Annotated in this window: 46 protein-coding genes and 1 pseudogene (1 of these 47 only partly in view); 31 read left to right on the top strand and 16 right to left on the bottom strand. The window is 65.2% G+C overall.

Annotated elements, in window-relative coordinates:
* A pseudogene (locus KMAL_RS01875) lies at window positions 1-572 on the bottom strand (DNA-packaging protein); the annotation flags it as partial.
* A gap of 129 nt (window positions 573-701) precedes the next feature.
* On the opposite strand from KMAL_RS01875, the gene KMAL_RS01870 reads away from it, so the two are divergent.
* From KMAL_RS01870 to KMAL_RS01860, 3 genes are all read left to right on the top strand, one after another.
* A complete protein-coding gene (locus KMAL_RS01870) occupies window positions 702-2,318 on the top strand; it encodes a lysine--tRNA ligase (protein ID WP_110094054.1) in 1,617 nt (538 codons plus the stop codon).
* A 160-nt stretch (window positions 2,319-2,478) separates the two neighbouring features.
* Window positions 2,479-4,449: a lysylphosphatidylglycerol synthase domain-containing protein gene (locus KMAL_RS01865; RefSeq protein WP_110094053.1), complete on the top strand. Its 1,971-nt coding sequence runs from the start codon at window positions 2,479-2,481 to the stop codon at window positions 4,447-4,449.
* 188 nt (window positions 4,450-4,637) lie between these two features.
* The gene (locus KMAL_RS01860) at window positions 4,638-5,300 is read left to right on the top strand and encodes a MarC family protein (protein WP_239019895.1); all 663 of its coding nucleotides are present in this window, start codon (window positions 4,638-4,640) and stop codon (window positions 5,298-5,300) included.
* 101 nt (window positions 5,301-5,401) lie between these two features.
* On the opposite strand, the gene KMAL_RS01855 is transcribed toward KMAL_RS01860, so the two are convergent.
* The 5 genes from KMAL_RS01855 to thpR all read right to left on the bottom strand — a co-directional run bounded on the left by KMAL_RS01855 (window position 5,402) and on the right by thpR (window position 11,522).
* Window positions 5,402-5,995 (bottom strand): uracil-DNA glycosylase family protein, encoded by a 594-nt coding sequence (locus tag KMAL_RS01855; protein WP_110094052.1) that lies wholly within the window; start codon window positions 5,993-5,995, stop codon window positions 5,402-5,404.
* A gap of 14 nt (window positions 5,996-6,009) precedes the next feature.
* The gene (locus KMAL_RS01850; protein WP_110094051.1) at window positions 6,010-6,714 is read right to left on the bottom strand and encodes an NAD-dependent deacylase; all 705 of its coding nucleotides are present in this window, start codon (window positions 6,712-6,714) and stop codon (window positions 6,010-6,012) included.
* 126 nt (window positions 6,715-6,840) lie between these two features.
* Window positions 6,841-8,241: a c-type cytochrome gene (locus KMAL_RS01845; RefSeq protein WP_180999714.1), complete on the bottom strand. Its 1,401-nt coding sequence runs from the start codon at window positions 8,239-8,241 to the stop codon at window positions 6,841-6,843.
* Between the two features lie 51 nt (window positions 8,242-8,292).
* A complete protein-coding gene (locus tag KMAL_RS01840; protein WP_110094049.1) occupies window positions 8,293-10,515 on the bottom strand; it encodes a PQQ-dependent dehydrogenase, methanol/ethanol family in 2,223 nt (740 codons plus the stop codon).
* Window positions 10,516-10,982: 467 nt separating this feature from the next.
* A complete protein-coding gene (thpR, locus tag KMAL_RS01835; protein ID WP_110094048.1) occupies window positions 10,983-11,522 on the bottom strand; it encodes an RNA 2',3'-cyclic phosphodiesterase in 540 nt (179 codons plus the stop codon).
* Between the two features lie 277 nt (window positions 11,523-11,799).
* On the opposite strand from thpR, the gene KMAL_RS01830 reads away from it, so the two are divergent.
* The 5 genes from KMAL_RS01830 (at window position 11,800) to cyoD (ending at window position 17,164) form a co-directional block, all read left to right on the top strand.
* Window positions 11,800-12,579, top strand: coding sequence for a Bax inhibitor-1/YccA family protein (locus tag KMAL_RS01830; RefSeq protein ID WP_167400021.1), 780 nt, complete (start codon window positions 11,800-11,802; stop codon window positions 12,577-12,579).
* A 721-nt stretch (window positions 12,580-13,300) separates the two neighbouring features.
* Window positions 13,301-14,227, top strand: coding sequence for a ubiquinol oxidase subunit II (gene cyoA / locus KMAL_RS01820; RefSeq protein ID WP_167400022.1), 927 nt, complete (start codon window positions 13,301-13,303; stop codon window positions 14,225-14,227).
* A 5-nt stretch (window positions 14,228-14,232) separates the two neighbouring features.
* On the top strand, window positions 14,233-16,227 hold the full coding sequence (gene cyoB, locus KMAL_RS01815) for a cytochrome o ubiquinol oxidase subunit I (RefSeq protein WP_110094044.1): 1,995 nt from the start codon (window positions 14,233-14,235) through the stop codon (window positions 16,225-16,227).
* On the top strand, window positions 16,227-16,832 hold the full coding sequence (gene cyoC, locus KMAL_RS01810; RefSeq protein ID WP_110094043.1) for a cytochrome o ubiquinol oxidase subunit III: 606 nt from the start codon (window positions 16,227-16,229) through the stop codon (window positions 16,830-16,832). Before cyoB ends, cyoC begins: the two co-directional genes overlap by 1 nt.
* A complete protein-coding gene (gene cyoD, locus KMAL_RS01805; protein WP_110094042.1) occupies window positions 16,832-17,164 on the top strand; it encodes a cytochrome o ubiquinol oxidase subunit IV in 333 nt (110 codons plus the stop codon). The genes cyoC and cyoD overlap by 1 nt, the downstream gene beginning before the upstream one ends.
* Window positions 17,165-17,297: 133 nt before the next feature.
* On the opposite strand, the gene fdxA is transcribed toward cyoD, so the two are convergent.
* From fdxA to KMAL_RS01790, 3 genes are all read right to left on the bottom strand, one after another.
* On the bottom strand, window positions 17,298-17,627 hold the full coding sequence (gene fdxA / locus KMAL_RS01800; RefSeq protein ID WP_110094041.1) for a ferredoxin FdxA: 330 nt from the start codon (window positions 17,625-17,627) through the stop codon (window positions 17,298-17,300).
* A 176-nt stretch (window positions 17,628-17,803) separates the two neighbouring features.
* Window positions 17,804-18,139: a S4 domain-containing protein gene (locus tag KMAL_RS01795; RefSeq protein ID WP_110094040.1), complete on the bottom strand. Its 336-nt coding sequence runs from the start codon at window positions 18,137-18,139 to the stop codon at window positions 17,804-17,806.
* Window positions 18,136-20,772 (bottom strand): helicase-related protein, encoded by a 2,637-nt coding sequence (locus KMAL_RS01790; protein WP_110094039.1) that lies wholly within the window; start codon window positions 20,770-20,772, stop codon window positions 18,136-18,138. Before KMAL_RS01790 ends, KMAL_RS01795 begins: the two co-directional genes overlap by 4 nt.
* Before the next feature lie 123 nt (window positions 20,773-20,895).
* On the opposite strand from KMAL_RS01790, the gene KMAL_RS01785 reads away from it, so the two are divergent.
* From KMAL_RS01785 to KMAL_RS01775, 3 genes are all read left to right on the top strand, one after another.
* The gene (locus KMAL_RS01785; RefSeq protein ID WP_110094038.1) at window positions 20,896-22,317 is read left to right on the top strand and encodes a leucyl aminopeptidase family protein; all 1,422 of its coding nucleotides are present in this window, start codon (window positions 20,896-20,898) and stop codon (window positions 22,315-22,317) included.
* A 169-nt stretch (window positions 22,318-22,486) separates the two neighbouring features.
* Entirely contained in the window at window positions 22,487-22,912 is a 426-nt protein-coding gene (locus tag KMAL_RS01780; RefSeq protein ID WP_408887875.1) for a MarR family winged helix-turn-helix transcriptional regulator, read from the top strand.
* Between the two features lie 105 nt (window positions 22,913-23,017).
* A complete protein-coding gene (locus tag KMAL_RS01775; protein ID WP_167400027.1) occupies window positions 23,018-23,464 on the top strand; it encodes a hypothetical protein in 447 nt (148 codons plus the stop codon).
* A gap of 108 nt (window positions 23,465-23,572) precedes the next feature.
* Here KMAL_RS01775 and KMAL_RS01770 read toward each other — a convergent pair whose 3' ends face one another.
* Window positions 23,573-24,568, bottom strand: coding sequence for an MraY family glycosyltransferase (locus tag KMAL_RS01770; RefSeq protein ID WP_110094037.1), 996 nt, complete (start codon window positions 24,566-24,568; stop codon window positions 23,573-23,575).
* A 77-nt stretch (window positions 24,569-24,645) separates the two neighbouring features.
* Here KMAL_RS01770 and KMAL_RS01765 point away from each other — a divergent pair, with 77 nt between their 5' ends.
* The 4 genes from KMAL_RS01765 to KMAL_RS01750 all read left to right on the top strand — a co-directional run bounded on the left by KMAL_RS01765 (window position 24,646) and on the right by KMAL_RS01750 (window position 29,026).
* Window positions 24,646-26,625 (top strand): polysaccharide biosynthesis protein, encoded by a 1,980-nt coding sequence (locus tag KMAL_RS01765; RefSeq protein ID WP_110094036.1) that lies wholly within the window; start codon window positions 24,646-24,648, stop codon window positions 26,623-26,625.
* Window positions 26,622-27,761: a DegT/DnrJ/EryC1/StrS family aminotransferase gene (locus tag KMAL_RS01760; protein WP_110094035.1), complete on the top strand. Its 1,140-nt coding sequence runs from the start codon at window positions 26,622-26,624 to the stop codon at window positions 27,759-27,761. The genes KMAL_RS01765 and KMAL_RS01760 overlap by 4 nt, the downstream gene beginning before the upstream one ends.
* 195 nt (window positions 27,762-27,956) lie before the next feature.
* Window positions 27,957-28,448: a hypothetical protein gene (locus tag KMAL_RS01755; RefSeq protein ID WP_110094034.1), complete on the top strand. Its 492-nt coding sequence runs from the start codon at window positions 27,957-27,959 to the stop codon at window positions 28,446-28,448.
* Window positions 28,445-29,026, top strand: a complete 582-nt coding sequence (locus tag KMAL_RS01750) for an HAD family hydrolase (RefSeq protein WP_110094033.1) — start codon at window positions 28,445-28,447, stop codon at window positions 29,024-29,026. Before KMAL_RS01755 ends, KMAL_RS01750 begins: the two co-directional genes overlap by 4 nt.
* Before the next feature lie 136 nt (window positions 29,027-29,162).
* Here KMAL_RS01750 and KMAL_RS01745 read toward each other — a convergent pair whose 3' ends face one another.
* Window positions 29,163-30,305: an AI-2E family transporter gene (locus KMAL_RS01745; protein WP_408887874.1), complete on the bottom strand. Its 1,143-nt coding sequence runs from the start codon at window positions 30,303-30,305 to the stop codon at window positions 29,163-29,165.
* A 273-nt stretch (window positions 30,306-30,578) separates the two neighbouring features.
* Window positions 30,579-32,471, bottom strand: coding sequence for an ABC-F family ATP-binding cassette domain-containing protein (locus KMAL_RS01740; RefSeq protein WP_110094032.1), 1,893 nt, complete (start codon window positions 32,469-32,471; stop codon window positions 30,579-30,581).
* A 168-nt stretch (window positions 32,472-32,639) separates the two neighbouring features.
* Here KMAL_RS01740 and ndk point away from each other — a divergent pair, with 168 nt between their 5' ends.
* Entirely contained in the window at window positions 32,640-33,062 is a 423-nt protein-coding gene (gene ndk / locus KMAL_RS01735) for a nucleoside-diphosphate kinase (RefSeq protein ID WP_110094031.1), read from the top strand.
* A gap of 191 nt (window positions 33,063-33,253) precedes the next feature.
* Here the strand turns inward: ndk and purN are convergent, their stop codons facing one another.
* Window positions 33,254-33,880 (bottom strand): phosphoribosylglycinamide formyltransferase, encoded by a 627-nt coding sequence (gene purN / locus KMAL_RS01730; RefSeq protein ID WP_110094030.1) that lies wholly within the window; start codon window positions 33,878-33,880, stop codon window positions 33,254-33,256.
* A gap of 2 nt (window positions 33,881-33,882) precedes the next feature.
* Window positions 33,883-35,010, bottom strand: a complete 1,128-nt coding sequence (purM, locus tag KMAL_RS01725; protein ID WP_110094029.1) for a phosphoribosylformylglycinamidine cyclo-ligase — start codon at window positions 35,008-35,010, stop codon at window positions 33,883-33,885.
* Window positions 35,011-35,183: 173 nt separating this feature from the next.
* Here purM and KMAL_RS01720 point away from each other — a divergent pair, with 173 nt between their 5' ends.
* The 15 genes from KMAL_RS01720 to uraH all read left to right on the top strand — a co-directional run bounded on the left by KMAL_RS01720 (window position 35,184) and on the right by uraH (window position 51,749).
* A complete protein-coding gene (locus KMAL_RS01720; protein WP_110094076.1) occupies window positions 35,184-35,942 on the top strand; it encodes a P-loop NTPase family protein in 759 nt (252 codons plus the stop codon).
* A 114-nt stretch (window positions 35,943-36,056) separates the two neighbouring features.
* Window positions 36,057-38,363 (top strand): RNA degradosome polyphosphate kinase, encoded by a 2,307-nt coding sequence (locus KMAL_RS01715; protein WP_110094028.1) that lies wholly within the window; start codon window positions 36,057-36,059, stop codon window positions 38,361-38,363.
* Between the two features lie 75 nt (window positions 38,364-38,438).
* Window positions 38,439-39,926 (top strand): Ppx/GppA family phosphatase, encoded by a 1,488-nt coding sequence (locus KMAL_RS01710; protein ID WP_110094027.1) that lies wholly within the window; start codon window positions 38,439-38,441, stop codon window positions 39,924-39,926.
* Between the two features lie 132 nt (window positions 39,927-40,058).
* Window positions 40,059-41,378 (top strand): amidohydrolase family protein, encoded by a 1,320-nt coding sequence (locus KMAL_RS01705; protein ID WP_239019892.1) that lies wholly within the window; start codon window positions 40,059-40,061, stop codon window positions 41,376-41,378.
* A gap of 46 nt (window positions 41,379-41,424) precedes the next feature.
* Entirely contained in the window at window positions 41,425-41,619 is a 195-nt protein-coding gene (locus KMAL_RS16840; RefSeq protein ID WP_146044131.1) for a hypothetical protein, read from the top strand.
* Window positions 41,616-42,572: a LysR family transcriptional regulator gene (locus KMAL_RS01700; protein ID WP_110094026.1), complete on the top strand. Its 957-nt coding sequence runs from the start codon at window positions 41,616-41,618 to the stop codon at window positions 42,570-42,572. The genes KMAL_RS16840 and KMAL_RS01700 overlap by 4 nt, the downstream gene beginning before the upstream one ends.
* A gap of 188 nt (window positions 42,573-42,760) precedes the next feature.
* The gene (locus tag KMAL_RS01695; protein WP_180999713.1) at window positions 42,761-44,227 is read left to right on the top strand and encodes an NAD(P)-binding domain-containing protein; all 1,467 of its coding nucleotides are present in this window, start codon (window positions 42,761-42,763) and stop codon (window positions 44,225-44,227) included.
* A 42-nt stretch (window positions 44,228-44,269) separates the two neighbouring features.
* The gene (locus KMAL_RS01690; RefSeq protein WP_408887873.1) at window positions 44,270-44,500 is read left to right on the top strand and encodes a DUF4089 domain-containing protein; all 231 of its coding nucleotides are present in this window, start codon (window positions 44,270-44,272) and stop codon (window positions 44,498-44,500) included.
* Window positions 44,497-45,867 carry an AtzE family amidohydrolase gene (locus KMAL_RS01685; RefSeq protein ID WP_110094025.1) on the top strand — a complete coding sequence of 457 codons (1,371 nt, stop codon included), beginning with the start codon at window positions 44,497-44,499 and terminating at the stop codon, window positions 45,865-45,867. Before KMAL_RS01690 ends, KMAL_RS01685 begins: the two co-directional genes overlap by 4 nt.
* Window positions 45,868-45,869: 2 nt before the next feature.
* On the top strand, window positions 45,870-47,465 hold the full coding sequence (locus tag KMAL_RS01680) for a gamma-glutamyltransferase family protein (RefSeq protein WP_110094024.1): 1,596 nt from the start codon (window positions 45,870-45,872) through the stop codon (window positions 47,463-47,465).
* Complete coding sequence (locus tag KMAL_RS01675) at window positions 47,459-48,727, top strand: allantoate amidohydrolase (protein ID WP_110094023.1); 1,269 nt, start codon at window positions 47,459-47,461, stop codon at window positions 48,725-48,727. The genes KMAL_RS01680 and KMAL_RS01675 overlap by 7 nt, the downstream gene beginning before the upstream one ends.
* The gene (locus tag KMAL_RS01670; protein WP_110094022.1) at window positions 48,727-49,956 is read left to right on the top strand and encodes a pyridoxal-phosphate-dependent aminotransferase family protein; all 1,230 of its coding nucleotides are present in this window, start codon (window positions 48,727-48,729) and stop codon (window positions 49,954-49,956) included. The genes KMAL_RS01675 and KMAL_RS01670 overlap by 1 nt, the downstream gene beginning before the upstream one ends.
* Window positions 49,957-49,960: 4 nt before the next feature.
* Complete coding sequence (gene puuE / locus KMAL_RS01665) at window positions 49,961-50,872, top strand: allantoinase PuuE (RefSeq protein WP_110094072.1); 912 nt, start codon at window positions 49,961-49,963, stop codon at window positions 50,870-50,872.
* Complete coding sequence (gene uraD, locus KMAL_RS01660; protein WP_110094021.1) at window positions 50,869-51,396, top strand: 2-oxo-4-hydroxy-4-carboxy-5-ureidoimidazoline decarboxylase; 528 nt, start codon at window positions 50,869-50,871, stop codon at window positions 51,394-51,396. Before puuE ends, uraD begins: the two co-directional genes overlap by 4 nt.
* Window positions 51,393-51,749, top strand: a complete 357-nt coding sequence (gene uraH / locus KMAL_RS01655; protein WP_110094020.1) for a hydroxyisourate hydrolase — start codon at window positions 51,393-51,395, stop codon at window positions 51,747-51,749. The genes uraD and uraH overlap by 4 nt, the downstream gene beginning before the upstream one ends.
* A 178-nt stretch (window positions 51,750-51,927) precedes the next feature.
* Here the strand turns inward: uraH and KMAL_RS01650 are convergent, their stop codons facing one another.
* Together KMAL_RS01650 and KMAL_RS01645 are read right to left on the bottom strand one after the other, a co-directional pair.
* Window positions 51,928-52,956 carry an isocitrate/isopropylmalate dehydrogenase family protein gene (locus KMAL_RS01650; RefSeq protein WP_110094019.1) on the bottom strand — a complete coding sequence of 343 codons (1,029 nt, stop codon included), beginning with the start codon at window positions 52,954-52,956 and terminating at the stop codon, window positions 51,928-51,930.
* A 177-nt stretch (window positions 52,957-53,133) separates the two neighbouring features.
* Window positions 53,134-54,100, bottom strand: partial view of an aminopeptidase P family protein gene (locus KMAL_RS01645; RefSeq protein WP_110094018.1) — the 3' portion only. 806 nt of this gene lie beyond the right edge of the window; 967 of the gene's 1,773 nt are visible here — the last part of the coding sequence; its start codon lies beyond the right edge, outside the window — the gene reads right to left on this strand; the stop codon is at window positions 53,134-53,136.

Here is a 54,100-nt window from a genome sequence, read left to right as displayed (position 1 = left end):
GGCCGGGGGGCGGCATCCTCCCACTTGGGCAGGGTGCGCCACACGCGCAGGGCGTCATTGGGCTGGATCTGTTCGGCGGGGATGCTCGCGCCGACATGCAGCGCATGGCATACGCTCTCCCCCCAGGCCCAGCCCATCTGGCGCATCCTGAACGCCAGCGCGGCCATCATCGGGCCATGTTCGCCATCACGCTGGCGCGCGATGCGTTCGAGCAGTCCGTCGGCCATGTCCAGCAGCAGGTCCGCTTCCGCATTTTCGACGCGGGCCAGCGGGAAGTCGAGCGCGCGCGCCAGTCCCCGCACCGTGGGGGGCACGGTCCGCGCGGGCATGGCGAAGGCGAACAGTTCCAGCAGGTCCAGCCATGGCGTTGGCTGTCCCGGTGGCGGCAGGTCGAGCCTGCGCGCGGTGGCGGGCGCATGGATGACCACGGGCGCGGGCCAGTGCTGCAGTTCGCGCCGCACGTCGTCATGCGAAAGCGACAGGATCTCCCCGTCGGGCGTCAGGACCGAACAGGCGTCATGTCTGACGATCAGGGCAGGCGCGGTATCCGGCAGGGACGGGGGGGCTGTCATGATCGTGAACATATAGGGCACATATGCGCGGATGTCGCCTGTTCCCTGTAACGGAAGTTATCTTTGCCGCCAATTATGGTGTAAGGTGACGATTGACCCGCCCTTCCGCAATTCATAGCTTTCGGCCCCATGTCAGAACAGTATCGCATTCCCTCCTCCCCGCTGCCCAAGGCATGGCCTTTCGAGGAAGCCGCAAAACTCGCGGCCCATGTCGGTGACAGGGCCGTCAGCGTCGAACGTCCCGTCCTGCTGGAAACCGGGTACGGGCCATCGGGCCTGCCGCATATCGGCACGTTTGGCGAGGTCGCGCGCACGTCATGGGTCCGTCAGGCCTTTGGCGCCATCACCGGCAAGCCGACGCGCCTGCTGGCATTTTCCGATGACATGGATGCCCTGCGCAAGGTGCCCGACAATGTCCCCAACCAGGACATGCTGCGCCAGTATATCGGCAGGCCGCTGTCGCGCGTGCCCGACCCGTTCGGCACGCATGAATCGTTTGCCGCGCACAACAATGCCCGGCTCCAGGCCTTCCTCGACAGTTTCGGCTTCGACTACGAATTCGCGTCCTCCACCGCCTATTACGAAGGCGGCCGTTTCGATGCGGCCCTGAAGCGCGTGCTGGAGGTGCATGACGAGATCGTGGCCGTCATCGCGCCCACGCTGGGCGCGGAACGGCGCGCCACCTATTCCCCCGTCCTGCCGATCCACCCGCGCACCGGGCAGGTGATGCAGGTGCGCATGGATGCGATCGACCCGGTCGCGGGGACCGTGCGCTGGACCGATGAGGACGGCGAGACGTTCGAGACCCCGGTGACCGGCGGCCATGCCAAGATGCAGTGGAAGGCCGACTGGGCCATGCGGTGGTATGCTCTGGGCGTCGATTATGAAATGTCGGGCAAGGACCTGATCGACAGCGTGCGCCTGTCGGGGAAGATCTGCCGCATCCTTGGCGGGCGCGCTCCGGCGGGCCTGACCTACGAACTGTTCCTTGATGAAAACGGGCAGAAGATCTCCAAGTCGAAGGGCAACGGCATTTCGGTGGAGGAATGGCTGCGTTATGCCCCGCCCGAAAGCCTGGGGCAGTACATGTTCAACGCCCCGCAGCGCGCGAAGCGGCTGTTTTTCGACGTGATCCCCAAGGCGACAGACGAATACCTCGCCAACGTGACGCGCGCGCTGGCGGCGCAGAAGGCGGATGACCCCGCGCTGTGGGCCAACCCGGCATGGTTCATCCATGCAGGCCACATCCCCGACAATGCGGGCAGCCCGATCACGTTCGGCATGCTGCTCAACCTCGCCAGCGTGGCCAACGCCGAAACGCCGGACGTGCTGTGGAAGTTCATCCAGCGCTATGACGCGGACGCCACGCCCACGCGCGACCCGATGCTGGCGCGACTGGTGGACCACGCGATCGTCTATTACGCCGATTTCGTGCGTCCGACGAAGCAGTACCGCGCGCCCGAGGGGAAGGAACGTGCCGCCCTGTCCGACCTTGCCGAGGCCCTGCGTGGGATGGACGCGGCCACCGCCACGCCCGACGATTTCCAGAACCTGGTGTTCGAGATCGGCAAGCGGCACGGGTTCGAGCCGCTGCGCTCCTGGTTCGGCTGCCTTTACGAAGTCCTGCTCGGGCAGAAGGAAGGGCCGCGTTTCGGGATTTTCATCGCGCTTTATGGTGCTGGCGAAACCGTCGCCCTGATCGAGGCCGCCCTGACCCGCAGCATGTCGCAGGCCACACAATCGTAGGCGCGCCGCAGAGTGCACGTGCGATGATTTCGCGTCCGATGGGACCGTATTTCCCGTGACGCCCGGCCTTCCCCCGTCACGCCCGCCCGGATCATCCCCCGCCGCCGAAGGGAAGGGGGAGACGGGCGGTCGCAGGTGGCTGCGGCACCTGCCCCATGTCATGGGACTGGTGCTGATGGTCGCCGCCATCATTGTCGTGCAGCGTGAGATGCGTCACCTGCACTGGGCGGACATCCGTCACGCGCTGGCGATCATCCCGGCCACGACCCTGTGGGCGGGGGCGGGGATGACCGTCCTGTCCTATGTCATACTGTCCTTCTATGACTGGCTGGCGGTGCGCCAGATCGGGCGCACGCTACCGTTCCGGCGCACGGCGTTTGCGGCCTTCTGTTCCTATGTCCTGTCGCACAACCTTGGCTTTTCGGCCATTTCCGGTGCTGCCGTACGCTTCCGCCTGTATGGCAACTGGGGCCTGCGCCCGCTGGAGGTGGCGCAGATCATCGCATTCTGCTCCGCCACCTACCTGCTTGGCGCGGCGGTCCTGATTGGTGGCGTCCTGCTGTGGGAGCCTGAAATGGTGCCGGTTGTCGGCGCCCGGGTGCCGCACCTGCTGCTCGAAGCGGTGGGACTGCTGCTGTGGGGCGGGGTTGCGCTGTATATCCTGCTGGGCCGTCGCCTGAACGAGGTCACGCTGTGGCGGTGGACCATTACGTTCCCGTCCTCCTCCATGGCGGTGGCGCAGACGGTGGTGTCGGCGGCGGAGGTCGCGGCGACGGCGGGCATTGCCTACATCTTCCTGCCTGAAGCGCCGGGACTGGGCTATGGCGTGTTCCTTGCGATCTATATCGCGTCCTATACCGCAGGGCTGGTGGCCAGCGTCCCGGGGGGGCTGGGTGTCTTCGACGGGGCGATGATGCTCGCGCTGGGCAGCTACATGCCCAGCACCAGCATCATTACCGCCATCCTGATCTTCCGGCTGTTCTACTACATCGTCCCGCTGTTCCTTGCGGGGGTGATGTTCGCGGGGCATGAACTGTTCCTGCGCGGGGATGCGGTGCTGCTGTCGCGCAAGGCGGGGAAGGACAGTCCCGCGCGCGGGCCGCGCACCACCCGGCCCAGCGTCGTGATCCGTGAGAGCGAGGCGGATTTTTCCGTCGCCGTGGCCACCGGCGCGGTGTCGCTGTGTGGCGGGGTGCTGATCGCGCTGACCATCCTTGACCCCGAAACGTGGGACAATGCGGCCGGGCGGCTGCATACGCTGTTCGGCATGGCGGGGGATTACCTGCTGTCGCTGATCGGTGTCGCGCTGATCGGCCTGGCCATCGGCCTGTCGCAGCGCGTGACACTGGCGTGGAAGGTCACGCTGGGCCTGCTGGCGGCGGCGGCGGGCCTGACGCTGCTGCGCGGTTCCCCCCTTGTGATCCCGGCCCTGATGGCGCTGGTGGCGATCCTGATCGCGCCGTTCCGCAATTCCTATTACCGCCATGCCCGGGTGCTGAGCGAACCGCTGTCCTTTCCCACGATCATGTCGCTGCTGCTGCTGATCGCCTGCGTGGTCGTGCTGGCCTGTGCGGGGCCGCATGACGCGCTGGGGGGAAGCTGGTGGGAAATCATGCTGTTCGCGTCCTCGTCCGGGGTCGGGCGCTGGACGATGGGGCTTGCGGTCATGCTGGGGCTGCTGATGATCATGCGCCTGATCCGTCCCGGCCGCATCGCCATCGAGCCATGGGATGGCGAAGGGCAGGCGCGTTACCACATGCTGGACCATGCGGTTGATGCCGTGGGTGTGGCATGGATGCCATCGGGCCTGATCGTGGGCGCGCGGGGACAGGCGCTGCTGCCGTTCGTGCGGCGTGGGACGTTCCTGATCGGGCTGGGTGATCCCGCCGGCAATGCGGAGGACTGCGTGTCCGCGATATGGTGGCTGCGTGACCTTGCGGTGCAGGAGGGGCGGCAGCCTGCCTTCTGGTGCGTGGGATCGATGTTCCTGTCGGTTTACAACGACCTGGGGCTGACGGCATGGCCGCTGCCGGTTTCGGCGCAGGAGGCCCATTCCCCCGGCATGGAGACCTTTTACCTGTGCGCACGGGCCAGCGATGCGCGCGTTCTGCAATCGCTCATGCACAACTAGGGGTGGATAAGGCGTGGATCTGCGGATAAGGCATGTCTTTGGACATTGCAGGGCATGTTCCGCTGGCCTCGTGGGGGAGGATGGCGGGGCAGGCCGGAGAAAAGGCATGAAGCGTGGCCGTTTCCCATGACGTGCTGACCCATCTGAGCGTGCCCATCGGCCTGACCAGTGCGTCGGGCGCGTTCCTGATGGCGTTCCCGGCGCTGTTTTCCATCGTCAACCCGTTGGGGGCCGCGCTGATCTTCGCGCAGGTCACGGCCGGGCGCAGCCGGGCGGAATGTCTGGCGCTGGCGCGGACGGTGGCGTTCTATTCCGCCATGCTGATGATCGCCTCCATCTGGATGGGGGGCACGATCCTGTCCTTCTTCGGCATCACGATCGACGCGCTGCGCATTGCGGGCGGCCTGGTGGTGGCGGTGCGGGCCTGGGCGCTGTTGCAGGCGCCCGAGACCGAGGAGGCGCGCAAGCAGGCGCAGGCCAGCCAGGGGGGGCTGAGCGCCACGCGGACCAACGGGATGGAACTGGCGTTCTTCCCGCTGACGATGCCCTTTACCGTCGGGCCGGGCACCATTGCCGTGGCCATTGCGCTGAGTTCCGAGGGATCGGCTGGCGTCAGCACCGTCATGTTCTATGGCATCCTGTCTGCCGCGGCGCTGGCCGTGGCGTGCATCATCTGGATCGCCTATGCCTATGCGGAACAGTTGATGAAGCTGCTGGGGACGACCGGGACGCGCATTGTCTCGCGTCTTGTGGCGCTGATCCTGCTGTCGATCGGGGTGCAGATCCTGATTTCAGGCGTGCAGGGAGTCGTCATGTCGATGGCGCGCAATGTCGTGCAACTGACGCACTGAGAAAAACCGGAACAAAGGTTTTTCTGGTGAAGCGTTTTTCCCAAAACGCCTCGAAAAACGCCGCCACCTTGTAAACGGCAGCATCTGCAGGCTCCGGCCCTTTACAGCAGCGCATGCACCGCGCCGCGCAGGGCGGGCAGGACTTCCGCCGCGAACCATGGGCTGCGGCGTTCCCATGCACCGGTCCGCCATGACGGGTGCGGCAGGGGAAAATACTGCGGCAGGAAGTCACGGTAATGCCGCACGCGATCCTCGACCTTGCCCGGACCCAGCACATGATTCTGTGCATAGGACCCGACCAGAAGCGTCAGGCGGATATCGGGCATCAGCGCCAGCACCCGGTCGCGCCACAAGGGCGCACATTCCCGGCGCGGCGGCCTGTCGCCGCCCTTTGGCATGCGGCCGGGATAGCACATGCCCATCGGCATGATGGCGATGCGCGCGGAGTCATAGAAGGTCGCGCGGTCGATCCCCAGCCAGCCGCGCAGCCGATCGCCAGAGGCGTCGTTGAAGGACTGTCCCGTTTCATGCACGCGGGTGCCGGGCGCCTGGCTGGCAATCAGGATGCGCGCGGTGGAGGAGACATGCAGCACGGGACGCGGGCCGAGCGGCAGGACGGAGGCGCATGCGGTGCAGGCGCGGATGTCGCGCACCAGTTGTTCCAGCGCCTGTGCCCCGGCGTCCTCGGCCAGCATGGTGGTGCGGGGCTTCATGACCCGGTGACGTCGCGTACCCATCGGGGCACCGTTTTCGTGGCAGGGCCAAGCATCGTCTGGTCGAACAGGTCTGTCCCGGCGGAAGGTTCCATGTTGAATTCCATCGTATCGGCATGCGTGCGGGCCTGCTGCACAAATCCTGCGGCAGGATAGACCACGCCTGATGTTCCGATGGCCACGAACAGGTCGCACGCCTGCAATGCGGCCTCGATCCGGTCCATGTGATAGGGGATTTCCCCAAACCAGACGACATCGGGCCGCAGTGTCGGGCGATGGCAGTGCGGGCATGGTGTCCGGGGCAGGCAATCAGCATGCCATGCGGGCGTGGCCCCGCAGGAAGTGCAGCGCACCCGCATCAGTTCCCCATGCATGTGTACGACATTGCAGCTGCCCGCGCGTTCGTGCAGGTCATCGATGTTCTGCGTGACAATCACGACTTCACCGTCCCATGTTCCCGTCGCGGCGCAGTCCTCCAGATGGGCAAGCGCCCTGTGCGCCGCATTGGGCCGTACATTGGCCAGTCCGGCACGCAGCCCGTTATAGAACCGGTCCACCCGCAGCGGATCGCGCGCAAACCCTTCGGGGGTGCAGATGTCGGAAATCCGTTCGTGGTTCCACAGCCCGTCTTCCCCCCGGAAGGTCTGAAGGCCGGATTCCTGGCTTATTCCCGCGCCGGTCAGGACAACGATGCGCTGCATGGGGGCTTCCTGTCTTCATGGCTGTCTGCTGGCACAGTGTGGACGATTGGCGCGCATAAGAAAACCGCCGCAGACAGTGTCTGCGGCGGTCCCTGATAGTCACGACCGGTATGGAACCAGTCAGCCTTACTGCGCGTTGTCTGCGCCGGTGTGCGTCTGCGGTGCAAACGTCCAGCCATGGCCATAAGGCTGCGGCTGGAAGACCAGCCATCCGCTGCTGGTGGCGTTCCAGCCCGCGCTGGAGACCGGGGCCCCCGTGTCGCGCAGCTTGGTAACGTCGGCGGCAGTGACGGTGCCCTGCGCCTTGTTGCCCCAGCTGGTGCGGATGAAGTTGACAACGTCCGCGATCTGCTGGGCCGACAGCGACTTGCTGTAACCCGGCATCGCCACGGCGGACGGTGCCCAGTTGCTCGGCGGCAGGACGCCACCATGCGTGATCACGTTCACCAGCGAGGTCGGGTCGTCGGTCACGACAACCGGGTTGCCAGCCAGCGGCGGGAACATGCGCGGCACGCCACCACCGTCGTTGCGGTGACAGATGGCGCATTCCTTGACGTAGGTATCGGCGCCCGGAATGCTGGAGATGTTGCCCGAAGCCAGCGTGTTCGCCGTCGTCGCGTCATAGCTGTAGGGGGCCTGCGACGGCGGGACCGGCGGCAGGCTCTTCAGGTATTTCGCGATGGCATGCAGGTCGTCATCGGTGAAGTACTGCGTGCTCCACGCCACGACATCGCCCATTCCGCCGAAGACGGCCGAGTGGTCGATACGGCCGGACTTCAGGAACAGGTAGATGTCATCCTCGGACCAGCGTCCCAGACCCACGTTCGGGTCGTTACGCAGGCTGGGGGCGACCCAGTTGTCGATCGGTGCGCCACCGGCCAGGAAGTCGGGGCCACCCGAAGCATCCAGGGCCTTTTCCTGCATGGCGAAGCCACGCGGGGTATGACACGCACCGCAATGCCCGGCGCCCGTCACGAGGTATTCACCACGTGCGACCTCAGGATCCGTACCGGGGGCCGGCGTGAAATCCTTCGGCGAGGGGGAGAACATCATGCGCCAGATCGACAGCGGCCAGCGCATGGACATCGGCCACGAAATCTCGGGCTGCTTGTCCGGCTGCGCCACCGGCTTCACGCCGTGCATGAAGTACGCATACAGCGCACGGGTATCTTCCTTCGTCATGCGGGAGAAGGAAGGATAGGGCATCGCCGGATACAGCGTGGAACCATCCTTGCGGATGCCATGACGAACGGCCTCGTCAAATTCCTCGTAGGTGTAGCGGCCGATACCGTACGTGGGATCGGGGGTAATGTTGGTCGAGTAGATCGTCCCGATCGGGCTCTTGATTTCAAGCCCGCCGGCATATGCCGTTCCGTGCAGGGCCGTGTGACATGCCACGCAGTCACCCAGCCTTGCGACATATGCCCCTTTCTGGACCAGCTCGGCATCGGGCGTCTGCGCCAATGCCGTGCCAGCCAGCAGACTAAGCGCTGCCGCGCCGAAAGTCACCTTAAGCCTGTTGATCATTATGTTCACCATCATGCGTCGCGTTGATGCGAAAAATTAAGAAAAGCGGGTTTACGGCAGCTGCTCGGGGATACCGGCTGCGTTCTTCCGCGCATCAACTTCCCGCTGGTAGGTTTCGTTCGCACGCTTGATCAGGTACTGGCGAATATCCTCGATCTCGTTCGGGTTCATGTTGCCGTCGAAGCGATCCATGCCGTAAGCGGTCAGCGCACCGCGACCAACGACGTTGTAGAACGCATCGGTGTGGCGGATGGAACCGGACCAGCGCAGATCAGGCAGCACGCCCGCGCCTTCGGCGTTATCGCCATGGCAGGCCGCGCAGTAGGTCTGGAACTGGAAGTAGCCGTTATCGGTGCGGCTCGCATCGAACTTTTCAGGCGGCTTGACGGGCAGGAAGCCCTGGTCGTTCTGCTTCGGCATCGGACCGGCCTTGCCGTCGAGCGAGAAGGCAATCACGTGGGAGTGGTTGACCGTCCAGCCGCTGGTGCGCGCAAGGCCACCAAGGAAGAACGGATAGATGCCGCCCCAGCCCACTTCGACCGCAACATACTGCTTGCCCTTGGCAAGGTAGGTCACAGGCGGAGCGATGATGCCGCTGTCTGCCGCGAAGTGGAACAGGTCCGTGCCGTTGGTCGCGTCATAGGCGTGGAATTCACCATTCGCCAGACCCTGGAACAGCAGGTCACCACCGGTTGCAAGGATACCGCCGTTCCACGGCCCCTTGTGGTCAACGCGCCATGCTTCGGCCTGCTTCTGCGGATCCCATGCGACGATCCAGCCCTTCAGGTCCTTCACGAAAGCGGCTTTCGCTTCGGGGGAGTCGGGGATGCCGACCTTGTTCATGTCAAGGCCAAGGTTCCAACTGTCAGGATGCGGAAGGAACCCACCCTTCTGGTTGGTGTACAGGAAGGGAACCTGCTGTGCGGGGATGTAGACCAGACCCGTCTTGGGGCTGAAGGCCATCGCCGCGAAGTTGTGGCCACCAAGGTCACCCGGAATGCCGTACCAGTCCTTGCCCGTAAGCGTATACAGCGCGTCTGGGTTGTAGATCGGACGACCCGTCTTCGGATCCAGGCCGCTGGCCCAGTTCACATAGACGTAGTTCTTGCCGGAGATGAACTCGCCGGTCTTGGCGTCGATGATGTAGAAGAAGCCGTTCTTCGGCGCATGCACGACGACGTGGCGGGTTTCACCATTGATCGGCAGGTCAAGCGTCATGATCTGCTGGACCGAGGTGAAGTCCCACTGGTCCATCGGCGTTTCCTGGAAGTGCCAGACATATTCGCCGGTTTCAGGCTTCAGCGCGACGATGCTGCCCAGGAACAGGTTGTCGCCCTTGCCTTCGGAACGGTACTTGTAGTTCCACGGCGAGCCGTTACCCACACCAAGGTAGACCAGGTCACTCACGGGGTCATAGACGATGGAATCCCACACGGTGCCGCCGCCACCCTGGCGGGTCCAGGCGCCGGTCGGGCTCCAGGTCTGGTAGGCCTTGTTCATCAGCACGCTGTCGGATGCTGCGTGATCGGGTTCGTTCTTGGGGTTGGGAACCGTGAAGAAGCGCCAGTCGACCTTGCCGGTTTCCGCGTCGAACGCGGTGACAAAGCCACGGGCACCGAATTCGGAACCACCGTTACCGATGATCACGCGGCCCTTGGCGATGCGCGGGGCGCCGTCAACCGTATAGGAACGCTGCTTGCCGAGTTCGGCTTCGGGGGGAATGGTGTTCACGCTCCAGACCAGCTTGCCGGTCTTGGCGTCCAGGGCGATCAGGCGACCGTCGAACGTGCCGAAATAGACCTTGCCATTCCAGTACGCCGCACCGCGGTTGACGGTGTCGCAGCAGCCCTTGTCGGCGATGTTGCCGGGCACGCGCGGGTCATAGGACCACAGCAGCTTGCCGGTGGCGGCGTCGATCGCCTTCATCATGCTCCAGTTGGTGGTGGCGTACATGACGCCATCGACAACCAGCGGCGTGCCTTCCTGGCCACGGTTGGTATCAAGGTCCAGATACCAGGCCAGCTTGAGGTTTCCGACATTGGAACGGTTGATCTGATCCAGCGGGCTGTAGCGCTGTTCAGAATATGTGCGACCATAGGTCATCCAGTCGCCGGGATGGTCATCCGCATGGATGATCGCCTCGCCCGTCTGGCCCTGACCCTCATCAGCGGAAAATGCCATGTTGGCGTAGCCGGAGACGAGAGCCGCACATATCGTTCCGGCTGTAAGCGTTCTGCTCAGAGAACGTCTTTTTCCGAAAACGGCAGAAATCATATGTGATGTCCTCAGAAAACTAACGGTTTCGAATTCGGGACGCCGCCGCTGCAACTTTCCGCCGCAGGAGGCTTTTCATTTCCAGGGGCAGGAGCGGAGCCACAAATCCGGCCCCAGTCACTACACGTCCCCAAGGGATTGAAAAACCGGCCTTCGGCAGGGAGAAAAAGCAGGTAGTCCGTTTCATCCGAACATACCGGCGGGATTACATACGTCTTCTGACATTTTAGTGTTCGAGATCACTAAGTTGTGAACAAGGTGTCGGAGAAGCAATGATTCGCACAAGATGAATCTCGTGTAATCTTTTGAAATGTTCCTGTTTTTAAAGGATATTTTCCCATTTCGTTGCGAGTGGCAGGTCATGTGCCGGTAACTTTATATGCCACATATGTATTTCATATATTCATAACAGATGTGACCAGACGGTCTCGAACGGGCACTTGTTTCGAAAGTGATGCAACCCCGCGTCATGGACTCAGGGGGTAATCCTCCAGCACTTCGTAGACGGGAGACTCCTTCCCCCGCAGCGAACTGTAGAGGGAGAAGGCATGGATCGTGGCTGCCGCGCCATCGGACATGCCGTGACGTCCCAGCCACGGTCCCAGCCGGGCCGGGTCGGGATGGGGGATGGAGCCAAGGGTGATGTGCGGCACGAACCGCCGCCGCCGGTCCTCCATCCCGACACGCCGCATGGCGGTGTCCACCTTGCGCTGCAGGTGGAGGAGGGAGTCGTTGCGGGCGACTCCCATCCACAGCGTCGCAGGTGCGGCGGGACGTTCGAACAGGCCCGGCGCATCGGCGAGGAGGTCGAAGGACGGCGCGCGGATGGCCGAGAGCGCGTGGTGGATATCCTCCATCAGGTGGCGGTCCGTGACCTCCCCGATGAAGCGCAGCGTGAGGTGGTAGGTTTCCGGCGGCATCCAGGTCACGTCGGCAAGGCTGCCGCGCAGCTCCGCCAGGCGCGAGGAAAGGGGGTGGGGAATCCCGAGGGCAATGAAAAGTCTCATCAGGCGGACCAGTCAGGCAGAATGGGTGAAAGATGCCAGCCGCAGGGTGACGTGCGCGATTATTGCCCCGTCTGTCGGGCCAGATGATGTTAGGCTGTACTATATACTAATGTACGTATCTATGACGCAGTGGCCTTTGCCGGGTATCATGCCCGGACAAGAGGCATGTGTTGCCATCTTTTAATGTGTTGGCCACGCGCACGTTCTTGAAGCCTCCATAGGATGCCCCACATTCAGGGATGACGCGTTCGCACGACGTGGATGAAGGAAACTTGAAATGGCTTTTGGCCCGGATTCGCGAACTTTTGCCAGACCTACGGCAGATGGTACCGCCGGTTCCATCGACATGGGACTGCGGACCTACATGTTGCGCGTTTATAACTGGATGACTTCGGGGCTGGTGCTGACAGGTCTGGTTGCCTACCTGATCGCACACAACGCCACGCTGCAGGCCCTGTTCTATCAGGCGGTGCAGACACCTGGCGGGACTATCTTCCGCCCGACCGGGCTGGGCATGCTGGCGATGATCGCGCCGCTGGGATTCGTCCTGGTGATGTCCTTCGGCGTGACGCGACTGTCGCTGCAGGCGGTGCAGGGTCTGTTCTGGCTGTTCTGTGGCGTGATGGGCTGCAGTCTTGCCAACATCTTCCTGGTCTTCACCGGGGTGTCGATCACACGGGTGTTCTTCATCACGGCGGCGACCTTCGCCACGATGTCCATATGGGGATACACCACGCGTGCCGACCTGACCCGTTTCGGTTCGTTCCTGATGATGGGACTCTTCGGGTTGGTGATCGCCGGACTCGTGAACCTGTTCCTGCACAGTCCGGCTGTCTATTTCCTCTACAGCGTGGTCGGCGTGATGCTGTTCATCGGTCTGACCATGTTCGATACGCAGCGCATCAAGTTCAACTACCAGCAGTTCGCCGCCTATGAAGGCCCGGACATGGCGGCCCGCCGTGCGGTTTATGATGCGCTGGACCTCTATCTGAACTTCATCAACCTGTTCCAGTTCCTGCTGCAGTTCATGGGCGTGCGTAACAACAACAACGACTGATATCCTCTCACATGCCCCGGCATGCTCCCGTCGGGCGCGATGGGGACGGGGATGAAAGACTCAGGCAAGATCAGCCCGTCACGAAAGTGGCGGGCTTTTTTCATGTCATGGCCCAGATCTGCGGAGAGCATGAACAGGATGGGAACATTTCGGGGCACAGCGGAACAAACGTTGTTCGAAATAAGACTTATTCATTATGAGAAACAGTTAGTTGACAAGAGTGTGATGGACAGGAGAAACAGTTAGTGCATTGTTTTCGCGCATAAAAATGAGATATTTCCCTGTCTCTGAAATCTATTGAAATATTATGTGAAGACTTGCTTATGGAGGGGTTCAGGTCGGATAACCCTTGAATAGAGAAAACATATGAAAGGGAATACGGCACGAAAAAGGTACGCTTCAAGACACAGGACGGCATCGCGATTACCGGTCCGATCTGCCCTGACTGAAACAGGATTGATATCTGATGGGCTGGATTGATCGAAATCATGGTCAGCCGGTCGGCAACCAACTCATGACAGATGCAAACCGAAAAAAACCATATGTTTGATTTTCGGGAGTTGACGAAGGCGCGATGTCGCTGTTGTGGGACGTTGTTGCCTGCACGAATGCAGATGCATGGCCCGTGGCGTGCGTATAACGTGACCGTTGTTGTTAGTGCCCGTGGATGAAGCGAGGATGTGAGCGAAATAGGGTGATGTCGAAACCAACGAGGCGTGAGATGAAGAAAAAAATCTTGCCAAGATTATCGAAGTTAATGTGCTTGTCCTCCGCAGCCCTCCTGGCAGGATGCGACTGGGATACGCTCAACCCCAAGGGTGTGATCGGGGTTCAGGAAAAGAGCCTGATCCTGACCTCCACCGTGGCGATGCTGCTGGTGGTCATTCCGGTGTGTATCCTGACGCTGTGGTTTGCCTGGCACTACCGCCAGTCCAACACCTCGGCCGAGTACCTGCCGAAATGGTCGCATTCCAACAAGATCGAGGTGGTCATCTGGGCCGTTCCCAGCCTGATCATCCTGTTCCTGGCGGTGCTGACCTACCAGACCTGCCATTCGCTTGACCCGTACAAGCCGCTCGAGGCCGAAGCGAACGTCAAGCCGATCCACGTCGAAGTGGTGGCCCTGGACTGGAAGTGGCTCTTTATCTATCCGGATGAAGGTATCGCCACGGTCAACCAGATGGCGATGCCGGTGAATACGCCGGTTGATTTCCGGATTACCTCTGATTCCGTGATGAACTCCTTCTTCATCCCGCAGCTTGGCACGATGATCTATGCCATGGCGGGCATGCAGACGCAGCTTCACCTGATTGCGAATGAGGCTGGCGATTTCCAGGGTGAATCCTCTAACTTTAGTGGCCGCGGCTTCTCCGACATGCGTTTCCGTGCGCTGGCAATGCCGGCGGACCAGTACAGCGCGTGGGTGGAAAAGGTGAAGGCTTCGTCCGAACAGCTGGACAGCGCAAGCTATCCCAAGCTGGCCGCCCCGAGCGAGGCGAACCCGGTCGAGTACTTCTCGCATGTCGATGCGACTCTGTTTGACGATATCGTTGCCAAGTACAACAACGGCATGGTCATGGATAAGAGCACCGGCAAGATGCTGCACATGCAGCAGTCCGCAATGTCCGACATGAATATGAAGGAATAGGACAGATGTTAGGAAAATTAACCTGGTCGGCCATTCCTATCGATGTGCCGATTCTTGTAGGGACCTTCATCGGTGTCGCGATCGCGGGACTGGCCGTTCTGGGTCTGATCACCTATTATGGCAAATGGGGTTACCTGTGGCGTGAGTGGCTGACCTCGGTCGATCACAAGCGTATTGGTGTCATGTATATCGTGGTCGCGCTCGTTGCGCTGTTCCGCGGTTTTGCCGACGCCATCATGATGCGTTCACAGCTTGCGCTGGCCTATGCCGGGAACCCCGGTTACCTGCCGCCGCACCACTATGACCAGATCTTCTCCGCCCACGGCACCATCATGATCTTCTTCATGGCCATGGCGTTCATGCAGGGTCTGATGAACATCGTGGTTCCGCTGCAGATCGGTGCGCGCGACGTTGCCTTCCCCTTCGTGAACACGCTGAGCTTCTGGATGACGACCATCAGCTTCCTGCTGGTCAACGTCTCCCTGTTCATCGGTGAGTTCTCGCAGTGCGGCTGGCTGGCGTATCCCCCGCTGTCCGAACAGCAGTTCAGCCCCGGCGTCGGTGTTGACTACTACATCTGGGCGGTTCAGCTGTCGGGTGTCGGCACGCTACTGACGGGTGTGAACTTCTTCGCGACGATCGTGAAGATGCGTGCGCCTGGCATGGACTACATGCGGATGCCGGTGTTCACCTGGACCATCTTCTGCACGACCGTGCTGATCATGGTGGCCTTCCCGATCCTGACCGTTGCGATGGGTCTGCTGGGTCTTGACCGTTACCTGGGCATGCACTTCTTCACCAACGACGGCGGCGGCAACCAGATGCTCTACCTGAGCGTGATCTGGGGCTGGGGCCATCCCGAAGTGTACATCCTGGTCCTGCCTGCCTTCGGTGCCTTCTCCGAAATCACCCAGACCTTCTCCCGCAAGCCGCTGTTCGGCTACAAGACGATGGTGTACGCCACGGCCTCCATCATGGTCCTGTCGCTGGTCGTGTGGGTTCACCACTTCTTCACCATGGGTGCCGGCCCGAACGTCAACGCGTTCTTTGGCATCATGACCATGATCATCGCGGTCCCGACGGGCGTGAAGATCTTCAACTGGCTGTTCACCATGTATAAGGGCCGCGTCGAATTCCACGCGACCATGTACTGGGTCATCGGCTTCATGATCACCTTCTCCATCGGTGGCATGACCGGCGTTATGCTTGCGATCCCGGCTTCGGACTTCGTGCTGCATAACAGCCTGTTCGTTATCGCCCACTTCCATAACGTGATTATCGGTGGTGTGTATTTCGGCTACGTCGCGGCGATGAACTTCTGGTTCCCCAAGGCTTTCGGCTTCAAGCTGAACGAAGCGTGGGGCAAGCGGGCGTTCTGGTTCTGGTTCGTTGGCTTCTACTTCGCGTTCATGCCGCTGTATGTCCTGGGCTTCGAGGGCATGACCCGTCGTATGAACCACTACGACAACCCCGAATGGCATCCCTGGCTGCTGATCGCGGAATTCGGTGCGGTCCTGATCGCCCTGGGTATCGTGTGCCAGCTGACGCAGCTGTATGTTTCGATCCGTGATCGCAACCTGGCTGAAAACCGTGACATGACGGGCGATCCCTGGAACGCTCGTACCCTGGAATGGTCCACGTCTTCGCCCCCGCCGTTCTACAACTTCGCGGTCCTGCCGGTTGTTCATGAACTCGATGCGTTTGCCCACGACAAGGAAGCCGGTATCGACACGCGCTGCGCGGGTGCTGATTACCAGCCCATCCATATGCCGAAGAACACGGCCTGTGGTTTCCTTATCGGTGCGTTCAGCTTCATCCTTGGCTTTGCTGCTGTGTGGTGGATCTGGTGGCTGGCTGCTGTTGGTCTGATCGGCGTGATCGCTACGGTGATTGCACGTTCGTCCGACAACGATGTCGACTACTATGTGCCGGTCTCCGAGGTTGCCCGCATTGAAAACGAGCACACTCACAACCTTATGGCAGCACAGGCAGCAGAATAATGGCGCAAAATATTACTGCTGATGCGGCCCACGCCCACGAAGAACACCACGAATCTCCCGTGGTGTTCGGGTTCTGGCTGTATCTGATGACGGACTGCATCATCTTCGGCACGCTGTTTGCTGTGTTCGCGGTGCTGCGGACCCAGTTTAACGGCGGACCGAACGGTCATGAGGTCTTTGAACTGTCGGGCGTTGGAATTGAAACGGCGATCCTGCTGTTCAGCTCCATCACCTACGGTTTCGGCATGATCGCCGCACACGAGAACAAGATCAGCACGATGCGGGTCTGGCTGGGGGTTACCTTCCTGCTGGGCCTGGGCTTCCTGTTCATGGAAATCCGTGAGTTCACTCACATGATTGCCGAAGGCAACGGCCCGGATCGCAGCGCGTTCCTGTCGTCGTTCTTCACGCTGGTTGGCACGCATGGTCTGCATGTCACCTGCGGCCTGCTGTGGATGGCGGTCCTGCTGTTCCAGACGGCTGGCAAGACCGAGCTGAACGAGCGCATGATCGGCAAGCTCACCTGCCTCAGCCTGTTCTGGCACTTTCTGGACATCGTCTGGATCTGTGTCTTCACCTTTGTCTATCTGATGAGTGTGATCTGATGTCTGATGCACATACATCCGCCTCAGGCGAGAGCCACGGGAGTGTAGGGTCTTACCTCACCGGGTTCGTGATCTCTGTTCTGCTGACGGCAGCGGCTTTCGGCCTGGTGATGGCGCATACGTTCTCACCGTCCGGAACCGCCGGGGCGATCACGCTCCTCGCCGTGGTGCAGATCGTCGTTCACCTGATCTTCTTCCTGCACATGAACGGTTCGTCCGAGCAGCGCTGGAATATCATGGCCTTTGCCTTCACGGTCGTGACGGTTCTGATCCTGGTTGGCGGCACGATCTTCATCATGCACGACACCTCGATCAACATGATGTCGCGCTAACCCGCGACATCAGCCGGGTCCGGGTATCCTTCGGGATATCCGGCCAGCGGTTGAAAGACTGTGGTCGAAAAAAAGGGCCGGCGAGGATTTCCTCGCCGGCCCTTTTTGATGGAACGGTGTTACCGGATCAGTTTTACTTCTGGGGTTCCGGCGACAGCAGCTCAGCCTTGTTGGGCTTGTCCTTCCATTCTTCCGCATCGGCGGGGGGTTCGCCCTTGCGGGTGATGTTGGGCCACACGCCAGCATATTTGGCGTTGATTTCCGCCCATGCGGTGGCGCGGTCATCGCTGTCGGGGAAGATTGCCTCGGCCGGGCATTCCGGTTCGCACACGCCGCAATCGATGCACTCGTCCGGGCTGATTACCAGGAAGTTTTCACCTGCATAGAAGCAGTCGACGGGGCAGACCTCGACGCAATCCATGAATTTGCAGCGAATGCAGTTTTCGGTGACCACATAGGTCATCGCCTATCTCCGATCATTATTTACAGGCCAAAGCGGTTTATCTTCAGCCAGGGACATGAGATGAGGGCGCCAGCCAGGGCAGAAAACCTCATCCGGAATGGCCGAAGATATGAGAGGGTTTTGCCATTGTGGCAAGTCAAAGACGCCCACAAATGAATAATCCGTGGCGATGTGGGCTATGTGTGATGCTTTTCATCAATTTCTGGAATAACGTCATATAACATTCGAGCAGCAGATGCGCCTTCGCGACGTCGGGCGAAACCTGCGACGCGAATGACCATGACGCTGCGCCGATCCGGCGATGGCAGCGTCAGGACATCATCCAGATGCACCTGCGCATGGGCCTTTACGGTGCGCTGGCGGTTGATGCGCACCTGTCCCGCCGCGATGAATTCCGCGCAATCATTACGACTCCGCGCAAAACGGGCATGCCACAGCCACAGGTCAAGGCGCTGGGCCTGCGGGGCCTCTTCGCGCGGCCCGACGACATCCCGTGCGCCCCTGCGACTCATGACTGGCGTGCCTTCAGCACAGCGAGGGCCGCGAAGGGATGATCCGCATGGTCATGCCCGCCACGCAGGGGGGCACGGGGCCTGCCCTGCCCTGTCGGGGCCACGGCCGCAGCCTGCTCCCGCGATGCGGTGGCCTGTGTGGCCCTGTATGCGGGCCTGTGGCGCAGGCGTCCCATCAGCATGGCGGGGGCGGGGGGGCCGAATTGCGCGGGTGGCATCGGGCGCGTCGGGCGGACATGGATGTCCAGCCCCTTGAGCACCGCCATGACCGCGTCACGCCGGATGCTCAGGCGCGAGGCCAGGGCATTGGACAGCGGCACGGGATGGTGCCGGGTCTGGCGTGTGAGTTCGTTGACCAGCTTTTCCGCGATATCGGCGCGGATACGCACCGGCCCCGCGCGCATCCAGCCCATGCGGTCCATGAACGTGGCGGGCAGCAGGTCATGGGGAATGGATATCACGCTGGCGGCCGGCAGTTCGGGGATGTCCGTCTCCATATGCGCGCAGGTCAGGATGGCGCGCAGGCGCATGCAGCGTGGTTTCATCAGCGCGGGCATGAACAGCGCCAGATGTCCCATGCGGATGCCCAGACGCCCCAGGTGCCCGTGCAGCACGCGGGAGCGCGCCTCGTCGCGGTGCAGGGGGGTGACGCCGCCATCCTCCATCAGGCGATGCACGATCCCGCGCAGCGTCGGGTCGTCGGGCACCGCCGCCTGGGCTGCGAACAGCGGCGCCAGCACGTCGCGCACGTGACGCTCCAGCCAGTCCTGCAGGCGCTCGCGGATGCGTTCGCGCTGCACGTTGTCGAGCAGCGGGTTGTCCAGAACCTCAACCCTTGGACGCAGCAGGTCGTGCCCACGGCGCAGGCGCGCGACATTCACGCCTTCCCACATCAGGTGCCGTCCGTCGCGTGCAATATCGAAGCAGGAGTCGGGCGCATGGGCCAGCACATGCACGCGGCGCGGGATTTCGGTGCGTACCGCCCGTCGTGCCGCGCGCATCAGCAGGCGGCGGTCCGGCACGTCGATGCCCTCGGCCATCAGGTCCAGCCCCGCGATACGCCCGACGGGATGCCCTTCCACCAGCACCTCGCCCTGTGCGGTGACGGCGGACAGCAGGTCATCCGCGCTGCCTTCGTCAAGCCGCCGTATCAGGGTGGCAGCACGGCGGTCCACGAAACGCGCGGTCAGTTGCGCATGCAGCGCATCGGACAGCTGGTTTTCCGCATCGCGCGTGCGTTCCTGCCAGTGTGCGGCATCGCGCAGCCAGTCGGGACGCGCGGCGACATAGGCGCACACCCGGATGCCCGACAGGCGGTGCATCAGGGAATCGATCGTGCCTTCCGGCCGCAGGAAGGCGGCGATCTGCCCCTCGATCCATGCCGGGGGCACCCGCCCGTCGCGGATGACGTGGGAGAAGATGCGCGCACACAGCCGGATGTGGCTGTCATCGCCAAGCTTGCGGAAGTCCGGGATCTGGCAGGCTTCCCACAGCAGGCGTGTTGCAGCGCGCGACCGGGCGAGGGTGCGGATCTCGGGGCTGGCGGCAAGGCTGGCGAGGGCGAGCACGTCCGACGCCTCATGCCCCGCCGTCAGTTCCGGTCGTGGCGGGGAACGCCCGAGGCTGGCGAGCAGCGCGTCGGGGCTGGAAAAATCAAGGTCGCTGTTCCGCCATGACAGGCGCGACAGCGGGTCGAAACGGTGTTCCTCCACCGCTTCGGCGACTTCCTCGGACAGGGGGCGGCACATCCCGGTGGTGCCGAACGTGCCATCGCGCAGGCCACGCCCCGCGCGCCCGGCGACCTGCGCGATTTCAGCGGGCGTCAGGGGGCGCATGCGCGTGCCGTCGAACTTCGACAGGCTGGCGAAGGCGACATGGTTGACGTCCATGTTCAGCCCCATCCCGATCGCATCCGTCGCGACGAGGTAGTCGACTTCCTTGTTCTGGTACAGCGCGACCTGCGCGTTGCGCGTGCGCGGCGAAAGCTGCCCCATCACGATCGCGCATCCGCCACGGCGGCGGCGGATCAGTTCGGCAATGGCATAGACCTCGGCGGCGGAGAAGGCGACGATGGCTGAACGCGGCGGCAGGCGTGTCAGCTTGCTTGGCCCCGTATGCGCCAGTTGCGACAGGCGCGGGCGGTGGTCGATCTCGATTCCCGGCACCAGCCGACGCAGCAGCGGGCGGATGGTGTCGGCGCCCAGGAACATCGTCTCCACCTGTCCGCGCGCATGCAGCAGGCGGTCGGTGAAGATGTGCCCGCGGTCGGGATCGGCGCAGAGCTGGATCTCATCGACCGCGACGAACGCCACCCGCCGGTCGAGGGGCATGGCCTCCACCGTGCAGGAAAACCAGCGCGCGTCGGGCGGGATGATCTTTTCCTCGCCGGTGATGAGCGCGACCTTCCCCGCGCCCTTGCGCGCGACCATGCGGTCGTAGTTTTCGCGTGCGAGAAGGCGCAGCGGAAAGCCGATGATGCCACTGGCATGCGCCAGCATCCGTTCGATGGCCAGATGCGTCTTTCCGGTGTTGGTGGGGCCGAGTACGGCGCGCACCTGCGCGGAGGACGAAATGCCGGTCGCGCGTCCGGCGGCGGAATGAAGGGGGCCAGCCCCCATGGGTACACCCGTCATATCCGCATGCTCTGGCGAGTGACGGGCAAATGCAAGCAAAACCCGCACATTGCGCGTGACAGGTTGCATGCCGTGCGTGGTGGACGCACGCTGCGGTGGCAAATGACCTGAAAGGGCAATGTCATGACGTTTGATGATTTTCCCGGCCTGCTGCCTGATGCGGCGGCAGGAGACCTGCCGGTGCGCGTGGTCCATGCGCTGCGCCCGGCGCAGTTGCCGCAGCTTGCGGACCTGATTGGCGCCGGGGCGGCGGCGTTTGCCACCGATGCCGGGTTTGGCGCGGCCCATGGGCAGGTGCTGCTGCTGCCGGGGGACAGCGGGGTGGAGTCGGCGCTGCTGGGTCTGGGGGATGATCCGCAGGGCGGGGCGTGCGATCCGTTCGTGTACGGCGCACTGCCCACACAGCTTCCCGCCGGTGCGTGGCGCGTGCAGGCCCCGCCGGATGTCGGGGAGGGGGACATCGTCCTTGGCTTCTGCCTTGGCGGTTACCGCATGCCAGTCTTCGGGCGCACGCCGTCCGGGGACGGGGCGGACGTGCGCCTGGTCGTGACGCCGCAGGCCATGGCCGCGGCGCAGGTGGCGGCGTGCATGTGCCAGGCGCGCGACCTGATCAATACGCCGCCCAACCTGATGGGGCCGGAGGAACTTGCACAGGCGGCGCGTGCCACGCTGGAACCGCTGGGAGCCAAGGTGCGCGTCGTCACGGGCGAGGCATTGCGCGCGGCCTATCCCACCGTGGCCCATGTCGGGATGGGATCGGACCGCCCGCCCTGCGTCGTCGTGGCGGAATGGCGCGGCAGTACGGCGGATGCCGCCGCGCCGCTGCTGTCGCTGGCGGGCAAGGGGGTGTGTTTCGATACGGGCGGATACGACATCAAGCCCGCGTCCTCCATGCTGCGGATGAAGAAGGACATGGGGGGCGCTGCGCTGATGCTGGTGCTGGCGCGACTGGTCATGCTGCGGGACCTGCCGCTGCGGCTGGAACTGCGGCTGGGCTGTGTCGAAAACAGCGTGTCGGGCCATGCCATGCGGCCGTCCGACGTGATCGTCACCCGCTCCGGGCAGACGGTGGAGGTCGGCAATACCGACGCCGAGGGACGGCTGGTGCTGTGCGACCTGCTGAGCGAGGCCAGCGACTCCGCCCCCGACCTGCTGCTTGATGCCGCCACGCTGACGGGGGCGGCGCGCGTGGCGCTGGGGCCGGACCTGCCCGCGCTGTTCAGCAATGATGACGCGGTGGCGGCGGACCTGCTGGCGGCGGGGGACATGTGCGCGGACCCGATGTGGCGGCTGCCCCTGTGGAACGGGTATCGCGCATGGCTGCGCAGTCCGGTGGCAGATATGAACAATATTTCATCCCGACCGATGGCCGGGGCGGTCACGGCGGCCCTGTTTTTGCAGAATTTTGTCAAAACTGGTGTGCGCTGGGCTCATATCGATACATACGGATGGAATGATTCTGCGCGGCCCGGTCGTCCAGAAGGCGGAGAAAGTCTTTGTTTAAGAGCGGCTTACGGCGGGATATTAAAAATATTTAATATCTAGGACATATTGGGACACTGATGTAACGATCCGATCCGGAAACTAATTTGCATTCTGCGACTTATATATGCCGTAATTGCCAATTATATGTGCAACACCATCTTAGCCATGTCCTGCCAGGTGCGGAGTCTTCGCATCGGGTCCGGCCATGGACAGCAGAACAAGGATTGAAATGATGGCACAGTCATCAGGTTCGGATTCCATGATCAACGTCCTGCGTGATACCATTGTCTCGATGGTATCGCGTGATGGGCAGGATCTCTCCGCGCGCCAGCTCGCGGTCTTTCTTACCTGCTACCTGCAGGACGATCCGCAGACCGTGCGCGGCCTTGCGGCGCACCTCAACGTCTCCAAGCCGGCGATCACGCGTGCGCTTGACCGGCTGTGGCAGCTGAAGCTGATCAAGCGCGTGCGCGACCCGATGGATGGCCGTTCGGTCCTGATCTTCCGCACGCCGGTCGGCACGAATTATCTGGCTGAACTTTCCGCCATCGTCAGCGAGGTCGGGGCCGCGCAGGGGCAGGAGGCGCCGGCCCCCATCCGCAAGGCCAAGACACGCATGCGCAGCATGGATACCCGCACGCGCCGCGCGGGCTGACCATGGCTGCATGATGGCGGCGGGGGACGGTGCAACCGCGCCCCCTGCCGCGCATTATGCAGGGACTATGGTCCTTCATACGGCAACGGACAGGAGAATTCGATGATTCGCATGGTAACCCGCGCTGCGGCGGTCGCCCTGATGGCGATGCCCCTTCTTGGGGCAGCCGCCCACGCCGATGATGCGCTTGGGACGCCTGTGGGACATGTCACGATCAAGGTCCAGTCCGCCGATATCGGGATCGGCCGCACATGGGGTTCGGGACGCCTGACGTTCCAGCACCATACCTACCGTTTCCGTATTGATGGCGGCTCCATCGCGGCTGTCGGCTATTCCAAGGTCACCGGAAGTGGCGACGTGTATAACCTCCACGCCGTCAAGGATTTCGAAGGCAGCTATGCCGCCGTCAATGGCGAAGCCACGGCGGGCACGGGTGTCGGCGGCGTCGTGCTGAGCAACCCCAACGGGGTGAAGATCAAGCTGGTGACGCAGAGCAAGGGCGGACGTCTTGCCGCCGCGGCGCAGGGCATGAAGATCACCCTCGTCAAATAATCCCGACTTTCCTGCCACGGCCGCAGGCAGCAGGGATGGCAGGGACCGCGCCTTTGGGCCGGTCCCTTTTTTTGCCTTGGTCCCCGTGGCGGATGGTGAAGCGACGGCCTACCACCGGCCGACGGGATGGGCGCGGACACGGTGGCGGACATAGGCCGCCCAGGCCGCCTGCATCCCGGCGGCCAGCACGAAGGCGGCCCATGGCGGGATTTCGCCCCGGCGCAGCAGCCATGCCAGCACGCCGCCCCACAGGCACATCCCCCATGCCAGCGGGGCCAGCAGCGTGCAGGGCAGGCCGCTGCGATGGGCGACCTGGTACAGGTGGCCCCGGTGCGCGGTCACGATCGATTCGCCCGCCCGCCACCGGCGCAGCAGCGTGAAGGCGACATCACAGGCCAGGCCGGAGACCAGCAGCGGCATGACCGCCCATCCGGTGTCCCCGCCCCGCGCCAGCAGCAGGCCGAGCGTCCCCAGCACCATCCCGCATCCCTGGCTGCCGACATCGCCCATGAAGATCCGCGCGCGGGGGAAGTTGAACGGCACAAAGCCCGCGATCGCGGCGGCCATGCTGGCGGCGATGGGAATGACGGTGGCGGCCACGGGCGCGGGGGCCAGCCATGGCAGCATCAGGCACGCGCACAGCGACGTGCCGGAGACAAGGCCATTCATCCCATCCATGAAATTCACGCAGTTGGACATGAACACCAGCCATACGATGCCGCCGATGGCCCGCAGCGGCGTGATGGGCGGCAGGCAGGCCACGATCATGATGGCGGCGGCGAACTGCGCCAGCAGCTTGACGGCCACCGGGCGTGAACGCAGGTCGTCATACCATGAAACGGCGCAGAGCAGCGCCAGCGCGCCGATGAAGCCGGCCCCCATGAAATGATCCGGCACATCCCCCCATGTCGCGCGGGCAACCGGCATTCCCGCCATGAAGGCGGCCATGATGCCAATGCCGCCGCCGGTGGGGACGGGCGTGCTGTGGGCGCTGCGTGCGACGGGATGGTCCAGCACCCGCACGCGGATCATGGCCCGTACCAGCAGCATGGAAACCGCCGCGATTGCGACCATCAGCGCTGCGAACGGCAGTAAGCGGGGCATTACCGGGCTGACTTTACGCTTTGGGACATGATCTTTCCTTTGGGCGCTTTCGCTGCTGGGCTATAGGGGGAGGGGCAATGGTTGTGCAATCCCTCAGGCCTGATGCGCTTGTCCACCGGTTCCTTACGGCCAGGGCGATCATGGTGAACACAAGCCTCGATTTCTGTATCGGGGCGTGCGCCGTGCCGTGCGCGCGGTGGCTGGACCATCCGGGCGGCGGGATGGCGTGGGACTGGCATGCGATGCTGCCCGGTGGCGCGGCGCTGCTGGCGGCGGGGATGCCCTTTCGCATTGCGCAGCAGCACTGGCGCTTTTCCGGGGCGGCGGATTTCTGGCGCCTGGCGTGGGCCGCGGCCCTTGCGGCGTTCCTTTACGCGACCGGCATGGCGCTTGCCGGGCATGGGGTGCCGGGACCGGCCCTGCCTGTCATCCATGCGCTGGTCCTGCTGGTCATGCTGGTGGGCAGCCGCCTGACCTACCAGCGCTGGCGGTTGTGGCGTCGCCAGCGCAGGGCGCGCGGCGGGCAGGCCGGGCAGTACCGCGTCGTGCTGGTTGCGGACGGGCGCAGCGCGGACCTGTTCCTGCATGCGGCCTCGGCCCCGATGGCGGTCACCGGGATGGTCGTCAATGGCGCGCACCGTCGGGGGCGGCGCATCCATGGCGTGCCGGTGCTGGGCACGATGGAGGAACTCGATACGGTGCTGGCGCGCCTGTGCCGCACGAAGGCGCAGCCGTCGCCGCTGCTGATTGTCGATCCGTGCTGCAAGGGGACCGCGCTGGCCACCGTGCTGCGCACCGCGCAGGCGCATGGCGTGCAGGTCCGTCGCATGCCCGACATCGCGGCGGTCACGGCGCCGGAGTGGAGCGAGCTTTACCCCGTGGAGATCGAGGAACTGCTCAACCGGCCCCCGGTCGCCCCCGATTTCGGGCGACTGGCGGACATGCTGCGCGGGCGCCGCGTGCTGGTGACGGGGGCGGGCGGGTCCATCGGCATGGAACTTGTCCGCCAGATCGCCCGCTATGCCCCCGCCAGCCTGATCCTGCTGGATAACGGGGAATATGCGTTGTGGCGGATCGACGTGGACCTGTCCGAACAGGCCCCGCAGGTGCCACGGCATATCGTGATCGCCGATGTGCGCGACCCGCAGCGCATCGAACAGGTCTTCGCACAGTACCGCCCCGAACTGGTCTTCCACGCCGCGGCCCTCAAGCATGTGCCGATGGTGGAGGACAATCCGTGCGAAGGGCTGCTGACCAACATAGAGGGCAGCCGCGTGGTCGCTGACGCGGCACGGCGGCATGGCACGCGCGCCATGGTGCAGATTTCCACCGACAAGGCGGTCAACCCCTCCAGCATCATGGGCGCGTCCAAGCGCGTGGCGGAGATGTACTGCCAGGCGCTCGACATCATGGCGCGGCGTGACGGGACGGACCTGCGCTGCATCACCGTGCGCTTTGGCAACGTGCTGGGCTCCGCCGGGTCGGTCGTCTCCCTGTTCCGCCACCAGATCGAGCGCGGCGGCCCGCTGACGATCACCGACCCGGACATGGAACGCTATTTCATGACCGTGGCGGAGGCCGTGGCCCTTGTGCTGCAGGCCAGCGCCTGCGGGCTGGACAGCCGTCCGGGCGAAGGGGAGATCGACGACATGCTGCGCATGGGGGGGATCTTCGTCCTCGACATGGGCCAACCCGTGCGCATCGTCGACCTTGCCCACCAGATGATCGTGCTTGCCGGCCTGCGGCCCGGGCAGGATATCGAGATCCGCTTCACCGGCGCGCGCCGGGGCGAGAAACTGTCCGAGGACCTGTTCCACCAGCGCGAGGTGCCACGTCCCACCGGCTGTCGCGGATTGCGCATGGCAACGCCGCGCACGGTGGACCTTGCGCTGGCGACGTCTATCATGGATGCGATTGTAAGGGCGTGCAGGACGGGCGACGATCGGACCGCGCTTGCGCTGCTCAAGGAGCTTGTGCCTGAATTCGTCCATACGGGACAGCCTGGCGACCCTGCGGCGCCAGCCCGACGGACCGACCGCGAAAGGAATGCGTCATGACCTCCACGGCTGAAAAACCGATCGGTTTTCTGGACCTGGCCCGACAGCAGGAGGAAATCGGCCCCAACCTGCGCACGCGCATCGACGCCGTGATGAAGCACTGCCGCTTTGTCATGGGACCGGAAGTGACGGAGCTTGAGGCGCGTCTTGCGGCCTATGCCGGGGCGGCCGCCTGCGTGGGCGTGTCATCGGGCACCGATGCGATCCAGATCGTCCTGATGGCGGAAGGAGTCGGGGCAGGCGATGCGGTGTTCCTGCCCGCCTTCACCTACACCGCCACGGCGGAGGTGCCGCTGGTGCTGGGGGCGACGCCGGTTTTCGTCGATGTCGATCCCCACACGTTCCAGATCGACCCCGCCAGCCTGCGCGCACGCATCGCCCATGTCCGCGCACAGGGGAAGCTGCGCCCGCGCGCGATCATCGGCGTGGACCTGTTCGGGCAGCCCGCGCCATGGCCCGAACTGCGCGCCATCGCCACGGCGGAGGACATGTTCCTGATGGCCGACTGCGCGCAGTCCTTCGGCGCGAGCCTGTCGGGCCGGAAACTGGGGCGGGAGGCCGCCGCGACGACGCTGTCCTTCTTCCCGTCAAAGCCGCTTGGCGCCTATGGCGATGCGGGCGCGATCCTGACCGATGACCCGGAGCGCGCGGAACTCTACCGCTCCCTGCGCAGCCATGGGGAGGGCAAGACCCGCTATGAGGTCCTGCGTACGGGAATGAATGCGCGGCTTGATACCCTGCAGGCGGCCGTGCTGCTGGCGAAGATGGACATCTTCGATCATGACCTGAAGCGTCGGGGCGAGATCGCGCGCGCCTATGACGCGGGCGTCGCGCAACGTGTCGTCCCGCCCGCGCGCGTGCCGGACAGCGAATCGGCGTGGGCGATCTATTCCGTGCTGGCGCGCGATACGCAGGACCGCGCGGCCCTTCAGGAACAGATGAAGGCCCGTAACGTCGCATCGGCGGTCTATTACCCCATGCCCCTGCATCTCCAGCCCGCGTACCGGCCGCATCATGACGGCGTGTCCCTGCCGGTGTCGGAGGACCTGTCGCACCGTATCCTCGCCCTGCCGCTGCATTCCGTGCTGACGGATCATGACGTGGCGCGGGTCGTGGCCGCCGTATGCGGTGCATGACGTCACCGGGCGAAGGTGGCGGGGATGGCGGTGATGCGCGGCTGTCCCGACGTTGGCAGGCTGTCGCGGACGGGGCATTTGCGGTATTGGATCACGATATCGCGGCCTGCCGCGTGATCCGGCAGTGATGGGACGTGCGTCCGCGCGTCCCGCGGCACACGGCGCACATCCACGCGCCAGGGAGAACAGACACATATGAGACGCGAGACAGCCCTGCTGATCGGGTTCCTGGTCATCACGATTGGTACGGCCGCGGGGCTGTGGTCGATGGCCATGCCCAATTTCCATCCACTGACCTTCCCGCAGTTGCAGTCGGGAACCATGTCCGTCGGCCCGATGCGCAAGGACCGGGTCCTGACCACGGCGCAGGTCAGGATGCTCAATGACTGGCTGGCGGCGCACAAGTCGGGCTGGGGCCCGCTGGGCCAGACCCCGCCGTCGAGTGGTGACGCCGTGATGGAAATGCAGGTGGCGCATGTGGACAACGCATCCGGCGCGCCTGCGGATTCCGGGCCGTTCCGCATCACCCTGTGGACCGGGATCAGTGCCGCCGACTGGAACAATACCGTCTTCATCGAGGAAAAGCCCGGCGCGGTCATCCGCATCCATCATTTCAATGACAAGGATTTCGCCCCGCTGCGCGAACTGGCCAACCAGTTCGACTATCCCCGGTCCGCCTTTCCATGAGTATCGTGCCGCCGGGGGTGAAGGCGCTGATCTTCGACTGCGACGGGACGCTGGTCGACACGCTGCCGCTGTATGTGCGGGCGTGGATGACGACGCTGGAGCAGGTGACCCGGCGGCCCATTTCGCGTGAATGGTTCCGGGGACAGGGCGGCCTGTCGGAACATATGGTGCTGGATATCGTCGAAGACAGGCTGGGGGCCACGGTGGATCGCGAGTTGATCATCGCGACCGCGCGGCAGAGCCTGCATGACATGCTGGTGGAGCTGGAGGAAATCCCGGTCGTGGCGTCGATCGCGCGGGCATATCACCGTCGCCTGCCCATGGCCGTCGCGTCCAACGGGTCACGCCGGATCGTGGAAGCGTCGCTGGTGCGCGTGGGACTCGACCACCTGTTCGATGCCATGCTGACCATTGACGATGTCACGCATGGCAAGCCCGCGCCCGACCTGTTCCTTGCCGCGGCACAGCGCCTTGGCGTGGCCCCCGAACACTGTTTCGTCTTCGAGGACAGCCGTGAAGGCATGGCCGCCGCCCGCAATGCGGGCATGGCCTATGTCGATGTCACGACGCTGGCATAGGTCCGCCCGGAATATCCTGTTCATCAGAATAAAAGTTTTTGGTGAAGCTTTTTCCCAAGAAGCTTCGAAAGATGTCGCCTTTTTTAGATCAAAAGGCGACATCTAAAACCTTTTGCAACTTGATTTCCCTGCCTGTTCAGACCCGTTCGTCATCCGACAGTTTCGGCGTGGCCCTGTCCATCATCGCCAGCAGCGCTGCCGTCAGCGGGGAGGCGAGGATCAGTCCCGGAATGCCAAGGATCGTGCCGAAGATCGTCTGTGACAGGATGGTCAGGCCGGGCGGCATCTTCACGGCGTGACGCTGGATCAGCGGCGCCATGACGTTCCCTTCGAAGAACTGGATGGCGGCATACAGGCACAGCACCGTCAGTCCTTCGCGCGTGCCCTGTGACAGTCCGATCAGCACGGCGGGCACCGCCCCGACGAACGCGCCGATATAGGGGATGAAATTCGCCAGTCCCGCCACGACGCCAAGCGCGAGCGCAAGCGGCACGCCAATGATCCACAGCCCCATGAAGGACAGCAGGCCCACGACCGTCATGTCGAGCGCCTGCCCCGCCGTCCATGCCCACAGCGTCTGTCCCGCCGTCAGCAGCAGGTCGCGCGTGCGCATGCGGTATTCGCGCGGCACAAGGCGCAGCATGCCGTTGACATAGATTTCGGGCGAGATGGCAAAATACAGGCCGGCGATCAGGATGACCGCCAGCGTGCCCGCCGCGCCGAAGGCGGAGGTGACGAACCCGGTCATCGACCCGGCGATGGAGCCGAATCCGCTGCCGCCGGAGGAATGTTCGTTCCCGCCAAAGGAGGTCGGCAGGTTGTCGAGGATCATGCGCCCCAGCGTGCTGTCACCCATATGGTCGCGCAGGGTATGTGCCTGCTCGCTCAGCGCGGTGCGCAGGCGGATGGCCTGTTCGGAAATCTCCGGGCCGCTGCTCCAGATCATGGCGGTCAGGGCGGAGATGATGGCCAGCACGACGATGCTCAGCGCGATCCAGTAAGGCATGCGTGTGCGCCGTTCCAGATGGCGTGCAAGGTTGTGCAGGATCACGGCCACCAGCGTCGCCGCGAACAGCACCATCAGCACATCGCCCACCAGCCAGATCGACACGACCAGGACCGTGATCGTCAGGGCCAGGCGCAGCAGGTGGTGAATGCGCGCAAGCTGTTCGGCCTGCGGGTTGGTCGGGGCGTCGTCACCAGCATCGTCACGGGACTCCGGCGCGATGTCGTGGCCCGTGCCATGGCCGGTATCATGCTCTGTCGTGGGAGAGGCCATAAAGATATCCAAGGGTTGGTGAATGATGGGGAAGTGGTGGAGTGATCGGACCCATTTTGCGCCACCAGCGCAAGGGGCTCAGGTCAAACGCATGGGCCTGCCCGCTGCCCCTGCGGAGCGACGATTTTTTTGCAATGAAGGCAGGGCACGGCCGGGAACGACAGATGCACATCCCGGAATGAAGGAAGCGTGTAGGACCGGCTGAAAATCACCTGAAGGGTACTGGCAAAGTTTTTTTGCCCAAAAGCTTCTGGGAAACGGTTTCCCGGCCGCTTACTCGGCTTCGGCTTCCTCCAGTTCCGTCTCTGCGGCCAGCCAGTCCTCTTCCGCCGCCGCATGGTCACGCCGCAACGCGGCAAGGCGGGTGTTGAGCTTCGTGACTTCGTCCGCGCTGTTCGCCGCTTCATACAGGGTGGGGTCGGCCAGACGCGCCTCCACCTTCTCCTGTTCGGCCGCCAGCTTTGCCATGCGGGCCTCCGCGTCGCGGATGCGCCGGCGCAGCGGGGCCAGCGCCTTGCGGGCCTCGGCACGTTCGCGCCGGTCCTCGCGCCGGGGGGCGGGGGCGGGACGCGCACTGTCGCCGCCGGAGGTCGCGGCGCGGGCGCGTTCGATCAGCCACGCGCGATATTCCGCCATGTCGCCCTCGAACGTGCGCACCGCGCCATCGCCCACCAGCCACAGCCGGTCGGCCACCAGTTCGACAAGGTGCGGGTCATGGCTGATGAGCAGCACCGCGCCCTCGAATTCCGCCAGTGCGCGGATCAGCGCGTCACGCGCGTCGAGGTCGAGATGGTTGGTCGGTTCGTCAAGGATCAGCAGGTGCGGCGCATCGCGCGTGGCCAGTGCCAGCAGCAGGCGCGCCTTCTCCCCGCCCGACAGGTCGCGCGTCACCGTTTCGGCACGCGCCGCGTCCAGCCCGAAGCGCGCAAGTTGCGCGCGCACCGCCACCGGTGTCGCATCGGGCAGGGCGCGCGCCATGTGATCGACCGGCGTTTCGTCGGGGCGCAGTTCCTCCGCCTGGTGCTGCGCGAAATAGCCGACGCGCAGGCGCGGACTGTGCGACAGGGTGCCCGACTGTGGCGCAAGCCGCCCGGCCACCAGCTTGGCGAAGGTGGACTTGCCATTGCCGTTCGCGCCGAGCAGGGCGATGCGGTCCTCCATGTCGATGCGCAGCGACAGGTTCGACAGGATGGTGGTGTCGCCATACCCGACCGAAACCCGGTCCATCGTCAGCATCGGCGGCGGCAGGGGAGAGGGTTCGGGAAAGGAGAACTGGCTCGGCGCGTCTTCGACCACCGATTCGATGACCGGCAGCTTCTCCAGCGCCTTGAGCCGCGCCTGCGCCTGCTTCGCCTTGGTCGCCTTGGCGCGGAAGCGGTCCACGAAGGACTGCATGTGCGCGCGGCGGGCATTGATGCGTTCGGCCATGCGCGCCTGCTGCAGGGCCTGTTCGGTGCGGATGCGCACGAACTCCTCATACCCGCCGGGGGTCAGCGTCAGCCTGCCGCGATCAAGGTGCGCGATCGCATCCACCGCGCGGTCCAGCAGCCCGCGATCATGGCTGACGATCAGCGCCGCACCCGCGAAGCGCGCCAGCCACCCCTCCAGCCACAGCGTCGCCTCAAGGTCGAGGTGGTTGGTCGGCTCATCCAGCAGCAGCAGGTCGGGATTGAGGAACAGCGCGGTCGCCAGCGCCACGCGCATGCGCCACCCGCCCGAAAAGTCCGAAACCGGGCGCGCCTGCGCCGCCATGTCAAAGCCCAGTCCCGACAGGATGCCCGCCGCGCGGGCCGGTGCGCTGTGGGCGTCGATGGCGCGCAGGCGTTCGTGGATGTCGGCGATGCGCATGGGGTCGGTTGCGCTGTCGGCCTCCGCCAGCAGGGCGGTGCGTTCGGTATCCCCCGCCAGCACCGTGTCCAGCAGGGACCCATGCCCCGTTGGTGCCTCCTGTCGGATGCGGGCCATGCGCGCGCGCGACGACAGGCGGATTTCCCCGCCATCGGGCGCGATATCCCCTGCGATCGCGGCCAGCAGCGTCGATTTCCCCGCCCCGTTATGCCCGACCAGCCCCACCTTGCGACCGGGGTCGATGGTCAGGCTGGCCCCGTTGAGGAGGGTGCGTCCAGCAATGCGAAGGGTCAGGTCGGATATGACAAGCAGGCTCACGAAACGCGATACTCCGGGAATATGTGGCGCGGATGGCAGGATTCGTCGCGCTAGTACCTACCAGTCCTGACCGATATGCTCTAGATGGCGTGAGGCAGGGACACCTGCCCTTCGACGGGCATCCTGTCCTGTCGAACCCATGTATTTGAGTTAAAAGGAGCCAGTTCCATGGCTGTCGAACGTACCCTTTCGATCATCAAGCCCGACGCGACCCGCCGCAACCTGACCGGCAAGATCAACGCCGTGTTCGAGGATGCCGGCCTGCGCATCGTCGCGCAGAAGCGCATCCAGCTGACGCCCGCCACCGCTGGCGCGTTCTACGAAGTGCACAAGGAACGCCCGTTCTACAAGGACCTGGTGTCCTTCATGGTCTCCGGCCCGGTTGTCGTGCAGGTGCTGCAGGGCGAAAACGCGGTGGCGAAGAACCGTGAAGTGATGGGTGCCACCGACCCGAAGAAGGCCGAGGCCAACACCATCCGCGCGCAGTTCGCCGAAAGCATCGAAGCGAACTCCGTCCATGGCTCCGACAGCCTGGAAAACGCGAAGAACGAAATCTCGTTCTTCTTCGCAGGCACCGAAATCCTGCCCTGATCGTCCCTTCGGACATCAATGGGGAAAGCCGGCAGAAATGCCGGCTTTTTTCATGCGCATGGGGAATGTTTCAAAGATCAAAAGTTTTTGGTGAAGCTTTTTTCAAAAAGCTTCGAAAGACGCCGCCTTTTCGAAAAAAGACGGCACCCGAAAACTTTTATTTTTATCAACAGATTGTTTAAGGCAGTCTTTCAGACACACAACAGCGCATCCGCCGTCGCCTGCGGTTGTGTGTCGGGCATCAGCACCCGGCGCAGCGCCGCCGGATACAGCAGGTGTTCCTGCGTCAGGATACGTGCGGCGAGGGTGTCGGGCGTATCACCATGCAGGACCGGCACCGCCGCCTGCCCGATGATCGGGCCTTCATCCATGGCTTCGGTCACCATGTGCACGGTGCAGCCATGCAGCCGCACCCCGGCGTGCAACGCGCGTTCATGCGTGTGCAGCCCCGGGAAGGAAGGCAGCAGGCTGGGATGGATATTGAGCATCCGCCCCGCCCATGCCTGCGTCAGGAACGGCGTCAGCAGGCGCATGTACCCGGCCAGGCAGACGACCTCCACCCCGGCATCGCGCAGGGTGGCGTCGATGGCGCGTTCATGCGCCGCGCGGTCGCGCCCGAACGGGCGGTGGTCGATTGCCTTCGTCGCAAGCCCCGCCGCCCGTGCGCTCTCCAGTCCCGGCGCGTCGGGGTTGTTGCTGATGACCATGGCGATGCGCGCCGGGTAATCCGCCGCCGCGCACGCCGCGATCAGTGCGCCCATGTTGCTGCCGCGCCCGCTGATGAGGATACCGATCGGGCGTTTCTTCGTGACCGTCATCCTCAGGCGCCCGCGCCCGCCACACCGAAATCGGGCGACACCTTCATGTCCAGCGAAGCCGGGGCGTCCGTGCTGTCGGCAGCCTCGATCCGGCCGATGACATGGGCGGTCTCCCCGGCGTCATTCAGGCGCTTCATCACGGTTTCGGGGTCGCGGGTGACCAGCACCATGCCAAGGCCGCAGTTGAAGACGCGCAGCATCTCCTCCGTCGCGACCTTCCCGGCCTTCGCCAGCCAGCCGAACACGGGCGGGACGGGCCATGCGGCGTCGATCACGGCGCGCGTGCCATGCGGCAGAATGCGCGGCAGGTTGCCCGGCAGGCCGCCGCCGGTGATGTGCGCCGCCGCCTGCAGCAGGCCCGCATGATGCAGGTTCAGCACCTGGTGGACATACAGCTTCGTCGGCGTCATCAGCGCCTGCGCCAGCGTCTGCCCCTGTGCGAAGGGGCACGGCGCGTCCCATGCCAGGCCGGAGCGTTTGACAATGGCGCGCACCAGCGAAAACCCGTTGGAATGCACGCCCGCCGACGGCAGGCCGACCAGCGTGTCGCCGGGGCGGATGTCGCGCGGCAGCAGGGCGGTGCGTTCGGCCGCCCCGACAGAGAATCCGGCAAGGTCGTAATGGCCTGCGGCATACATGCCCGGCATTTCTGCCGTCTCCCCGCCCACAAGGGCGCAGCCGGAGCCGGAGCAGCCAGCGGCGATCCCGCGCACCACCTTCGCCGCGTCATCGACCGACAGGTGGCCGGTTGCGAAATAATCGAGGAAGAAAAGCGGCGTCGCACCCTGCACCACAAGGTCGTTCACGCACATCGCCACGAGGTCGATGCCCACCGTTTCATGCAGGCCGCTTTCGATCGCGATCATCAGCTTCGTGCCAACGCCATCGGTGCACGACACCAGCACCGGGTCGGTGAAGCCCGCGGCCTTCAGGTCGAACAGGGCGCCAAACCCGCCCAGGCCACCCATCGTGCCGGGCCGGTCGGTCGCGCGCGCTGCGGGCTTGATCACCTCCACCAGCGCGTCGCCCGCGGCGATGTCCACGCCCGCGTCGCGATAGGTCGCGCCCGAGGCTGCATCCGTGGCGTCGCTGGATGGAGGGGTGGGGGAGGTGGAAGCGGCGGAGGTCATGCGCAAGGGCCTTCATCGTCAAACTATCGCTTTCCCGGACTCCCGCACGCAGGCTATGGAGGACGCGATGGATGCGACAGCATTGGGGTCAATACGGTCTTCGCGCTTCTTTACGTCAAGCCGGGGCCGCGCTCCAAGCGGTGGTTGGGCGCATGGGGCTGAAAACGGAGAAAATGCCGATCCGCGACACGATCGGGCAGCTTGTGTTGCCCTTTGCGCACATGCCGCGCTTCACCCGCGCGGATTTCGTGGCGGCGCCATCGAACGCGGTCGCACGTGCATGGCTGCTTGGCCGCACGGCATGGCCCGACCGGCGGCTTGCGCTGTGGGGCGCGCGCGGATGTGGCAAGACGCACCTGCTGGAAATATGGGCGGCCGAGCATGATGCCGTGCTGCTGTCGGGGCCGGACCTGACGCGCGCGGATGTCGCGCGGATATTCGGCGCGGGGCGCGGGTCGGGCATTGTCGCGATCGCGGTGGACGATGCCGAACGCTGCGGGGACGAACGCGCGGTGCTGCACCTGCTCAACGGCGCGCGCGAACATGGCATGGCCCTTGCCCTGAGCGGCCGCCGCGCGCCCGCGCACTGGCCCGTCACGCTGCCCGACCTTGGCAGCAGGCTGCGCGCGACCATGGCAGTGCAGGTGCGCCAGCCCGAGGACGTGCTGCTGCGCATCGTGCTGCTGCGGCTGCTGGCCGAACGCCAGATTGTCGTGGCCCCCGCCGTCGTGGACTGGCTGCTGCCGCGCCTGCCACGCACGGCCGCGACCATGCTGGAGGTGGCGCGACGGCTGGACCATGCCGCCCTTGCCACCGGGCGCGCCGTGACGCGCGCGATGGCGATCAGTGAACTTGGCGACCTGCTGGCGCACGACCCGGCCATGACGGACATGGACGCAGGTACCGGCCCGCTCATGGTGGATGACGCGTAAACAGGCGCGCGCCCTCTGGTCAAGGTTCGGGCGGCTGGCCTAGTGTGGCGGGACCTGTTTTCTTGGCCATGCCCGTCCCCCGTACGCAGGCCCCCAATCGGGAGATCGAGTTCGTTGTCCAGACCTCCGCGCAAGTCAGCCTCCACCACTCCGGCTGCCAGGGATGGCAAGGATGCGCCGCGCCGGCCCGCACGCCGCACGTCGCGCGCACGCACGCGCAAGGAGCCGCCATCGCAGGCGCTGGTGGTGCATGAGGCCGCCGCAGAGGCGCCATGCCCCGACATCCATTCGCCCGAACGCTTCATCAACCGCGAACTGTCATGGCTCGACTTCAACCAGCGCGTGGTGGACGAGGCGGACAATCCCCGCAATCCCCTGCTGGAGCGCGTGCGCTTCCTGTCCATCAGCGCCAGCAACCTTGACGAGTTCTATTCCGTGCGTGTCGCGGGCCTTGTCGGGCAGGTGCGCGAGGGACTGATCGCGCCATCGCCCGATGGCCTGACCCCGGCGCAGCAGCTTGTCGCGGTGCGTGAGCGTACCGCCCGCCTGCTGCATGAGCAGCAGCGCATCTGGCGCGACCTGCTGCATGAGCTTTCCGGCGCGGGCATCGTGCTGTGTGACGAGGACCAGCTGGACACGGCGGAGCGCGAATGGCTCGACACCTGCTTCATGGAGCGGGTCTTCCCGGTGCTCACCCCGCTTGCGATCGATCCGGCCCATCCGCTGCCGTTCATTCCCAACATGGGAATCGCGCAGGCGCTGCGCCTGATGAACGCGCGCACCGGGCAGTTCGTGATGGAGGCGCTGATCCTGCTGCCCTCGCGCATCGAACGCTTCATCCGCATGCCCGATTCCCTGTCGCCGCCGGGGCAGACGCGCTTCATCCTGCTCGAACGCCTGATCGTGATGTGCATCGGCCGCCTGTTCCCCGGCCTTGTCGCGGGGGAATGGGGCGTGATGCGCGTCGTGCGCGACACCGACGTGGAATTCGAGGACGAGGCCGAGGACCTGGTCCGTTCGTATGAAAGCGCGCTGAAACGCCGACGGCGCGGGGTGGTCATCCACCTCGATATCGAGGCGCGCATGCCAGAGGATCTTGCCCGCTCGATGGCAGCTTCGCTCGATGCGCCACCGGACGAGGTGCTGGTGCAGTCGGGGCTGATCGGGGTGGTCGACCTCAAGCAGATGATCGTCGATGACCGGCCCGACCTGCTGTTCCCGCCCTATACGCCGCGATTCCCCGAACGGATCATCGATTGCGGGGGCGACTGCTTTGCCGCCATCCGCGCGCGCGACATGATCGTGCACCACCCGTTCGAAAGTTTCGACGTGGTGGTGCAGTTCCTGCGGCAGGCGGCGCTGGACCCGGCGGTGGTGGCGATCAAGCAGACGCTGTACCGCACGTCGCGCGACAGCCCGATCGTCAAGGCCCTGATCGAGGCGGCGGAGGCGGGCAAGTCGGTCACGGCGATGGTCGAACTGCGCGCGCGTTTCGACGAGGAGGCGAACATCCGCCTCGCCCGCGCGCTGGAGGCGGCGGGCGTGCAGGTGGTCTTTGGCTTCTCCGACCTCAAGACCCATGCGAAGCTCAGCCTCGTCGTCCGGCGCGAGGGCGGGACGCTGCGTTCCTACGCGCATTTCGGCACCGGCAATTACCACCCGATCACGGCGCGCATCTATACCGACCTGTCGTTCTTTACCTGCGACCCGGAACTGGTGCGCGACTCGGCGCGGCTGTTCAATTACATGACCGGCTACGCCATGCCCGCGCGGATGGAGGCGATCGCGTTTTCCCCCGTGACCATCCGCTCCACCCTCAATGAACTGATCGATGCGGAAATCGAGCATGTGAAGGCCGGGCGGCCGGGGCGCATCTGGCTCAAGATGAACTCCCTTGTCGATCCGGGGCTGATCGACCGGCTGTATGCGGCGTCATGCGCGGGGGTGCATGTCATGGCGGTGGTGCGCGGCATCTGCTGCCTGCGCCCCGGGGTGCCGGGCCTTTCGGAAAACATCCGGGTGAAGTCGATCGTGGGCCGCTTCCTCGAACATGCGCGCATCTATGCCTTCGGCAACGGGCACCGCCTGCCGTCGCGCAAGGCGAAACTCTACATCTCCTCGGCCGACTGGATGGTGCGCAACATGGACTGGCGGGTGGAAAGCATGGTGCCCATGCGTGACCCGGCGGTGCATGACCGGGTGCTGAACCAGATCATGATGGCGGACCTGAAGGACAACCTCCAGTCATGGATATTGCAGCGAAATGGCGTATGGAGACGGCTGGAGCCGGGACGTGCGCCGTTTTCGGCCCACGAATATTTCATGGAACATCCATCGGGCGGTGGACGTGCCCCCGGTGATGGCGGTATCCGCGTCAGCGCATCGCAGCCGTGGCATACGGAGCAGAGTATTGAGGACTGAGGACAGCAGCGTCATGGCCCGCATGAAAGACATCCCTGACGCGCCCGCCCCCGCCACCATGGCGGCGGGGCGGGCATGAGCGGCGCATCGGGACAGGACCGTTCCGCCGTCATCGACCTGGGGTCGAATTCCGTGCGCCTGGTGGTGTTTGACGGGATTTCGCGCAACCCGGTTCCGATCTTCAATGAAAAGGTGGTGCTGCGCCTTGGCCGTGGCCTCAACGCCACGGGCCGCCTGAACGAGGAGGCGGTGCCGATGGCCATGGAGGTCATGGCCCGTTTCAACGCCATCGCCCGCGGCATGGACGCCAGCCCGTTCGAGGTGCTGGCCACGGCGGCGGTGCGTGACGCCACCAACGGGCCGGAATTCGTCGCCGGCCTGCGCGCGCGCCTGCCCGGCGTGCCGATCCATATCCTGTCGGGGGAGCAGGAGGCCGACTATTCCGCAACCGGCGTGCTGTGCGGCATACCCGACGCGGATGGGCTGGTGGCCGATATCGGCGGTGGTTCGCTGGAACTGATCCGGCTGGTGGGGGGGCAGAAGCTCAATGCCTGCACGCTGCCGCTTGGGGTCATCCGCCTCAATGACCGTGCGCAGGGCGACCTTGCGCAGGCGCGGCAGGTGGTGGACACCGACCTGTCGCAGATCGGGTGGCTGGATGATGTGCGGGGACGCTCGCTGTATCTGGTGGGTGGCGGGTTCCGCGCGCTGGCGCGCCTGCAGATCGCGCGCACGTCCTATCCGCTCAATATCGTCCACCTTTATGAACTCGGGGCGGAACCGGCGCGGGAAATGGCGGACTGGATCATCGGGTCGTCGCGCCGCGCGCTGGAGCGCCTGCCGGGGGTGCCGCGCAAGCGGCTGGAGGACGCGCCCTTTGCCGCCACCGTGCTGCGCCGGCTGATCCGCCGGATGCAGCCCGCGCGGCTTGTCTTCTGCGTCGATGGCCTGCGTGAGGGGTGGTACATGCGCAAGGTCGCGGCCGCCGTGGCCGACATGGACCCGCAGGAAGCCGTCGCGCGGGAAATGTGTGGCCGCCTGGGCCGCAGCATGACGCTGCCGCTGCGCCTTGCGACATGGACCGCGCCGCTGTTCCCCGGTGAGGGCGACGTGGCGCGCCGCCTGCGCCATGCCGCGTGCTGGATGTCGGATGTCGGGTCGTATGACCATCCCGAATACCGGGCGGAGCAGACCTACCTGCGGATCCTGCGCATGCAGGGGGTGGGATTCACGCATGGGGCGCGTGCCTTCCTCGCGCTGACGCTGGCGGTGCGTTATGGCGTGGACATGGCGACACCATGTCTTGAACCTTCCCGCCTGCTGCTGGACGAGACACAGTTCGCACGCGCGCTGGTGCTGGGGCAGGCACTGCGCCTGGCCTACAGCGTCAGTGGCGGGACGGATGCGCTGCTGCGCGGCACGGAACTGGTGTTCGATGGGGACCAGTTGGTCCTGCGCTTTGCATCGGGACGGGCCGTGGTGCAGGGCGAAAGCGTGCGCCGCAGGCTGGACCGGCTGGGCAGCAGCCTGTCCGTCGCCACCGGGATCGAGGAATGTGCCTGAATCGGGGACCGTACCAAAGGCAAACAAAAAGTTTTTGGTGAAGCTTTTTTCAAAAAGCTTCGAAAGATGCCGCCTTTTTGAAAAAAGCCGGCACCCGGAGACGTTTGTCAATCACTTATCCATGGCGGGGGTATGATGCTGCTGGTGCGTGGCGGGACGGTGGTCACGGCGGAGGCGTCGTTCAGGATTGACGTCCTGTGTGGCGACGATGGCGAAATCGCCGCCATCGGCCCGTCGCTGGACATTCCCGCCGGTTGCGACGTGCTGGATGCGGGCGGCCTGCTGGTGATGCCCGGCGGGGTGGACCCGCATACCCGTATCGGCGCGGATGCGCATCGCATGGCCTGCATGGGACCGGCACTGCTGGCGGCGGGGACAACGACCATCATCGACTGCGTCACCGCGCCGCGTGGGCAGGGGCTGCGCGCGGCATGGCGGGACTGGCGGCATGCGGCACGCGGGGCAGGCGTCGATGTGTCCGCCCATATGGTGGTCGGGCACTGGGACGTGGATGTCGCGCGCGGCATGGCGGAGGTGACGCAGGCATGTGGGGTGAACGCCTTTCGCCTGTCCTGCGGCGGGGCGATGGACGATACGCAGGTCATGGGCGTGATCGACCATGCGCTGGCGCTGGGGGCGTTATGCGCGTTCGACGGCCATGGGGGGCAGGTCGCGGCCTACCTGCGCGCGGGACTGCACCGCGCCGGGATCGAGGGCGCGGAGGCGCAGGCCCTGTCCTGTGCCGCCCCGATCGAGGGAAGCGGCATTGCCCGCGCCATCATGATGGCAGGCGTGCTGGGCGCGCCGGTCCATGTCGGGCCGGTTTCCACGCGCGACGGTGTTGACGCCATCGCCGCCGCGCGCCTGCGCGGGCAGCGCGTCAGTGCGGAGGTGCTGCCCCGGCATCTCGTGCTGGAGGCGGATGATGACGACGCGCCCGCCTGCGATGACGGCCTGCCCCCCCTGCGTGATGGCGCGCAGCATGCGTCCCTGTGGGGCGCGCTGGCGGCGGGCGTGCTGGGGATGAGTGCCTCCGGCGCGGGTGGGGACGGGACGGACGCCATGCCGGACCTTGTGGGGCGCATGGGGCTGCTGTGGCATCATGGTGTGCGTGCCGGTCGCCTGTCGGCGGAGGAATTCGTGGCCATCACGTCGGCCAACGCGGCGCGGGCCTTCAACATCCATCCCCGCAAGGGCGCGATCATGGTGGGGGCGGATGCCGACCTGCTGCTGTGGGACCCGCAGGCACCGGCGCGCGTGCTGTCGTCATGCCGTGGCGCGCCAACTGTCTCCGGCGCGGTGCGGCATGTAGTGCGCGGCGGTGTCGTGGCATGGTCGTCCACGCATCCATGCGTGGCGGGTGGGGGCGCGTATGTCGACCGGCCCTGTTTCGGGCGCGACCTTGCCCCGCGCGTCCGGCGCAGGGCGCACCTGGCGGCGGAAGGGGGATAGCGCGGGTTCGTCTTTTGCCGGGGCGCTCTCTGGCGGTGGCGCGGGAATGAAGTATCATCGCGGGGAATGTTCCGTATCCCGTGCCCCCATGCGCGCGGCGATGCCGGGTGCGATGGTTGCTGGGGTGGACCTTGATGGGAGATGGCGTGCGATGCGCGATGGTGCAACGATGGTGTCACGCCGCCATGGCGGTTACGGGCATGGTGATGCCGCCCGTCGCGCAGCGGGGATGGCGGCATGAGTGAGCCCCTCCTGCGTACCCCGCGCATGATGCGCCTGCACGCGCGGGGGATTTCCTATTTCAACGCCGTGCGCGAATGCCGTTCCATCCGCGAGGCCGCGCGCCGCCTGAACGTCACGCCCTCCGCCCTGACCCGGCAACTGGCGCAGATGGAGGCGGAGGTGGGCGCGCCGCTGTTCGACCGCCTGCCCGAAGGCATGGTCCTGACGGAGGTGGGACGCATCATGGCGCGGCACATCGTCACCGTCATGCAGGACGCCGCCCGCACGGAGGAGCAGATCAACGCCCTGTCCGGCCGGCAGGACGGGCGGTTGCGGATCATGGCGGTGGAGGGCGTGACAGGGCAACTCCTGCCGCCACTGCTTGAACGGATCACGCGGATGTATCCGGCCGTGGACCTCAATGTGGAAATCGGCTCGCCCAAGAATATCGTCTCCGCCCTGCAGGATGGCAGCGTCGATCTTGGCATCGCGTTTTCGCTGGCGCTGTATCCCGACCTGCGCCGTGTCGCGGTGGCGCATTTCCCGGTCGGCGCGGTGGTGCGCCCCGACCACCCCGTCGCGCACCTGCGCACCGTCACGATCGAGGAGTGCGTCCGCCACCGCCTGATCCTGCCGACGCGCACCCTGTCGCTGTACCGTGTCATGGAACCGATGCTGCGCCCGTGGCACGAACACCTGCATGTCGTGCTGCATACGGGGTCCATCGAACTGACCAACCGCATGGTCGCCGCCGGCAGCGGCCTTGCGTTCCAGTCGCCGCTGGCGGTGGAAATGCAGGCCGGGCATGAACGCCTGTGCCATGTGCCGCTGCGCGATACGCGCGCGGTGACGGACCTTGGCGTCTATGTGCGGGAATCGCGCTGGCTGCCGCCGTTGCTGGAAACGGTGATCGAGGAGTTGCGCCAGGAACTGCGCCGCATCCAGGGGGTGGGGGACGAGCAGGTGCTGTAAGCGCCTGTTCCGGTCTGCTGTTCTGTTTTAGGAAACAGAATGGTCAAATCATTCTACTGGACGAAACACCTGCCCGCCTGATTACACTGTTGCATCAACGGTGCGGTTGGGGGGACAGCCTATCATGGCGTCGGGGGACGCCATGGCCGCTGCATCGGTAACGACGCGAATGACAGTGGGACAGGCAGATGACGATGCACGGACATGACGGCACGGATGCACGCGATGGTCTTGGCGCGCTCGGCAGGGCCGTGCGGCGTGACCTCGGGATCATCGGCTATCCCCGGCGTGAATGGGTGCCTGCGCGCTATCATGACGGGCGGCGGGTGCTTGATGTCGCGATCATCGGCGCGGGGCAGGGGGGGCTTGCCACCGCGTTCGCGCTCAAGCGCGGCAGCATCGACAACGTGCAGGTGTTCGACCGTGCCCCGCGCGGCGGCGAGGGGCCATGGGTCACGTTCGCGCGCATGATCACCCTGCGCACGCCCAAATATGTCACCGGCCCCGACCTTGGCGTGCCCAGCCTGACGCCGCGCGCCTGGTTCGAGGCCCGTTATGGCGTGCAGGCGTGGGAAAAGCTCGACAAGATCCCGCGCCAGGACTGGCAGGCCTACCTGGACTGGTATCGCGACATCCTCGACCTGCCGGTCGCCAACGACCATGCGTTCGAAGGGGTGACGTGGGAAGACGGGCTGCTGCGCCTGTCGTTCCGTAACGCGGCCGGGGAACAGCAGGTCCATTACGCGCGCAAACTGGTGCTTGCGACCGGGATCGAGGGATGTGGCGAATGGCATGTGCCCGCCTTCATCCGCGACAGCCTGCCGCGCGACCGCTTCGCCCATACATCCGAATCCATTGATTTCGCGGCCCTGAAGGGCCGGCGCGTGGGCGTGCTGGGTGCGGGGGCCTCGGCCTTCGACAATGCCGCCACCGCGCTTGAGGCCGGGGCGGCGTCGGTCACGCTGTGCCTGCGCCGTAAGGAAATCCCCTCCATCAACCCGTACCGCTGGATGGAGAACACGGGCTTCCTCGCCTATTTCTGCGCGCTGGAGGACCGGCTGCGCTGGGGCTTCATGCGGCGCATCTTCGAACTGAACCAGCCACCGCCGCAGGATACGTTCTGGCGTTGCCGCAGGCATGCGAATTTCGCCTATCACACCGGCTGTCCGTGGCAGGGCGTATCCATGCGCGGGGACGAGGTCGTGGTGCAGACCCCAAAGGGGGAGATGGCGTTCGATTTCGTCATCATCGGCACCGGCTTTGCCGTGGACCTGTCACGCCGTCCCGAAACCCGTTCGTTCGCGCATGCCGTGGCCCTGTGGGGGGAGCGCTATACCCCGCCCGCGGGCGAGGAAAGCGAGGTTCTGGGCAGCTATCCCTACCTTGGGGAGCGGTACCAGTTCGTCGCGCGCGACCCGGCGGACCCGCTGGCGCCGATGCTGGCGAACATCCACAACTTCACCTTCTCCGCCACGCCGAGCATGGGCCTTTCGGGCGCCTCCATCAGCGGCATGCGCTTTGGTGTCGAACGCCTTGCCCAGGGGATCGGGCGCGACCTGTATGTCGCGGACGGGCAGGCCCATCTTGACAGCCTGCTGTCGTATGACACCCCCGAACTGATCAGCCTTGACCCCCCTGCATGTGATCCCGTCTAAAAGAAGTCGGTAAACGACACAAAGCTCCGGGAGACGAAGCGCATGAGCAGCCCCATGAATGACGATGCGGTGCCACCACCGATGCCGGTGGCGCAGGGCGGCGATGACATCTTTCCAGTGGTCCAGGCCGCGCGCTGCATCGGGCTGGGCGTCCCGGCCGCCTGCATGAACGACGTGGCCGCGAATGCCGCGCTGCTGCAGGGATATGCCGACCTGCTGAATGGTTTTGTCCTGCCCGATACGTGTGAACCGGCCGGGGAGTACATCCCGTGACGCAGGCACATGACACGCAGCATCCGGGCACGGCGCTGCAGATCGCGCAGGACGTGCGCGCCGGACGGCGCAGCGCGGTTTCCGTCATCACCGGCGTCATTGCCGACATGGAGGCACGCGACACCCGCTTCAACAGTGTCACGCGCATCTTCGGCCCCGCCGCCGTGGCGCGTGCCGAAGGCATCGACCAGCGCATCGCCCGGGGGGAGGACCCCGGCGTGCTGGCGGGTGTTCCGTTCGGGGTCAAGGACCTGTTCGACATCGCGGGCGAGGTGACGACGGCGGGTTCCCTCGTCCTGCGCGGCAATCCGCCTGCAACACGCGATGCAACCGTCGTCGCGCGCCTTCAGGCGCAGGGCGCGATCGCGGTGGCCAGCCTGAACATGGACGAGTTCGCCTACGGCTTCTCCACCGAGAACGCGCATACCGGCACGACGCGCAACCCGCATGACCCCGCCTGCCTTGCCGGTGGGTCGTCGGGTGGTTCGGCGGCGGCGGTCGCGGCGGGCCTGATGCCGTTTACGCTGGGGTCGGACACCAATGGCTCCATCCGCCTGCCCGCAGCACTGTGCGGCGTGTGGGGGCTGAAGCCGACATTCGGCCGCCTGCCGCGTGACGGGGCCTATCCGTTTGCCGCCAGCCTCGATGTCGTGGGGCCAATGGCCGATACGGTTGAAGACCTGCGCGCCGTGTTCGCGGTCATGGACGGCCGCGCGCCCGATGCGCTGCCCGATGTCGCGTCGCTGCGGATCGCGCGGCTTGGCGGATGGTTCGCGCGGAATATCGACGCCGGTTTCGTTGCCGCCATTGACGAAGTGATGCGCCATCTCAACAGCACGACGGTCATCGAACTGCCCGAGGCCGCGCGTGCGCGTGCCGCCTCCTTCCTGATCACCGCGGCCGAAGGCGGCAGCCTGCACCTCGCCCGTCTGCGCCAGCGCGCAATGCAGTACGACCCCGCCACGCGCAGCCGCCTGATGGCGGGCGCGATGCTGCCGTCAGCCACGCTGGTGCAGGCGCAGCGTTTCCGTAGCTGGTTCCGTACGCGCATCCACGAACTGTTCAGCCAGCATGACGTTCTGGTCGCACCCGCAACCGTCGGCCCCGCGCCGCGCATCGACCAGCCGACCATCATGGTGGAGGGGCGCGAGGTCTCGGCCCGTGCCAACCTTGGCCTGTTCACCCAGCCCATCAGCCTTGCAGGCGTGCCGGTGCTGTCCGCGCCGCTGGCGCACCCGTCGGGCCTGCCGCTGGGGCTGCAACTGATCGGCGCGCCGGGGGCGGAGGCCGCCCTGTTCGCCGTGGCGGCGGAACTGCAACGCGCGGGACTGGCCCGCTGCACGCCGCTGACCATGGGGAGTAAGTGACCATGCTCAACACGCCGCGCTCCTGCCGGGGGATGGTGACATCGCCCCATCACCTCGCCAGTCAGGCGGGGCTGGACATCCTCAAGGCCGGGGGCACGGCGATCGAGGCCGCCGTCGCCACGGCGGCGGCGCTGGCGGTGGTCTACCCGCACATGACGGGCATTGGCGGTGATGCGTTCTGGCTGACGCTGTGGCCGGACGGGCGCGCGGAAAGCATCGACGCCAGCGGGGCCGCGGCCATGAAGGCCGATGTCGCATTCTACCGCAATGCCGGGCTGGACCGTATCCCGTGGCGTGGGCCGCTTGCGGCGAACACGGTCGCGGGCACGGTGTCCGGGTGGGACATGGCCCTGTCATGGAGCCACGCGATCCAGCCCGGCCTGCCGCTGGGCCGGATCCTGGCGGATGCGATCTATTACGCCGAACAGGGCGTGCCGGTTACGGCCGGGGCCGCGGACATCACGCGCGCCAAGGTTGATGAACTGCGTGCCGTTCCCGGTTTCGCCGATCAGTTCATGCCGGCAGGCCGCCTGCCGCATGCGGGCGACATCCTGCACAACCCGCGCCTTGCCCGCACGCTGCGCGTGCTCGCGGATGAGGGGCTGGACAGTTTCTATCGCGGGCGCATTGCCGCCGACCTTGCCGCCGACCTTGCGGCGCTGGGCAGTCCGCTTGCGCTGTCGGATCTGCAGTCGCATCGCGCCGTGCACCAGCCCGCGCTGCATGCGCGCATCCGTGGCGCGGACCTTTACAACGTCGCGCCGCCGACGCAGGGCGTGGCCTCGCTGCTGATCCTGTCGCTGTTCGACCGCCTGCGCGCGGCGAAGGTGGACAGCTATGACTACATGCACACGCTGGTGGAGGCGACGAAGCTTGCCTTCCGCTATCGTGACACGCATGTGGGCGACCCGGCGCTGATGACGGTGCAGGCGCAGGATATCCTTGACGATGCGGGCGCGCTGGACCGCATGGCGGCCTCCATCGACCCGCAGCGCGCGGCCCCGTGGCCCCATCCGTCGCAGGCGGGGGATACGGTATGGCTGGGCGTGATCGATTCCGACGGGCTGGCCGTCAGCATGATCCAGAGCCTGTATTTCGAATGCGGGTCGGGCGTCGTCCTGCCGCGCACCGGCGTGGTGTGGCAGAATCGCGGTACCAGTTTCGGCATGGACCCTGACGGGTGGAATGGCCTGCGTCCGGGGCGCAAGCCGTTCCATACCCTCAATCCCGCTGGCGCGCGCCTCGATGACGGGCGGACCATGGTCTATGGCACCATGGGGGGGGAGGGGCAGCCGCAGACGCAGGCGGCCGTCTTCACCCGTTATGCCTGTTATGGCGTGCCATTGCAGCGCGCGGTCACCGCGCCACGCTGGCTGCTGGGCCGGACATGGGGGGAGGAAAGCGTCAGCCTGAAATACGAGGATCGCTTTGACCCCGAACTGATCGCGCGCATGCAGGCGGCGGGCCATCAGATGGAGCGGATGGGGCCGTTCACCTCCACCATGGGGCATGCGGGCGCGCTGGTGCGCCATGAAAAGACCGGCCTGATCGAAGGGGCCACCGACCCGCGCAGCGACGGGGGAGTCGCAGCATGGTAGGATTGCAGCCGATTTCCGCCCCGCCCCCTTCGGGGCAGCGTGCGCTGGCGCGGTGTGACCTGCTGGGATCCGCGCCCTATTCCGATGATGCGGACGGGTTGTTCCGTCCCTACCTTGGCGCGGGATACCGCGCGACGCTGGACCGGATCGCAGGGTGGATGGATGACGCGGGCATGTCCGTGCGCGTTGACGCCGTGGGGAATGTGGTCGGACGGTACGAAGGCACGACAGCGGACGCGCCATCGCTGCTGATCGGGTCGCATGTGGACAGCGTGCGCGATGGCGGGCGTTACGACGGGATGCTGGGCGTGATCCTCGGGATCGAGGTGGTCGCCAGCTTCGCGCGGGCAGGGCGGCGCTTTCCCTTCGCGCTCGAGGTCATCGGGTTCGGGGATGAGGAAGGCTCGCGCTTTCCCGCCGCCATGCTGACTTCGCGCACGGTGGCGGGGGTGCGTGACGGGTTCGACCTGTCGATGGCCGACCGCGACGGGATCACGCTGGCCGAAGCGCTGGCGGAATTCGGCCTCGACCTTGCCGCGATCGACGAGGCCCGGATCGCCCCCGGCCGCGTGCTGGCCTATGTCGAGGCGCATATCGAGCAGGGCCCCGTGCTGGAGGCCGAAGGCCGCGCCGTGGGCGTGGTCAGCGCGATTGCGGCGCAGCACCGTTACCGCGTGACGATGCAGGGGATGGCGGGGCATGCGGGCACGATCGCCATGCACCTGCGCCGCGATGCGCTGGCGGCTGCGGCGGAGGCGATCGGCACGGTGGAGCGGGTCGGCCGCAACGGGCCTGCCGACCTTGTCGCGACGGTGGGACGGCTGGAGGTGCAGCCCGGTGCGGCCAATGTGGTGCCCGGCGACGTGATGTTCACCATCGATGTCCGCGCGGGCACCAATGCGGTGCGCGATGCGGCCGCGCGGGAGATCATCGACGGCATCCGCCAGATTGCGGCGCGGCGCGACATCATCCTTGACGTGACGTTGCAGCAGGACCTTGACGCCACCCCGTGCGATGCGCGCCTGACCGGCCTGATGGAACAGGCGGTGGCGGACGTGACCGGGACGCCCGCGCGCGTGCTGGTCAGTGGCGCGGGCCATGATGCGATGGTCATGGCGCACCTTGCCCCCGTCTCCATGCTGTTCATCCGTTGTGAAAAGGGCATCAGCCACAATCCCGCCGAGGCCGTGACGGCGGCGGATGTGGAGGTCGCCCTGCGCGCGCTGACGGATTTCGTGTGCCTTTTTGAAAGACGTTCCTGATGACACAGAACATTTTTGGTCAGATTGACCCCCCCTCGCGCATGTTGATGGGGCCGGGGCCTGTCAACGTGCATCCGCGCGTGCTGCGTGCCATGGCCGCCGACATGCTGGGGCAGTTCGACCCGGAAATGACGGAATACATGAACCAGACGATGGCGCTGTACCGTACGGTCTTCATGACGGAAAACCGCTGGACGCTTCTGGTTGACGGCACGGCCCGCGCGGGGATCGAGGCGGCGCTGGTCTCGCTCCTCGAACCGGGATCGCGGCTGCTGATCGTGCGGGCGGGACGCTTCGGGCTGCTGCTGTCGGAAATCGCGCAGCGGATCGGCGCGGAGATCTTCACCATCGACATCCCGTGGGGCGAGGTCGCGACCCTGAAACAGATCGAGGACGGCATCATCGCGCACCGCCCGAACGTGCTGGCGTGCATCCATGGCGATACCTCCACCACCATGGCCCAGCCGCTCGACGGGGTGGGGGAACTGTGCCGCAGGCATGATGTCCTGTCCTATGTCGATGCGACGGCGACGCTGGGCGGGATGCCGGTTGCGACCGACCGGTGGGGCGTGGATATCGTGACGGGCGGCCTGCAGAAATGCATGGGGGGGCCGCCGGGGTCCTCGCCCATCACGATTTCGGACCGTGCCGCCGCATACATCATGTCGCGTCGCCATGTGGAGGCCGGGATCCGCAGCGCGAACACCACGGATGGCACGCGCGCGCGCATCGCCTCGAACTATTTCGACCTGGCCATGATCATGGATTACTGGTCCGAAAAGCGGCTGAACCACCATACCGAGGCGACGAGCATGCTCTATGCCGCGCGGGAGGCCGCGCGCATCATGGTCGAGGAAGGGCTGGAGGCGCGTTTCGCCCGCCATGCCGCAGCAAGCCGCGCAATGGGTGCTGGCCTGCGTGCGATGGGGCTGACGCTGTTCGGCAGTGACGAACACCGCATGGCCAACGTGACGGGGGTGTACATCCCCGAAGGCGTTGATGGCGAGAAGGTGCGCACGCGCATGCGCGAGGATTTCGAGATCGAGATCGGTTCCGCCTTCGGTCCGCTGCAGGGCCGGATCTGGCGCATTGGCGCAATGGGCTACAACGCGGCGAAGCACAAGGTGCTGCTCACGCTTGGCGCGCTGGAGGCGGTGCTGCGGCAGGAGGGGCATGGCCTTGTTTCCGGCCGTGCCGTGGATGCCGCCCTTGCGGAATATGGGGAGTGAGATGATGGGGCAGCCCAACGGATATCCGCGTGACCTGGTCGGCTATGCCGGATCACCGCCCGACCCGAAATGGCCCGGTGGCGCGCGTATCGCGGTGCAGTTCGTCATCAATTACGAGGAAGGGGCCGAGAACTCCATCCTGCATGGTGATCGCGGGTCGGAGGCGTTCCTGTCGGAAATGATCGGTGCGCCGTCGATTCCCGGCGCGCGCGCGATCGCGATGGAAAGCCTGTATGAATATGGCGCGCGTGCCGGGTTCTGGCGCCTGCACCGGATTTTCACGCAGCGCCGCCAGCCGGTGACGGTATTCGGTGTCGCGATGGCCATGGCCCGCAATCCCGACGCGGTGCGTGCGATGAAGGATGCCGGGTGGGAAATCGCCTCTCACGGGTTGCGCTGGATCGATTACCAGCACATCCCCGAAGCGGTGGAGCGCGCCCATATCGAGGAATGTATCGCCCTGCATACACAGGTGACCGGGTCGCGCCCGCTGGGCTGGTACCAGGGCCGCACCAGCCCCAATACCGCGCGCCTCGTCGCGCAGGAAGGCGGCTTTGTCTATGACGCCGACTCCTATGCCGATGACCTGCCGTACTATGACCGCAGCAATGGCCGGGCGCAGTTGATCGTGCCCTATACGCTCGATGTGAATGACATGCGTTTCGTCGCCCTGAACGGCTTTACCGAAGGGGAGCAGTTCTTCCGCTACCTGCGCGACACGTTCGACGAACTGTATGAGGAAGGGGCCAGCGCGCCGAAGATGATGTCGGTGGGGCTGCATTGTCGCGTGGCCGGGCGTCCGGGGCGTGCGCGCGCCGTGGCCCGGTTCCTCGATTACATCGCCGGCAAGGAACAGGTGTGGGTGACGACCCGGCTGGAGATCGCGCGCCACTGGCTTGCGGTGCATCCGGCATGACATCGGCCATTGCACGCGCCAACGCGCTGGATGAGGCCCGTTTCATCGAACTGTTCGGCCCGATGTTCGAACATTCCCCATGGGTGGCGGAACAGGCGCTGGATTACCGGCCCTTTGATGACGAAGCGCACATGCTGCGGGTCATGGTGCATGAAATGCGCCGCGCCACCGATACGCAGCAGATGGCCCTGATCCGCGCGCATCCCGAACTGGCCCGGCTGGCCGGGGTTGACCCGACGCTGACGGACGCATCCGCCAGTGAACAGGCCTCGGCCGGGCTGGACCGCCTGACGCCGGAGGAATTCGCGCGGTTCCGGGCGCTCAATGATGCCTATGCGGCCAAATTCGGCATTCCGTTCATCATCTGCGTGCGGCTGTCGGACAAGGCACGGATCCTGGACGAGATGGAGCGGCGGCTGGCGCATGACCCGGAGACGGAGATTGGCGCGGCCCTCGACGAAATCGCGAAGATCGCGGCCCTGCGGCAGGCCGATATCCTCAAACGGCTGGAGGAAACGCCATGAGCACCCTTTCGACCCATGTCCTTGACCTTGTGTCGGGGCAGCCTGCGGCGGGAATGGAAATTACCCTGTGGTCGGGTAATGAGCGCCTCTTTGCCGGCGTGACGAACACGGACGGGCGCTGTCCCGACCTGTCGGCGGCAGTGGGGGATATGAAAGCCGGGACCTACCGGCTGGAATTCGCGGTCGCGGCCTATTTCCGTGGGCGCGGCGTGGCGCTGTCGGACCCGCCGTTCCTTGATGTCGTGCCGATCGCATTCGGCATGGCGCAGCGTGCGGCGGGGGAGAAGGGGGGGCATTACCATGTCCCGCTGCTGGTCTCGCCCTACGGGTTTTCGACCTATCGCGGAAGCTGACAGGTTGTTTTTCAGAAAGACTACATTCTTCGAAGCTTTTTGAAAAAAGCTTCACCAAAAACGCTTGATGTCTTTAAGAGACAACAGAACGCAAAAAGGGCCGTGGCAGGGGAATGCCACGGCCCTTTTTTACCACTCCCGCGACGGCAATGCGCCGTTGCGGGAACGGGTGGTCAGGTCAGACCAGCGCCTGCTTCAGCGCCGCCGTCAGGTCGGTCGTGGTCGCCTTGCCGCCAAGGTCGCCCGTGCGCACCGCGCCGGAGGTGATGACCTTCTTGATCGCGCTGTCGATACGATCGGCAAGGTCCTTGCGGCCGACATGCTGCAGCATCATGTTCGCCGCCAGCAGCAGCGCGGTCGGGTTGGCCTTGTTCTGGCCCGCGATGTCGGGGGCGGAACCATGGACCGCCTCGAACACGGCGGCCTTTTCGCCGATGTTCGCACCGGGGGCGAGGCCGAGGCCACCGACCAGGCCGGCCGTCAGGTCGGACAGGATGTCACCGAACAGGTTGGTGGTGACGATGCAGTCGAACTGCCACGGGTCGGTCACCAGCTGCATGGCGCAGGCATCGACGATGCGTTCGTTCACTTCGACGCGGCCTTCATATTCCTTTGCGACCTTGCGGCCTTCCTCAAGGAACAGGCCGGTCAGCAGCTTCAGGATGTTGGCCTTGTGCACCAGCGTCACGCGCTTGCGGTTGTTCTTGACCGCGTATTCGAAGGCGTAGCGGACGATGCGGTTGCATTCCGCGCGGGAGGTGTAGCCGGCGCTCGTCGCGATGGCGTGCGGGTCATCACCGACCGGGATGTAGTTTTCGAGCGCGGCGTAGTAGCCCTCGAGGTTTTCGCGGAAGATGACGAGGTCGATGTTTTCGAAGCGGCCGCCCGGGACGATCGTCTTTGTGGGACGGACATTCGCGAACAGACCGAACTCCTGGCGCAGTGTCACGTTGATGGACTTGAAGCCGCCCCCGACGGGGGTGGTCAGCGGACCCTTCAGCGCGAGGCCGGTGCGACGGATGCTTTCGATCGTTTCCTTGGGAAGCGGGCTGCCGGTGGCGTCAAGGGCGGACACACCGCCGAGCGCCTTCTCCCACTTGAACGGTGCGCCGACGGCGTCAAGGATCTCGATGACGGAGTCAACAATTTCGGGGCCGATCCCGTCGCCGGGGATCAGGGTGGCGGGAATTGTTTTTTCTGCGGACATTTTGAACGTCTCCCTATCGTGCTTGCACCTGACTGCGGGTCAGGTTGCGCACCGGCTTGGCTGTTTCCGGGCATCGCTGTCGGACCCAGTTGCGTCGGAACTGGTAAAAAGTCCTAGGCCCCAGACCGGCATGTGACAATTCCATCACCCCCGTCCGGGACCATATTCGTGGTCACATTATCTGGCGCTCAACGGTGCGCAGGCCGCCTCCAGCCATGTCTGCCCGGCATTGTCCAGATGTGGGGACACCTGTTCAAAAACCCGTGCATGATAGGCGTCGAGCCACGCGATTTCGGTGGTGTTGAGCATGTCCACCGCAATCAGGCGACGGTCGAACGGGGCGAGGGTCAGCACCTCGAACGCGAGGAAGGGACGGTTTTCGCCATTGGTGACCGCAGGCTGGACCAGCAGCAGGTTCTCCAGCCGGATGCCGAACGCGCCGGGGCGGTAATATCCCGGTTCGTTGGAGATGATCATCCCGGCTTCGAGCGGGACCGGGCGGTAATGGGTGGAGATGTTGCACGGCCCTTCATGCACCGACAGGTAGCTGCCGATTCCATGGCCGGTGCCATGGTCGTAATTCAGCCCGCCTTCCCACAGCGCCTGGCGCGCCAGCACGTCGAGCGCATGGCCCGTGGTGCCGAGCGGGAAATGCGCCCGCGCCAGCGCGATATGCCCGCGCAGGACACGGGTGAAGGCGTCGCACACATCATCATCGGGCTGTTCGGGGCCGGTCCACACGGTGCGGGTGATGTCCGTCGTGCCATAGGGATACTGCCCCCCGCTGTCGATCAGGTACACCTCGTTATGGCGCAGGACGCGGTCGGTTTCGGGGGTTACGCGGTAATGGATGATCGCGCCATTGGGGCCGGAACCGGAAATGGCGGGGAAGCTTTCCTCGCGGTAATCCAGGCACTGCCTGCGGAAGGCGTCGAGGCGCTCCGTAGCCTCGAGTTCGCCCGTGCCCACGCCCTCGGTCTGCAGCCAGTGCAGGAAGCGGCAGATGGCCACGGCGTCATGTTCATGGGCGCGGCGCGCGCCGTCCTGTTCCACCGGGTTCTTGATCGCCTTGGGCAGGATGCACGGGTCGGTGGCGCGCAGGACGGTGGCCCCGGCCTGTTCCAGCGTCTGGATGAACCACACG

Source organism: Novacetimonas maltaceti (genome assembly GCF_002906255.1).
Lineage (GTDB): Bacteria > Pseudomonadota > Alphaproteobacteria > Acetobacterales > Acetobacteraceae > Novacetimonas > Novacetimonas maltaceti.
The sequence above is the reverse complement of the archived record's forward strand: the minus strand, read 5'-3'. Positions and strand labels throughout refer to the sequence as shown.

What these genes read in the sequence shown, in the direction of transcription:
- KMAL_RS01870 (WP_110094054.1), top strand. Translation starts at nt 702, where the DNA reads ATGTCAGAACAGTATCGCATTCCCTCCTCCCCGCTGCCCAAGGCATGG.
- KMAL_RS01865 (WP_110094053.1), top strand. Translation starts at nt 2,479, where the DNA reads ATGGGACTGGTGCTGATGGTCGCCGCCATCATTGTCGTGCAGCGTGAG.
- KMAL_RS01860 (WP_239019895.1), top strand. Translation starts at nt 4,638, where the DNA reads ATGGCGTTCCCGGCGCTGTTTTCCATCGTCAACCCGTTGGGGGCCGCG.
- KMAL_RS01855 (WP_110094052.1), bottom strand. Translation starts at nt 5,995, where the DNA reads ATGCTGGCCGAGGACGCCGGGGCACAGGCGCTGGAACAACTGGTGCGC.
- KMAL_RS01850 (WP_110094051.1), bottom strand. Translation starts at nt 6,714, where the DNA reads ATGCAGCGCATCGTTGTCCTGACCGGCGCGGGAATAAGCCAGGAATCC.
- KMAL_RS01845 (WP_180999714.1), bottom strand. Translation starts at nt 8,241, where the DNA reads ATGATCAACAGGCTTAAGGTGACTTTCGGCGCGGCAGCGCTTAGTCTG.
- KMAL_RS01840 (WP_110094049.1), bottom strand. Translation starts at nt 10,515, where the DNA reads ATGATTTCTGCCGTTTTCGGAAAAAGACGTTCTCTGAGCAGAACGCTT.
- thpR (WP_110094048.1), bottom strand. Translation starts at nt 11,522, where the DNA reads ATGAGACTTTTCATTGCCCTCGGGATTCCCCACCCCCTTTCCTCGCGC.
- KMAL_RS01830 (WP_167400021.1), top strand. Translation starts at nt 11,800, where the DNA reads ATGGCTTTTGGCCCGGATTCGCGAACTTTTGCCAGACCTACGGCAGAT.
- cyoA (WP_167400022.1), top strand. Translation starts at nt 13,301, where the DNA reads ATGAAGAAAAAAATCTTGCCAAGATTATCGAAGTTAATGTGCTTGTCC.
- cyoB (WP_110094044.1), top strand. Translation starts at nt 14,233, where the DNA reads ATGTTAGGAAAATTAACCTGGTCGGCCATTCCTATCGATGTGCCGATT.
- cyoC (WP_110094043.1), top strand. Translation starts at nt 16,227, where the DNA reads ATGGCGCAAAATATTACTGCTGATGCGGCCCACGCCCACGAAGAACAC.
- cyoD (WP_110094042.1), top strand. Translation starts at nt 16,832, where the DNA reads ATGTCTGATGCACATACATCCGCCTCAGGCGAGAGCCACGGGAGTGTA.
- fdxA (WP_110094041.1), bottom strand. Translation starts at nt 17,627, where the DNA reads ATGACCTATGTGGTCACCGAAAACTGCATTCGCTGCAAATTCATGGAT.
- KMAL_RS01795 (WP_110094040.1), bottom strand. Translation starts at nt 18,139, where the DNA reads ATGAGTCGCAGGGGCGCACGGGATGTCGTCGGGCCGCGCGAAGAGGCC.
- KMAL_RS01790 (WP_110094039.1), bottom strand. Translation starts at nt 20,772, where the DNA reads ATGACGGGTGTACCCATGGGGGCTGGCCCCCTTCATTCCGCCGCCGGA.
- KMAL_RS01785 (WP_110094038.1), top strand. Translation starts at nt 20,896, where the DNA reads ATGACGTTTGATGATTTTCCCGGCCTGCTGCCTGATGCGGCGGCAGGA.
- KMAL_RS01780 (WP_408887875.1), top strand. Translation starts at nt 22,487, where the DNA reads ATGATGGCACAGTCATCAGGTTCGGATTCCATGATCAACGTCCTGCGT.
- KMAL_RS01770 (WP_110094037.1), bottom strand. Translation starts at nt 24,568, where the DNA reads ATGCCCCGCTTACTGCCGTTCGCAGCGCTGATGGTCGCAATCGCGGCG.
- KMAL_RS01765 (WP_110094036.1), top strand. Translation starts at nt 24,646, where the DNA reads ATGGTTGTGCAATCCCTCAGGCCTGATGCGCTTGTCCACCGGTTCCTT.
- KMAL_RS01760 (WP_110094035.1), top strand. Translation starts at nt 26,622, where the DNA reads ATGACCTCCACGGCTGAAAAACCGATCGGTTTTCTGGACCTGGCCCGA.
- KMAL_RS01755 (WP_110094034.1), top strand. Translation starts at nt 27,957, where the DNA reads ATGAGACGCGAGACAGCCCTGCTGATCGGGTTCCTGGTCATCACGATT.
- KMAL_RS01750 (WP_110094033.1), top strand. Translation starts at nt 28,445, where the DNA reads ATGAGTATCGTGCCGCCGGGGGTGAAGGCGCTGATCTTCGACTGCGAC.
- KMAL_RS01745 (WP_408887874.1), bottom strand. Translation starts at nt 30,305, where the DNA reads ATGGCCTCTCCCACGACAGAGCATGATACCGGCCATGGCACGGGCCAC.
- ndk (WP_110094031.1), top strand. Translation starts at nt 32,640, where the DNA reads ATGGCTGTCGAACGTACCCTTTCGATCATCAAGCCCGACGCGACCCGC.
- purN (WP_110094030.1), bottom strand. Translation starts at nt 33,880, where the DNA reads ATGACGGTCACGAAGAAACGCCCGATCGGTATCCTCATCAGCGGGCGC.
- purM (WP_110094029.1), bottom strand. Translation starts at nt 35,010, where the DNA reads ATGACCTCCGCCGCTTCCACCTCCCCCACCCCTCCATCCAGCGACGCC.
- KMAL_RS01720 (WP_110094076.1), top strand. Translation starts at nt 35,184, where the DNA reads ATGCCGATCCGCGACACGATCGGGCAGCTTGTGTTGCCCTTTGCGCAC.
- KMAL_RS01710 (WP_110094027.1), top strand. Translation starts at nt 38,439, where the DNA reads ATGAGCGGCGCATCGGGACAGGACCGTTCCGCCGTCATCGACCTGGGG.
- KMAL_RS01705 (WP_239019892.1), top strand. Translation starts at nt 40,059, where the DNA reads ATGATGCTGCTGGTGCGTGGCGGGACGGTGGTCACGGCGGAGGCGTCG.
- KMAL_RS16840 (WP_146044131.1), top strand. Translation starts at nt 41,425, where the DNA reads ATGAAGTATCATCGCGGGGAATGTTCCGTATCCCGTGCCCCCATGCGC.
- KMAL_RS01700 (WP_110094026.1), top strand. Translation starts at nt 41,616, where the DNA reads ATGAGTGAGCCCCTCCTGCGTACCCCGCGCATGATGCGCCTGCACGCG.
- KMAL_RS01695 (WP_180999713.1), top strand. Translation starts at nt 42,761, where the DNA reads ATGACGATGCACGGACATGACGGCACGGATGCACGCGATGGTCTTGGC.
- KMAL_RS01690 (WP_408887873.1), top strand. Translation starts at nt 44,270, where the DNA reads ATGAGCAGCCCCATGAATGACGATGCGGTGCCACCACCGATGCCGGTG.
- KMAL_RS01680 (WP_110094024.1), top strand. Translation starts at nt 45,870, where the DNA reads ATGCTCAACACGCCGCGCTCCTGCCGGGGGATGGTGACATCGCCCCAT.
- KMAL_RS01675 (WP_110094023.1), top strand. Translation starts at nt 47,459, where the DNA reads ATGGTAGGATTGCAGCCGATTTCCGCCCCGCCCCCTTCGGGGCAGCGT.
- KMAL_RS01670 (WP_110094022.1), top strand. Translation starts at nt 48,727, where the DNA reads ATGACACAGAACATTTTTGGTCAGATTGACCCCCCCTCGCGCATGTTG.
- puuE (WP_110094072.1), top strand. Translation starts at nt 49,961, where the DNA reads ATGGGGCAGCCCAACGGATATCCGCGTGACCTGGTCGGCTATGCCGGA.
- uraD (WP_110094021.1), top strand. Translation starts at nt 50,869, where the DNA reads ATGACATCGGCCATTGCACGCGCCAACGCGCTGGATGAGGCCCGTTTC.
- uraH (WP_110094020.1), top strand. Translation starts at nt 51,393, where the DNA reads ATGAGCACCCTTTCGACCCATGTCCTTGACCTTGTGTCGGGGCAGCCT.
- KMAL_RS01650 (WP_110094019.1), bottom strand. Translation starts at nt 52,956, where the DNA reads ATGTCCGCAGAAAAAACAATTCCCGCCACCCTGATCCCCGGCGACGGG.